The following is a 57173-nucleotide window of genomic DNA, read 5'->3' as shown; positions in this document are numbered from 1 at the left end:
CCGTGCGTCACGGGCTCGGCGGTCTCGAGTGCCTCTCGGGAATCCCCGGGCTCACCGGTGCCACACCGGTGCAGAACGTCGGTGCCTACGGCGTCGAGGTTTCCGAGATGCTGAGCTCGGTGGACCTGCTGGATCGTCGCAGCGGGCGTATCGAGACCGTCCCCGCCGGCGACCTCGGTCTCACCTACCGCAGCAGCATGCTCAAGCACACCGACTCCGCCGTGGTCCTGCGAGCTCGTTTCCTGCTCGACGACGGTGGGACGTCCGCGCCGATCCGTTACGGCGAGCTCGCGCGCAAGCTCGGTGTCGAACCCGGTGAACGCGTGGACGTCGCGCGGGTCAGGGAGACCGTGCTGGAGCTGCGCCGGGGGAAGGGCATGGTGCTCGATCCCGACGACCACGACACCTGGAGCGCCGGCTCTTTCTTCACCAACCCCGTCCTGGACGCGGCCGAGGTGGACGGCGTGCTGGGGCGGATCGCCGACCGTCTCGGCGCCGAGCAGCCGGTCCCGACCTATCCGGCCGCCGGCGGGGCGACGAAGCTCTCGGCGGCCTGGCTCATCGAGCGGGCCGGTTACGGCAAGGGGCACCAGGGGCCGGGGGGACGTGTCGCCCTGTCCGCCAAGCACACGCTCGCCCTCACCAACCGGGGGTCGGCCCGTACCCGGGACCTGCTCGCCCTCGCCGCCGAGGTCCGCGACGGCGTTCGTGCCCGTTTCGGGGTGTCCCTGCGTCCTGAGCCCGTGCTGGTGAACTGTTCGCTGGACGGAGCGGAAGAGGGACGACCGAAAGAGTGACGCTTCGTGACTAATGCTTCACCCTGAGTGTTAAATGGTGGCGGAAGGGGCTGCCATGTTGAGCATCAGGGAATTACGCGATCAGGCGGTCATCCGCCCGATCAAACGAGCCGTCGAGGACCACTTGCTCGACCTGCCCGGTGTCGTCGCCGTGGACATCGGAGAACGGACGGTGGAGGGGGGCCGCACCGGTGAGCAGGTCATCGTCGTATCCGTGATCGATAAGAAAACCGCCGACCAGCTCGATTCGGGCATGTTGATCCCGCCCAGCGTCCTCGGCGTGCCCACCGACGTCGTCGAGGAGCAGCCCGTGGTGTTCCACGAGCATCACTGGGTGGAGAGCTCGGAAGTTCCCGTCCGGTGCGGAGACGGGATCGTCTCCGGTGGCGGAGGCCTGGCTCCCCGGCGCCCCGCACTGGCGGGGCCCTCCCGCGATGCGGGCGAGTTCCGCAGGGTCGGTACTCTCGGCGCCCTGGTGCTCGGAGACGCCCCCACCACGGTCACCATGGGACTGACGACTTTCGACGTCGCCTGCATGGACGACGCGTGGTCGGTGGGCGATCAGATGATCGACCCCACTGTCGGGCACGTCTACGCCGACCTCGCCAGGGCGGCACTGTCGGGTCGGGTGAACGCGGCGGCCGTGGCGATCGACCACGGTCTCGACCACTCCTGCGTGATCCCCGGCATCGGTGCCGTCACCGGACAGTGCGCGGCCTATCCGGGTGAGACCGTGCGCAAGAGCGGCTACGGCACGGGAGTGACCACCGGAACGGTCGTCTCCACCGACAGCACGCTGCGCGTGGACCACGGTGAGGCACTCGGCGTGCGCATTCTGCGGGAGCAGGTGCGCGTGCGTGGCGTGGAGTGGGGAGCGCCCTTCGCCGGATGCGGGGACGCGGGAGCGGTCCTGGTCAACGTCGAGGGCAGGGTGGTCGGTCTGCACTTCGCGACCACCGTCGACGGCACCAGTGCGTTCGCCTGCCCCATCGCCGACGTGCTCGCCGAACTCGACGTGGGGCTCTGCACCGCTCGGAGCGGAACGTGAAACTTCAGCTCCGGCGGTTCGCGCGAGTGGCCGAGGCCTGGTCGCGGGGCTTGAGCACGATCTGGTCGAGATTGACGTGGGCCGGCCGGGTCGCGGCGAAAGCGATCACGTCCGCGACGTCGTCGGCGCTCAACGGGGTCAGGCCGCTGTAGACAGCCGCCGCCCGTTCGGTGTCCCCGCCGAAGCGCACCTCGGAGAACTCGGTCTCCACCATGCCGGGAGCGATCTCGGTGAACCGGACGGGATCGCCCAGGTGTTCACCGCGCAGCGTCCGGTGCAGCGTGGCCTGCGCGTGCTTGGCCGAGGTGTAGCCGGACCCGTTGTCATAGGTCTCCAGGGCGGCGACCGAGGTGACGGTGAGCACGTGGCCGTCACCGGACTCGATCAACTTCGGCAGCAGTGCCCTGGTGAGGCGCAACGTGCCCAGGACGTTCGTCTCCCACATCCAGCGCCACTCGTCCTCGTCGGCGTTGGCGACCGACGAGGTGCCCTTCGCGCCGCCCGCATTGTTGACGAGCACGTGGCACTCGGGCACCCGGGCCACGAAAGCCTCCACCGATTCCGGCACCGTGACGTCGAGTTCGAGCGCCGTCCCCCCGATCTCCTCGGCGAGTCGTTCCAGCCTTTCCACGCGCCGGGCGCCCATCACCACGTGGAACCCCTCGGCGGCGAGTTTGCGAGCCGTGGCCGCGCCGATACCCGAGCTCGCACCGGTAACCACCGCCTGGCGTCGGTTACCGCCCGCCGGGTTCCGTGTCGTGCTCGTAGTCGTAGAATCCGGTGTTGTGCTCACGGACGCGATCCTCCCGTAAAGCCCCGTCGCGGTCCCACCGCCAGCTGTTCGTTGTGGCGCGAAACACACCGGAGTGAGGCATCCTTCGCGTTCATCACGCGTCCACGGAAGCGGGAGAAGTGCGCATTGGCGATGACGGAGTGAGGTCAGGAGTGTTGAACAGGGCGAGGAGGCCCCTGCGCGGGTCGCTGTGGACCGCGCTGTCCGTGACGTTGGCGGCCATGCTGCTGGTGTCGGGATGCGGAACCGGTGGGGGATCCGGGGCCGCGGAAACGCAGCCACAGAACGAGACGTCATCGGTGGCCGAGGTCGAGCTGAAACCCGGGTCCGATGCCGAGGGGGTCAATCCCACCGCCCCCGTGAAGGTTTCGGTGCAGCACGGTCGCATCGAGAACGTCACCCTGAAAAACGGCGCGGGGGAGAAGGTCGAAGGCAAGATGGGGGACGACGGCGCGAGCTGGAAGCCCACCGTCGCGCTGGGTTACGACAAGACCTACACGTGGTCCGGTAAGGCGGTCGGCGAGGACGGCAAGGAACTTCCGATCCGGGGCAGCTTCACCACGCTGGATCCGGACAGGACCGTGCGCGCCACGATCAACCCCATCGACAACGAGACGGTCGGTATCGCCATGCCGATCAGCATCAAGTTCGACGCTCCGGTCCAGAACAAGGCAGCCGCGGAGCGCGCGCTCAAGGTCGAGGCGTCCAAGCCCGTCGAGGGGTCGTGGGCCTGGCTCACCGACAAGCAGGTCGACTGGCGGCCCAAGGAGTACTGGCCGGCCCACACCGAGGTCGACGTCGAGGCCGATCTCTACGGCGTGCGCCTCGGTAAGGGCGAGTACGGCACGACGGACCTGACCACCCACTTCACGATCGGGCGGTCCCAGATCGTCAAGGCCAACGTGGACAGCCACCGGATGATCGTCATGCGTGGCGGCGAGCAGGTCGCCAACTATCCGGCCAGCTACGGCAAACCGGAGCCGAACGCGCTGAACACCCCCAACGGCACGTACATGGTCATGGCCAAGCACCCGGTCGAGATCATGGACAACCCGAAGTACGGCTACACCGATGTCGAGAAGAAGTGGGCCGTGCGGATCTCCAACCACGGCGAGTTCATCCACGAGAACGAGAACAACAAGGCCAACATCGGCAAGCGCAACACTTCGCACGGCTGCGTCAACCTCACCAACGCCGACGCCAAGAAGTACTTCGACAGCGCTCTGATCGGCGATCCGGTGGAGGTCACGGGGGCGAGCAAGACCATGCCGCCGCGCTACGCCGTCTACGACTGGATGCTCAGCTGGCAGAAGTGGAAGTCCATGTCCGCCCTGTGACTTCTGGTGTTCCACGGGGCGGCTCGCGTAGGGCACGGGTGGGGGAACCCCAGCCGGCTCGGCCTGCGTGCACGGAGCAAGGCGGCTTCGCCGCTCGCTGAGATGAACCCTGGGAGGCGCGGGCGGCTGAGCGGGGGTTCCGGCGGTGGTGATTGATCCGACCACCACCGCCGGAATGTTTTTCCGCCTTGTGGTGTCGTGACTCGGTGGGTCCGAAACCAGGTTCACGATAGGCGCCAGATGACTTCCACCACACTGCGTATGCGACCTCGGCGGGTCGCCGTGTTCTCGCTGCACACCTCTCCCCTCGAACAGCCGGGTACCGGCGATGCGGGCGGTATGAACGTCTACGTCGTACGGACCGCCGCCCAGCTGGCCGAGCTCGGGACCGAGGTCGAGATATTCACCAGGGCCACTTCGTCGGAGGTTCCGCCGGTGACGGAGCTGTTCCCGGGAGTCACGGTCCGCAATCTCGTGGCGGGTCCCTTCGAGGGACTCGACAAGAACGATCTTCCGGCGCAGTTGTGCACCTTCGCCTCCGCCGTGTTGCGCGTCGAAGCTCACCACGACCCCGGTTACTACGACGTCGTCCACTCGCACTACTGGTTGTCCGGGCAGGTCGGATGGCTGGCCAGGGAACGGTGGGGGGTCCCCCTGGTGCACACCGCCCACACCCTGGCCAAGGTCAAGAACGCCGCCCTGGCCGCCGACGACGATCCGGAACCGAACGTGCGGGTCGTGGGGGAGCAGCAGGTCGTCTCCGACGCCGATCGCCTGGTGGCCAACACCGGCGCGGAAGCCGGGCAACTCGTCGATCTCTACGGCGCCGATCCGGCCGAGGTGTCCACCATCCCTCCCGGCGTCGACCTGAACCGGTTCACTCCGGGCGACCAGGAAACGGCCCGTGACGCGCTCGGCCTGCCGCGCGAGGCTCTCGTGCTGGCGTTCGTGGGCAGGATCCAGCCGCTGAAGGGCCCGGAAGTCCTGTTGCGTTCCGCCGCCGAACTGCTCCGGCGGTATCCCGAACTGCGCAGCAGGTTGCTCGTGCTCGTCGTGGGCGGCCCCTCCGGGAACGGCACGGAAAGACCGGAGGCGTTGCATCGACTCGCCGAGGAACTCGGTATTACCGAGGTGGTGCGGTTTCTGCCGCCGCAGTCCGGCGACGCGCTGGTCGAGGTGTACCGCGCCGCCGACGTGGTGACTGTGCCCAGCTACAACGAATCGTTCGGCTTGGTGGCCCTGGAGGCGCAGGCGTGTGGCACGCCCGTCGTGGCGGCCGCGGTGGGTGGTCTTCCGGTCGCCGTCGCCGACGGTGTCTCGGGACTGCTGGTGTCCGGACACGACGCTGCCGGCTGGGCCGATGCGCTGGGGACGTTGACACTGCGGCCCGAACGGCGCCGGAGGCTGGCCGCGGCGACGACCGCTCACGCGACCAGCTTCTCCTGGAAACATACGACCGAGGCCCTGCTGGATACCTACACGCAGGCGAAGATGGCTTTCAACGCGCGATTTCGGGAGGTGTCGGCGTGAGCGGTACGTGCAAGGACGAGCTCATCACGAGCACGTTGGATTCGAGCTCCCTGGACTACGAGCACCCCGCCGAAGGCAGGTTCTTCGTCACGCTGCCGGGCACCAAGAAGCTCCAGACGAACTGTTGGCTCGTGGTCGCCGAACACGCGCTGGTGGTCGAGGCGTTCGTGTGCAGGCAGCCCGACGAGTCCCACGAGGAGTTCTACCGGTACGTGCTGCGCCGCAACGCCCGGTTGTACGGGGTCCACTACACCCTCGACCCCAGTGGTGACCTGTACCTCATCGGCCGGGTCGGTTTGCACGCGGTGACCGCCGAGGAGCTCGATCGCCTCCTCGGTCAGGTGCTGGAGGCGGCCGACGGCGATTTCAACGCACTGCTGGAGATCGGCTTCGCCACGGCCATCCGGCGCGAGTGGGGTTGGCGGGAGTCGCGGGGTGAGTCCCTGGCGAACCTCCGAGCTTTCCAACAGCTCGTCGAGCGAGACGGGCCCGTACCTCCCCCGTCCGAACGTTGATGCTCACGTGGGGCGGCTCGGGAGAGAGGGGGAGTCGCGAGCTCGAGCCGCCCCACGAGGGGTCCCGCCGTGACGGACCTGCGAGCGGGGGGCTCTCGAGGGTCCGGCGGGTGCACGACTCGACGGGGGAGACGGGTCGTGCACACGCTCTCGCGTGATCGGAGAGTGCGTGGGAGCCGATCGCGGAGAGCGTTGCCAACTTCGCAGAGTCCCGACGTGGCCACAAGGCTCCAACACCGCTCTTTTCGTGTGATGTTTCCCATAAGAAGTAACGTGATGGTGTGAAACCGCCGCGGATGTCCCTTGACAAGGGTCGGAGGCCACAACCGCGATAACGAAGTGGTATTGATCATGTGGCCGAGGCGTGAAAAGTCCGCTGAGCGGTCGCCCCTCGACTCCGGTGCTCGATCGCCGGTTGGGTCCGGGGCGCTCCCCGGCGATAGCCTGAGGCCATGACTGCTGTCGGGACACTGGTGCTGCTGCGGCACGGCGAAAGCACCTGGAACGCCGAGAACCTGTTCACCGGTTGGGTGGACGTCCCCCTGTCGGCCAAGGGCAGGGAGGAGGTCCGTCGTGGTGGTGAGCTGATCCGCGATAGCGGTGTGCTCCCGGACGTCGTGCACACCTCGTTGCTGCGCCGAGCCATCGACACCGCCAACATCGCCCTGGACGTCGCCGACCGACACTGGATCCCGGTGCGGCGGGACTGGAGGCTCAACGAGCGCCATTACGGGGCCCTGCAGGGCAAGAACAAGAAACAGACGCTCGACCGCTACGGCGAGGAGCAGTTCATGCTCTGGCGTCGTTCCTACGACACCCCGCCGCCGGAGATCGATCCGAGTGACGAGTACAGCCAGGAGGACGACCCGCGCTACGCCGGGCTCGGCTCCGAGATGCCCCGCACCGAGTGCCTCGCCGACGTAGTGGCGAGGCTCCTGCCCTACTGGGAGTCGTCGATCGTTCCCGACCTGCGCGCGGGCCGGACGGTCCTGCTGGCCGCGCACGGCAACTCGCTGCGTGCGCTGGTCAAGCACCTCGACGGTGTCTCCGAGGAGGACATCTCCGGGCTCAACATCCCCACGGGGATCCCGCTGCGCTATGACCTGGACAGCGCGCTGAGCCCGACCAACCCCGGTGGCACTTACCTCGACCCGGAAGCGGCCGCGACCGCGGCGGCCTCGGTGGCCCAACAGGGGCGGTGAGAGCGCGGTTTTCGAATCCGGATTCGAAAACCGCTCCGGCGGACCGGTGGCAGTGGCGTCGACGTGCCCGGCACGTTCACTCGCCGGGGGTATCCGGGGTGCGTGAACCGTGGGAAGTTCTTCGGTGAACGGGAAGTGAAATAACCCACTGATGGGTGTCACGGGTATCACTGAATGGCCATACAGGCTGGCCTCGACCTGCCCGAACCTGCTTACGATGCGGGTGTGAGCGTATTGGGCTACATCGCCCTGGTGGTCGGCGTCCTGGCACTCGGTCTGGTGGGCGGTTACTGGCTCGCCCGAGCCGGTAACCGCTACGAACACAAACGATCGCGCGGCCCCACCGTCGCCGACCTGCTGCAGCGGCTGGTGCACTCCACCAACAACGGCATCGTGGTGCTCAACAAGTTCGGCGACGTGGTGCTGCACAACCCACGGGCCGACGAACTCGGCTTCATCCGGGACAACCAACCCGACGCTCGTGCCCGCAAGGCCGCGGAGCAAGCTCTCGACAGCGGTGAGCGGGTGGCCGTGGACCTGTCGCCGCTCTCCAAGACGACGCTGCGCGGGCGGACGCCCGCCGCCGTGCTCGGCGAGGTGCGGCCGCTCGGAGACGGGTTCACGGTCGTCGACGCGGGTGACGAGTCCGACGCCGTCCGACTGGAGGCCACCCGTCGGGATTTCGTGGCCAACGTCAGCCACGAGCTCAAGACTCCGGTCGGTGCCCTGGCCCTGCTCGCGGAAGCGGTGCTGGACGCCGCCGACGACGCCGAAGAGGTCCGGCGCTTCTCCACCAAGATCCTGCACGAGTCGACGCGCCTGGGCACCCTGGTTTCCGAGCTGATCGCTCTCTCCCGCCTGCAGGGCGCCGAACGGCTGCCCGAACTCACCACGGTCGAGGTCGACGACGTGGTCGACGAGGCCCTCGGGCGCAGCCGGGTCGCCGCGGACTCCGCCGGCATCGAGATCGCCGTGGACGAGCCGAGCGGGCTGCTCATCGACGGCGACCGCACGTTGCTGGTGACCGCACTGAGCAATCTGATCGACAACGCGATTTCCTACTCGCCACCCCAGAGCCCGGTCTCGATCAGCAGGAGACACACCGGGGACTTCGTCGAGATCGCCGTCACCGACCGGGGTATCGGCATCGATCCCGAGGATCAACAGCGTGTCTTCGAGCGGTTCTACCGGGTGGATCCGGCCCGCTCCCGGGCGACCGGGGGGACCGGCCTGGGTCTGGCCATCGTCAAACACGTCGCCGCCAACCACGGCGGCGAGGTGAAGTTGTGGAGCCGGTCCGGAACCGGTTCCACCTTCACACTGAGGGTGCCTCAGCACAGCGCGCCCACAGCTGAAGCGGCACCGGCAGCAGCCGAGAACTCGGTGCTTTCGGACAGTGACAGTACGGACGGGGCCGCAGCCGTCGAAACGGGAGGAGTCCGGTGACCAGGGTGCTGATCGTGGAGGACGAGGAGTCCTTCGCCGACCCGCTAGCCTTCATGCTTCGCAAGGAGGGTTTCACCGCCGCGGTGGCCACCGACGGCCAGGAGGCCTTGGAGGAGTTCGACCGCAACGGTGCCGACATCGTCCTGCTCGATCTCATGCTGCCCGGCATGAGTGGCACCGACGTGTGCAAGCAGATCAGGCAGCGCTCCGCGGTACCAGTGATCATGGTTACGGCGCGGGACGCCGAGATCGACAAGGTAGTCGGTCTCGAGCTCGGTGCCGACGACTACGTCACCAAGCCCTATTCGGCGCGGGAGCTCATCGCACGGGTCCGTGCCGTGCTTCGGCGTGGCGGAGAAGCCGAGGAGCCGCAGTCGCAGGCGTTGGAGGCCGGCCCCGTTCGGATGGACGTCGAGCGCCATGTGGTGACCGTCTCCGGGGAGGAGATCAGCCTGCCGCTCAAGGAGTTCGACCTGCTCGAATACCTGCTGCGCAACGTCGGTCGCGTTCTCACGCGCGGACAGCTGATCGACCGGGTGTGGGGAGCGGATTACGTTGGTGACACCAAGACGCTGGACGTGCACATCAAGCGACTGCGCTCCAAGCTGGAACCCGATCCCGCCGAACCTTCCCACCTCGTCACCGTGCGGGGGCTGGGATACAAGTTCGAGGTCTGACGGTGCGCGGTATCCAGGGTTTTCGGGGGTCTTCCCCCCACGGGGCGGTATCCGGTCGGACGGCGCCCGGTAACGTGGTCTCTCATGCGCCTAGGGGTGCTTGACGTCGGATCGAACACCGTCCACCTGCTCGTGGTGGACGCGCACCGTGGTGCGCATCCGACTCCGATGAACTCAGAGAAGACGGTCCTGCGGCTTTCCGATCGGATCGGGGGAACCGGTCTGCTCTCCGACGAGGACACCGACGAACTCGTGCGTGCCGTCGCGGCGGCGCGAGAGTCCGCTCTGCGGTTCGGTTGCGAGGACGTCATGGCCTTCGCGACCTCGGCGATCCGTGAAGCCGACAACTCCGCCGCGGTCCTCGAGAGGGTGCGTGACGAGGCCGGCCTCGGTCTCGAGGTGCTGTCGGGCGAGGCCGAGGCACGGTTGACCTTCCTGGCCGCCCGCCGTTGGTACGGCTGGTCGGCGGGCAGGCTGCTGCTGCTCGACATCGGAGGCGGTTCACTGGAGATGGCGATCGGGATCGACGAACAGCCCGAGCTGGCCACTTCCCTGCCGCTCGGTGCCGGTCGGTTGGCTCGAACCAAGCTGACCCAGGATCCTCCCAGCCGGGAGGAGGTCACTCGGCTGAGTGGCTGGGTTGACTCCCAACTCGCCGAGTCCGCGGAAAGGTTTCGGGAGACGGGGGCTCCGGACCGCGTCGTGGCCACTTCCAAGACCTTTCGAACACTGGCACGTTTGACCGGTGCCGCTCCGCCTTCGGCGGGGCCCCGGGTCCGGCGGACCCTCACCGACACGGGACTGCGCCAGTTGCTCGCCTTCATCACCCGCATGTCATCGCCGGACCTGGCAGGGTTGGACGGAGTCAGCAGTGCACGTGCACATCAGCTGGTCAGCGGGGGAATCGTGGCGGAGAGCACCATGCGAGCGTTGTCACTCGGGGAACTCGACATCTGCCCCTGGGCGTTGCGTGAGGGAGTGATCCTGCGCCGGTTGGATCACTCCAACGGTGAAGATCCCACGGTCGCGCTGCTGGGAGGGCGGACTGGTGGCGACCGGCCGACGGATCAAGAAACTGGACGGAAGGCCCAGCACGGGGCACGGTGGAAACGATGAGTCGGGACAGTGGGTCCGAGGATCCCAGCAAGCGCACCGTCGCGGAGTTGCTTGCCGAACACGGTGGCGGCGGTTCGCAGCGCAACGCGCGTCGTCGTCGCAGGCGTGCGGAGGATCCCACCGAAACTGCTCCACAGACCATCATCGACCGCGTGGTCTCCGACAGCGGGCGGATGCGTCCCATCCCCGCGGAGGAGGAAGCGGCCGAGGGCACCACGGACCAGCAACAGCCTCCGGCCACCGAGGAGGCCCAGTCCCCGCCCGCTTCGCCGGTGCCGCAGTCCGAGCCGGAGGGGGCCGACAACACCGAGGGAGCTCCCGCTCCACAGCCCGACGCCGATTTCTGGGCCCGCCGGTTCTCGGCGGCGGGAAGCGCCCCGGAGGGGGAGCGGCAACCGGAGCACGACACCGGTCGTCGGGCGGCCGCTCCGGCGCCGTCCGAGTCCGAGATCACCGTGCAGCAGCCGGCCCTGCCGAAGCGACCCGCTCGCGGGCAGGGTCCGGTAACACCCGCACCGCCACGTGCGGTTTCGAACGAGTCACCCACTCAGGCGGTCCCGATCCCGCCCGTCCCCGAGGACGGACCCCCGCGCGTCGGCGACACCTTCACGGCACAGGGCAACACCGTGGAGTCCACGGAGCAGTTCCCCCCGGTGGAGGGAACACTTGCTCCCGAGGCCACCGCGTCGGCGGACGTGGCCGCCCCGCCGGCCTATCCCCCGGAGGGGCAGGGGAGCCCCGCCCTCGAAGACGATTCCGAAGACCCCTACGACTCGTTGTCCTACGAAGCCGACCACGACGTCTACACGGCCGACTACGACGACTTCGATGACGACGACGGCGACTACGACGATTTCGACGACGACGTCGACGACGCGTACGACCCGGATCTTCCGGCCGGCATGGACGCCGAGGACTACCTCGAAGACGAGGCCGAGGAAGAGGAATCGGAGCGTACGCCGGTCAAGGAATGGTTGCTGCTGATCACCCAGGGCGGCGTCGGGCTGCTCACGGGCGGGCTCGTGTGGCTCGGATTCCGGTGGCTGTGGACGGTCATCCCCCTCGCCGCCCTGATCGCCGCGGTCATTATCATCGGTGCCCTGGTGTTCATCGCCCGTCGATTCCTGCGGACCGATGACCTGCAGACCGTCCTCCTCGCGGTGCTCGTCGGCCTGATCTGCACGGTTTCACCCGCGGCCCTGCTCCTGATCGGGTACTGATGACCGTCCGGCGACGCTGGGGAGCTGCTATTTCGACTTGTCCGCGGTACGGCTTCCGGAATTCCCGTACCGGGTGTGAGCTTGGCGGAACATGACTCGGGAAACAACCTCCACAGACGGTGTCGAACCTTGTCGGGGGCCCATCCAGATCGCGCTGTCCAGCGCGTCGGTGTGGCCGCAACCGGCGCGCGCGGCGTTCGAGATGGCCGCGGACCTCGGCTATGACGGTGTCGAGGTCATGGTGTGGGCCGACGCGGTCAGTCAGGACGTGGCGGCATTGCGGCGCCTGTCCGAGCAGTACGGTGTTCCCGTACTAGCCGTTCACGCACCGTGTTTGCTTATTACGCAGCGGGTGTGGTCCTCCGAGCCGGAAGAGCGACTCCGCAAGTCCGTGGTCGCTGCCAGTGATCTGGGGGCCTCCACCGTCGTGGTACATCCGCCCTTTCGCTGGCAGCGTCGCTACGCCGACAACTTCGCCGAGTTGGTAGCCGACCTCGAGGAAACCAGCGGGATCAAGATCGCGGTGGAAAACATGTTCCCGGTGCGGCCTCCCCGCGGTTGGAACAGGATCCGGGGGCGCACCGGTGGTCTGTCGGCCTTCCGGCCCTCGCCGGATCCGACCGAGGTCGGCTACCGCAACTACACGTTGGACTTGTCGCACGCCGCCGCGGCACACGCCGACGCCATCGAGCTGATGAAGCGGATGGGGGACGGGCTCACCCACGTCCATCTCGCGGACGGCACGGGAGCATCGCGCGACGAACACCTCGTCCCCGGACACGGCAAGCAGCCCTGCGCCGACGTCTGTGAAGCACTGGCTTCGGGCGGGTTCACCGGAACGGTCGTACTCGAGGTCAACACCCGCAAGGCCAAAAATCCGCAACAGCGCGCCGCGCAACTGGCGGAAGCTCTGCTCTTCGCGCGGTTGCATCTCGAGCCCTTGCGTAGCTGAGTCGTCACGGCATCCTCGTGGAGCGGCCCCGTGCGAGTGCTGCTTTCGCGGAGGCGTGGTGCGCCGTGGAACGAACACGGGGAGCAAGCGACCGGTTCCGAACTCTCAGCGGCCACGAGTATCCCGTCACTCGTCCAGGTATGTCGCTTGGCGAAGGTGCATCACTCTGTTCCTGGTGTTCCTCTTAGTTGTAGCAACGGTACGTGTGCCGCCAGGAGGACAGCTCGATGGATGACGGATCAGCGGTGGTACCCGGCGAAATGTCGAGCAGGGAACTGCTCGACGGACTCCCAGCGCTACGATGGAGCATCGAGCGCATGGAAGCGCGGTTACTGGAGCAACTCGCCGAAATCGACAGGCGGCGGGCCTACGAGGAGGACGGCGCGGTCACCGCTGTCGCCTGGCTGCGGAGCAGCTGTCGACTGGACAGCCGGCGTGCGGGGCAGTTGGTACGACTTGCCCGAGCCGGTGGAGCCCATCCCGAACTGCGTGACGCCCAGCTGCGGGGTGACATCAGCGGCGACGAAGCTCAGCGGATTTCCCGAGGTACCGAGACTTACCATCGTGATCTACAGCGACGCGGCGCGAGTGAGAACGTGGCCGCGGAGGAAGTCGACGACCTACGGAACGAGCTGATCGAGACGGCGATACACGGCGAAGGCTCGGGTGGGCTACGCCGCACGATCGACTCTCGTCGTCATCGACTCGCAGCCAGTTCCATGGCGTTCGACGAATGGGCAGCTTTTCAGCAGCGCGAACTACACTTCTACACCACTTTTGACGGTATGGTCGATGTCCGCGGTACTTTGGATCCCGGTACGGCGGCCACCGTACGCAGTGCCATCGAAGCCTTGAATCGGCTGCCGTCCGCTTCGAACGAACTCACAGCGGCACAGCGCCGAGCTGATGCGCTGGCTCACCTGGCCAAGGAGGCGTTGGATCGTGGTGATCTGCCCAGGAGCGAAGGACAAAGGCCCCATGTGACTGTGACCGTCAGTGAGCGAACTCTTCGTGATGACAATTCCCGGCAGGGTGCGCTCCCCGGTGAATTGCGGGGGCAGGGGCCGTGTAGTGGAGACACCGCCCGACTCTTCGCTTGCGATGGTGAGGTCACCCGTCTGGTGCACGGGCCGGACTCGGAGCCGACAGACCTTGGCAGGGCCACTCGAGTGATCTCGAAAACGCTGCGCAAAGCGCTTGATGTCCGTGACGGCGGATGTGTTCATTCGAACTGTGACAGGCCGCCGGATTGGTGCGATGCGCACCACGTGAAGCATTGGGCCCAAGGTGGGCGAACCGATCTGGACAATCTCGTCCTGCTTTGTCGTCGACACCACGTCGCGACGCATCTCAAAGGCGGTCCGTCGGAGTGGCGGGCTGGAAAGCTGGTCGCCGGTGAGCTGACGGAAGACCACAAGCAACCCGGCGCCCCCGTGGATGGCTCGGTGAGCCGCGGTGGTGATGACACCGGGTGACGACGGGTGGGGGTAGGCTGTGACCCTTCGCTGCTCTGGCACCCTGACCGGCATGATGACGATCGCCGTGCTCGGGGCTGGAAAGATCGGTGAATCACTGCTTTCCGGGTTGCTACAAGCTGGTTACGCACCGAGTCAACTGATGTTTACCGAGCGTTACACGCAGCGGGCGTCGGAGCTGGAGCATCAGTACGGTGTCGACCATACCGATGTCGTCTCGGCGGCACGTCACGCAGATGTTCTGATCATCGCGGTCAAGCCGCAGGACATCGAGCCGTTGCTGGACGAGTTGTGCCCGTACGTCGCTCCGAGCAAACTCGTTGTTTCGTTGTGCGCAGGTCTTCCGACGGCGATGTTCGAGCAGCGGCTGGCAGCGGGGACACCTGTTGTGCGGGTTATGCCGAACACCCCCATGCTCGTGGGTGAAGCGATGAGTGTCGTCTCCGGCGGTACTTGTGCGCAGGAAACACATTTGGATCTCGCCGAAGAGCTCCTCGGGTGCGTCGGAAGTGTGGTGCGAGTACCAGAGTCCCAGCAGGATGTGGTCACCGCCTTGTCCGGATCGGGGCCGGCGTACTTCTTCTACCTGATCGAGTCCATGATCGATGCGGGTGTTCTGCTGGGATTGCCACGTGCCGTGGCCGGCCGACTCATCGTGCAAACAGCGGTCGGTTCCGCCGCTATGCTCCGGGAAGGCGAAGGGCATCCAACGATCATGCGGGAGGGAGTGAGCTCACCCGGTGGCACTACGGTCGCCGGTATTCGAGAACTCGAGAAGCACGGTGTGCGTGCGGCACTGATCGACGCGGTCGAAGCGGCGCACGATCGTTCGGTAGAGCTGGGACGTGTCCACGAGGACGGCGAACCGGGGGAGTGAGAACCCGGGAAATGGTTACCGTGGAATAGCACGGTATGTCTTTTTCGTTCCTGCGTGGCTTGTGCTGCTCGGGGGATCCGATGTGCTCGCAGCGTCCGAGTCCTTTATGCTGGTCGACGGACTCGGCGGGTAAGCAGATTCGCGAGTGCGTGGGTACGACGGATTATGGATGTTCTCGGAGCACGTCCTGCTGTCGCCCCGGATCGTGAAATGGAAGCATATTTCTGGTTGCGGCGGGGCGGTATTGGCAGCCCGGCTCGGGACCGGACCGCTCAGCTCTGTGCGACATCGTGCTACAACCCAAAGGGGTTTACCTGGCCGACACCCGGGAGACCTTGGTCCCAAGTTCATGGTGCTTGCGGCGGTAACATCGTCAGCGCGCGTGCACGCTCGCGACTCGTGCTCGGCACAGTCCGGGGAAGGACCAAGGAGGCATGGGGTGCCGAACGTTGTGCTTGTTACCGGTGTCGGTCGGTTCCTCGGTGGCTATCTTGCCTCTCGACTCGCGGTCGATCCCGGTATAGATCGTGTGCTGGGGGTGGACACCGTCGCACCCCCCAGGGACCTGCTTCGCCGGATGGGGCGTGCGGAGTTCGTGCGTGCGGACATCCGTAATCCATTGATCGCCAAGATCATCACGAGTGCCAAGGTGGATACGGTGGTGCACACGTCGATGAGCTCACAAGGGGCGACCGCACGTGCGGACATGAAAGAAATGAACGTCATCGGTACCATGCAGCTGCTGGCAGCGTGCCAGCAATCTTCGTGGATACGTAAGATAGTGGTGAAATCGACCAGTGCGGTGTATGGTGTGAGTCCACGTGATCCTGCGATTTTCACCGAGGATATGGAACCCAAGGAACTGCCCTCCTCGGGCTACGCGAAGGATGCTGTCGAGATCGAGGAGTACGTACGTGGGTTCGCCCGCCGACGCCCGGACGTGGACATCACTACACTGCGTTTCACCGATCTCGTGGGGCCCCGGATCGACGACATGATCACTCGGTACTTCGGTTTGCCGGTGATCCCGACGGTGCTCGGTTATGATGCTCGCCTGCAAATGCTGCATTCAGAGGATGCCCTGACCGTTCTGGAGCGTTCCGTCGTGGATGATGTTCCCGGTGTCTTCAATGTCGGGGGCGACGGAATTCTCATGCTTTCGCAGGCGATCAGACGTGCCGGCAGGGTTTCGGTTCCTGTGCCCGGGTTGGCCGTTTCTTCGCTGAAGAGCGCGCTCGGGGGGATGCAAAATTATGCTCTTCCGTCCGGGTGGATGCAATTCCTGAACTTCGGTCGTGTGGTGGACACCACCAAGATGCGAAAAAGATTTGATTTCGAGCCGCGCTGGACGACGCGACAGGCTTTCGATGATTTTGTGAACGGGCGAGGGCTGCGACCGTGGTTGTCCCACGAGCAGGTGACTTCTGTGGAGCACGGTGTCAACGACGCGGTCGCGCGGATTCATCGGGGGAGAAACAATGCCTGACGCCAAAGTGATTCCGATGTGCTCGGGAGGTTCGGACATTCCGGGAGGTGACGAGGCCGGTCGCCGTCGGAGTGCCTCGAGCACTGCAGTGGGCGACGATGAGCGCTCCACTGCTGGTCAGGACGGAGTGCTGTCCGACGAGGCCGTCGCCGAAGCCCTGGCGTTCGTGCGCAGGAGGGTACTCGGTGATTACGGGGTCGACGAGTTCGGTTTCGACCCGGATTTGACCGACCATGTTTTCCTGCCGATGTTGCGTCCCCTCTACCGGAGTTGGTTTCGTGTGGAGGCCACGGGGCTGCATCATGTGCCAAGCGAGTCCGGTGCCTTGATCGTGGCCAACCATTCCGGAACATTACCTTGGGATGCTTTGATGACCACGGTGGCCCTTCGCGATCACCATGCAGTCGGACGCTACTTGCGTATGCTGGGTGCGGACCTGGTTTTTCAACTTCCCATGGTCGGCACTTTGGCTCGTAAGACGGGGCAGACGCTGGCGTGTAATCCTGATGCGGAAAGGCTCCTCGGGGGCGGAGACCTGGTGGGTGTGTGGCCGGAGGGGTTCAAGGGGATCGGAAAGCCCTTCAGCGATCGGTACAAGTTGCAACGCTTCGGCCGTGGTGGCTTCGTCGCGGCGGCGATGCGTACCGGTTCCCCCATAGTGCCTTGCTCGATCGTCGGGGCGGAGGAGATTTATCCGAAGCTTGCCGACGTGCAACCGCTCGCACGTCTGCTGGGGCTTCCCTACTTTCCGGTGACTCCCTTCTTTCCGCATCTTGGTCCGCTCGGAACCGTGCCGCTTCCGACGAAATGGTACATCGAGTTCGGTGAGCCGATCGATACGACTTCCTACTCGCGGGGCGCCGAGCACGACCCCATGTTGATATTCAACCTGAGTGATCAGGTCCGCGAAACGATACAGCAAACTCTGTATCGTTTGCTCGCGCAGCGCCGAAGCGTGTTCTTCGGATAGTTCGAAAATTCTCCACCGGTTCGTGCGGCCCTCACGGGGAAGTTGGATCGAGGCGGACGAACCGCGTGTTTCGCGCTGGCCGAATTCACCCGAGCCGATCGCGGAAGGGAATCGGGGTGTGGTCCCGGCGACGGTAGGCGAGCCCTGCCGCTACGGCTCCGGCCACGGCACTGGCGCCGAGCATCGAACGTGCTCCGATCCGTGCGGCTTTACGCCCGGTACGGAAGTCCCTGACTTCCCACCCCCGGGAGCGGGCGGCTTCGCGAAGTCGTTGGTCGGGATTGACGGCTACTGCCGTACCGACGGCGGACAGCATGGGGACGTCGTTGGAGGAGTCGGAGTAGGCCGTGCACCTTCTGAGATCGAGGCCTTCGCTTGCGGCCAGGGCGCGAACGGCGTGAGCCTTGGCTCTGCCGTGAAGCATCTCCCCGACCAGTCGGCCGGTGTAAAGACCGTTCGCGTTCTCGGCGACAGTTCCCAGGGCACCGGTCAGTCCCAGCCGACGAGCGATGATCTGTGCGAGCTCGACCGGTGTGGCTGTCACCAGCCAGACCCGTTGACCGGCGTCGAGATGCATCTGAGCGAGTGCCCGTGTACCGGCCCATATGCGGTCCGCCATGAGCTCGTCGTATATCTCCTCGCTGAGCGTGACCAGTTTGGCCACATCGCGCCCGGCGACGAAGGACAGCGCTTGTTCGCGACTCGTCCGAACCGCTTCGGGGCTTTCCGCGCCACCAACACGAAACTTGATCTGTTGCCACGCGAATCCAGCCAGGTCAGCGGCCTTGAAGAACTTGCGAGCAGCCAGCCCTCGCGCGAAGTGGAAGAGCGAAGCACCCATCATCATCGTGTTGTCCACGTCGAAGAACGCGGCCGCGGTGAGATCCTGGGGGGCGTCGGGGGGACCGTCGGTGTCGGGTGCCGCGGCGACAGCTGCTTTGGCCGAGGCGCGTCCGGCAAGTTTGGCGCTGTCGAGCATTGCCGGGTCGCCCGGCGTGGGTGTGTCGTACTGTCCGCGATCTTGATTCGCGCCATCGGCTGAGCCTTGCCGTATCGGCACCGCCGCGCCTCCCGATTTTCCTCCGGCGTGTTTCGTGTCTTTGTTCCGTGTGTTCTTCGAGCTTTGTGAACACCTGCTGACCGGACTGAGCCGTCCGTTCGGCAGGCCCCTAGCTTAGAGCCCGTGACCGTGTGGTTTGTTGACCCACTCGGGCGTTGGTTCCCACTCGCCCGAATGGGATGAGTCACGGATGCGGCGCTGTCACATGTCGTCCGGAAGCAGTTGGGCGAGACGCCTGACGGCACGGTGCTGGAGAGCTTTGACGGCACCCTCGTTGCGGTCCATGAGTCCGGCGGTCTCGCTGACGGACAGACCCCGGAGGAACCGGAGTCGGATGCACTCGCGTTGGTCGTGATTGAGCAGTCGGATGCAGTGCACCAACTCACGATGTGTGGTTTCGGTCAGGAGCCGATGTTCCGGCCCGCTTTCCTGCTGCCTTCCCGTGGATGGGGTGTCGGTGAGGTCGGCGGTGGGCACCTCGAGGCGGTGCCGGCTCGATTTGACGTGGTCCAGGACGAGGTTCTTGGCGATGGTGATGAACCAGGCGGCGACGTCGCGGCCCTGGTAACTGACCGCGGTGATGCGGCGCAGCGCTCGGAGGAAGGTCTCACTGGTGATGTCTTCGGCGAGGCAGTGGTCGCTGACCCTGACCAGGACGTAGCGGTAGACCAGCTGGGCGTACTGGCCGTATAGCTCGCCGAAAGCATCGTTGTCGCCGTTTTGCGCCGCTCGTACGCGCGTCCAGTTCTCGGCGGACGATCGTGTTTCGTGTTGCTGGGCCGGTGACGTCGTGGTCGTGCGATGGGAAGCGGTTCGTGCGTGGGGTGGCCCCAGCGTGTTGGTGTTGCTCATCACCTCGACCGGCCTTCCGTCCGTGAGTGATCTTGACCGACGGTCGTGTGCGTGGACAGGCGTGGAGACGCGGTCTCGGGTGGGAGCGAACCGTGGTCCGGAACATGCGTGGGTCCCCTGGCGTCGTATGCGGACGTGCCGACCTGCCCGGAGGCGTCGGGACTGGGAGCATACGTGTTGTTACTACTCGGTAGGTAGTGTCTTTATGGCTTGTTTTCACATCAGCGGTCGTGGCTTCGGCGCCCTTGAGCTCCGCGACCGTGCTGAACGGTGACTTTTCACACCTTCCGTGATGCCCGGGATTCGGCGGTGTGGTTCGTTCGCCGAGGCAGAATCGTTGAGGTCCGACGGTGGGAGGCGAGGCGAATGGCCGAGCACGAGGTGACCCTGATGGTTCGCGCGGAGTGCCACGCGTGCGACGTGGCCGCGGCGGACGTTCGGCGCATCTGTGATCAGGTGGGTGTGCCGTGGCGGGTCGAGGACGTGGACGGGGACGCGGAACTCCGCGCGGAGTACGGGGACCGTGTGCCGGTGATCCTTGTCGATGGTTCTGAACACGGGTACTGGAAGGTCGAGGAGGAGCGCTTCCGAGCGGCGCTGGCTCGCTGATCCGGGACTGGCGGCGATGCGTCACCGCAGTCGCTTACGGGGATCCACTGACCTGTACGTGCCTGTTGACCACACGTTTTGGCACGTCGGGACATGTCGGGGATGATGCCGGGGAGGCGTGTGGGGCTGCTTACGCTTCCCCCCGATGACTTTGTGCATGTGTTCACAAATAGCTACGGTGGGATCGTGCTGTCGGATTTCGTCGTGGAGACGATCGGGGCGGAGTGGATGACGGCGTCTCCGAATGGTGGCGACGCCACGGTTGCGCGGTCGGAGACGTACTCGGCCTGGAGCGTCGAGAGTTCCGTACGACTCGAAAGTTCCGTCGAGTGAAGTCTCGGCCACGGACAAGCAGTAGGCAGGCAAGGGAGAGCCAGCGTGACGGCCCATGAGCAGGGCGTGCGAAGCGACAGCGTGCGGGCCACGGCCGATGCCTCCTCGGAGCAGCAGCAGTCGCGGGAAACCGTCGAGGTTCCCGCCGCGAGAGCTCGTGCCCGAGAGATCCCGGAGGCCGCGGTCGCGCGTCTGGCCGTGTATCTGCGGGTACTTTCCGGGTTGGCCGACCAGGAGATGACCACTGTTTCCAGTGAGGAGCTGGCCGCTGCTGCCGGAGTGAACTCCGCCAAGCTGCGTAAGGACCTGTCTTACATCGGTTCTTACGGCACTCGCGGAGTGGGCTACGAGGTGGCGGTACTGATCGGGCAGATCGAGCGCACCCTCGGGTTGACGCGCAAGCACAGCGTGGCCGTGGTCGGTATCGGCAACCTGGGGCACGCCCTGGCCAACTACGGGGGCTTTCCCGGTCGCGGGTTCCCGGTCTCGGCGCTGTTCGACCTCGATCCGGACCTGATGGGAGTACCGGTCGGCGGGATACCCGTCGACCATATCGACGACATCGTGGAGGTGTGCGCCGAACGCGAGGTCACGATCGGAGCGATCGCCACCCCGACCAAGGGGGCGCAGGATGTCTGTGATCGTTTGGTCGAGGCGGGAGTCAGGTGCATCCTGAACTTCGCGCCCGTCGTCCTGCAGGTGCCTGACGAGGTCGAGGTGCGCAAGGTCGACTTGGCCGTGGAGATGCAGATCCTGTCGTTTCACGTGGCCCGCCGTGGTTCGGAGACCACGGAAGACGTCGATTCTGGGGGGGCCGAAAACGATACGGGTGGTGACGTCGCCGGATCACCGGCGGCGAGCCGACACATGAGCGCCGGGGCCGCCCCGGTGGACGGGATGGTGGTTCGACCGTGAACCTGCTCACCATCGGGCTGTCGCACAACAGCGCACCGGTGCGGACACTGGAACGGGTGTCGGTCGGAGCCGACGATGTGCCCAAGCTCCTGGACGAGTTCCTGCACAGCGAGCACATCTGCGAGGCCCTGCTGGTCTCCACCTGCAATCGCGTCGAGATCCACGTGGTTGCCGAGACGTTTCACGGCGGCTTTGACGACGTGACTTCCGTACTGGCCAGACATGCCGGCACCGAGATCTCGGAGCTGGCTGAGCACCTGTACGTGTATTACGCGGGTGCGGCTGTGGAACACCTGTTCTCGGTGGCCGCGGGGTTGGACTCGATGGTGGTGGGCGAAGCCCAGATCCTCGGTCAGCTGCGACACGCTTACAACGTTGCCACCGAAGCGGGCAGCGTGGGCAAGACGCTGCACGAACTGGCTCAGCAGGCACTGCGTGTCGGCAAACGAGTTCACTCCGAGACGGGCATCGACTCCACCGGCGCCTCCGTCGTCTCGGAGGCCCTGGCCGACGCCGAGTCCGTGCTCGGTGAGTTACGAGGCCGCAGCGCGCTGTTGGTCGGTGCCGGTTCCATGGGGGCGCTGGCCGCTGCTCAGCTGAAACGCGCCGGCATCGGTGAGATGGTGATCGCGAACCGGACCGCGGCCAACGGTCAACGGCTGGCGGACTCGCTTCGCGAAGAGGGCGTGGCATCACGGACGGTCGCCCTCGACGACCTGCCCTCCACCCTGGCCGCGACCGACCTGGTGGTGACGTGTACCGGTGCGGTCGGTGCCGTGGTCACGGCCGATGTGGTCTCCGAGGCGTTGCCCGGCAGAACTGCTCCGCTGCTCATCTGCGACCTCGGGCTTCCCCGGGACACCGCCCCCGAGGTCACCGAGTTGCCGGGGACCACGGTCGTGGATCTGGAATCACTGCAACAGCGGCTCGCCGAGAGCAACGGAAGCAGTGAGTCCGACCGGGCGTCGGGGATCGTGGCCGAGGAAGTGAAGGCGTACCTGGCCGCCCAGCGTTCCGCCGAGGTGACACCGACCGTCACTGCGCTGCGCCGACGTGCCGCCGAGGTGGTCGACAGCGAATTGCTGCGGCTGGACTCGCGCTTGCCCGAGCTGGATGAAGCGGTACGCGACGAGCTCACTCGTACCGTTCGGCGCGTCGTGGACAAGTTGCTGCACGCCCCGACGGTGCGGGTCAAGCAACTCGCCTCGGTACCGGGCGGCTCCGGCTACGCCGATGCCCTTCGCGAGCTTTTCGAACTTGATCCGCAGACCGCCGCGGTGATCGGTACCCCACAGGGGGTCGACGAATCGCAGTCGTCCGCTCCGGAGACCGGCATGTCGGTCTCGGCCGGACAGGCCTCGGCTCTGCTGCGTGAACAACCTGGACAGGACGGTGAGAACCGTTGAACAAGACACTTCGCATCGGCACCCGGGGCAGTGCCCTGGCGATGTCTCAGAGTTCGACAGTGGCCGATGCGCTGGAGCGGGCCGGCTACGCTACCGAGTTGGTCCGGGTCGCCACCTCCGGCGACCGCTCGATGGCGCCGATCACCGAGATCGGCGTCGGTGTTTTCACCTCGGCACTGCGTGAAGCTCTCGCCAACGGCGAGGTCGATGTCGCGGTGCACTCTTACAAGGATCTGCCGACGGCACCGGATCCTCGCTTGTCGCTGGCTGCCGTTCCCTCGCGGGAAGACCCGAGGGACGCGCTGGTGGCACGGGATGGTCTGACGCTCGGTGAACTACCGCCGGGCTCCGCTGTGGGCACCGGTTCGCCGCGCCGCGCCAGCCAGCTCGAAGCCCTCGGCTCCGGTCTGGTCGTGCGGGGCATCCGCGGCAACGTGGACACTCGAATGCGCAAGGTGACCGACGGCGAGCTGGACGCCGTCGTGCTCGCCCGCGCCGGTCTGGCCCGAGTGGGCCGACTCGAGGTGATCACGGAATCGCTCGATCCACTGCAGATGCTGCCCGCACCCGCTCAGGGTGCGTTGGCAGTGGAATGTCGCGTCGATGATGTGGATACCGAGCATTTGCTGCAGTCCGTGATGGACGATCCGGCCAGCCGCGACGCGGTGGCCGCCGAGCGCGCCATGCTCGCCGCGCTCGAGGCCGGCTGTAGTGCACCCGTTGGTGCGCTGGCCGGAGTGACGGAGGACCCCGACGAGGATGGTCGCGTGGCGCGGCGACTGTCCATGCGTGGGGTGGTGGCGACCGAGGACAACGCGTTGCTGCACGCTTCCGTTACTGGTGAGACGACCGCCGCCGAGCAGCTGGGCCGTGATGTGGCCGCCCAGCTGCTCGATGCCAGGGCCGCACTGCTCAGTGGTCCTGGACAGTAATTGATGGGGAGTGCCCTGATGACCCGAGCACGTAAGACCCCCGGACGGGTTGCTTTCGTGGGCTCCGGTCCCGGTGATGCGGGACTGCTCACCGTCCGGGCCCGGCATTTGCTCACACACGCTTCGCTCGTGGTGACCGATCCGGATGTTCCCGCCGATGTGGTCGGCCTGGCCGACGAGGGCGCCGAGGTACGTCCCGCCGTGGGTGATCCTTCGGACGTGGCTGCCAACCTGGCCGGTGAGGCCAGGACGGGCCGGCCCGTGGTGCGGCTCGTCGGTGGTGATCCGCTGACCTCCGACGCGGTGGTGCGTGAAGTGCACGCCGTGTCCAAGACCGATGTGGCCTTCGATGTGGTGCCCGGCGTCACTCCCGGTACCGCCGTTCCGGCATACGCCGGGGTGGCGCTGGGCGCGGTGCACACCGAAGTCGACGTGCGGGGCGAGGTGGACTGGGCGGCACTGGCTGCCGTTCCGGGCACCATCGTGCTGCACGCGGCGGGGAGCCACCTCGCGGAGGCTGCCTCGGCGTTGGTGGAGCACGGTGTGGCTCCGCAGACGCCGGCGGCCGTGACCACTGCCGGAACTTCGGTGTCCCAGCGCACGATCGACACCACGCTTGCTTCGCTGGCTGCCGACGCCGGAGAGCTCCAAGGAGATCTCGTGGTGACGATCGGTCTCGCCGCGGGCAATCGGGGACCGTTGTCGTGGTGGGAGTCGCGTTCCCTCTACGGCTGGAAGGTGCTGGTGCCGCGCACCAAGGAGCAGGCCGGCTCGATGAGCGAGCGGCTCTGGTCGCACGGCGCGGTCTCGCACGAGGTGCCGACCATCTCGGTCGAGCCTCCGCGGAGCCCGGCGCAGATGGAGCGCGCGGTCAAGGGCCTGGTCGACGGTCGCTACCAGTGGGTCGTGTTCACCTCGACCAACGCCGTGCGCGCGGTGTGGGAGAAGTTCCACGAGTTCGGTCTGGACGCACGTGCGTTCTCCGGCGTCAAGATCGCGTGCGTGGGGGAGTCGACCGCGGACAAGGTGCGCTCGTTCGGGATCACACCCGAGCTGCTGCCTTCCGGGGACCAGTCGAGCGCAGGCCTGCTGGAGGACTTCCCGCCGCATGACGACGTCCTTGACCCGGTGGCCCGGGTCCTGCTTCCCCGCGCCGACATCGCGACCGAGACGTTGTCCGCCGGGCTGTCCGAGCGTGGTTGGGAAGTCGACGACGTGACGGCCTACCGCACGGTGCGGGCCGCACCGCCGCCGGCGGAAACCCGTGAAATGATCAAGAGTGGCGGCTTCGACGCGGTGTGCTTCACCTCGTCCTCGACGGTGCGCAACCTCGTCGGGATCGCGGGTAAGCCCCACGCTCGCACGCTCGTGTCCTGCATCGGACCGAACACGGCCGAGACCGCCAAGGAGTTCGGCCTCCGGGTCGACGTACAACCCGAGGTGGCTCAGGTCCCCGCTCTGGTGGATTCGTTGGCCGAGCACGTCGCGCGGCTGCGGGCCGAGGGCGCACTGCCACCGCCGAAGAAGGCCAAGCGCGCGCGTCGCTCCTGACCGGAGAGAGGCGTCCGAGGGCTGCCTCGGACGCCTCCTCGCCGAGGACGAGGCCACGGGAAAAATCGTGTCGTGAGGTGTTTGCTGTATGTATCCGTCGCATCGCCCGCGTCGGCTGCGCCGTAACGCCGCCGTTCGTCGCCTGGTCTCGGAGACCACCGTCGAACCCAGGCATCTGGTACTACCGGTCTTCGTGCGGGAGGGGATCACCGAACCCGTCGGGATCTCGTCGATGCCGGGTGTCGTGCAGCACACCAGGGATTCCCTGCGCAAGGCCGCGGTGGAAGCGGTCGAGGCGGGTGTGGGTGGCCTCATGCTCTTCGGGGTGCCACAGCGGCACGATGCCGTGGGCTCGGGTGCCACCGATCCGAACGGCATCCTCAACCTCGCGCTGCGCGACGTGGCCGCAGAGGTCGGCGACGACACGGTGATCATGGCTGACACCTGCCTGGACGAGTTCACCGACCACGGGCACTGCGGGGTGCTGGACTCGCGGGGCAACGTGGACAATGACAGCACCCTGCGGAGGTACGCCGAGATGGCGTTGGCCCAGGCCGAGGCGGGGGCGCACGTGCTCGGCCCGAGCGGGATGATGGACGGTCAGGTCGAGGCGATCCGGGAGTCGCTGGACGCGAACGGGTTTCTCGACACCTCGATCATGGCCTACTCGGCCAAGTACGGTTCCGCGTTCTACGGTCCGTTCCGCGAGGCGGTGGACTCCCAGCTGCAGGGGGACCGCAAGACCTACCAGCAGGATCCGGCCAACGGGCGTGAGGCCCTGCGCGAGACCGCTCTGGACCTCGACGAGGGCGCGGACATGGTGATGGTCAAGCCGGCGATGTCCTTCCTGGATGTGCTCGGTCGGGTCGCGGAGTCCTCGAGCGTTCCGGTGGCCGCCTACCAGGTCTCCGGTGAGTACTCGATGATCGAGGCGGCCGTCGGGAACGGCTGGCTGGACAGGCGCGGCACGGTACTGGAGTCGCTGACCTCGATCCGGCGCGCGGGAGCCGACATCGTGCTGACGTACTGGGCGGTGGAAGCCGCCAAGTGGTTGAGCGGCACTTCGTCGAGTGAGCAGGGGTCGACGTGACCGGGACGCAGCGGCCGGGGTGGATGGACGTTTTCGGCCGACCGGCTCCCTCGGCCGGGCCGGAACCACCGCAGCAGGTGTTGCTGGCCCGGTGGGCGTGGATCGCCGGACTCGTGGTCTGGTTGGTTCGCTCGGTGATCCAGCTTACCGATCGGCGGATGCTGGTCGATCAGCTGCGGCGGATGGCTCCGGAACTGACGCAGAGCGAGGTGGACGCCGCGGCCAACAGCGCCACCCTGTTCTCCCTGCTGCTCGCGTTGTCGATCGGTGCTGTGGGACTGATGCTGGTGCGGCGGATGCTGTGGGGACGCAACTGGGCACGGATCCTGATCACCGTGGTCACCGCGTTCAGCGTGGTGAGCACGGCGCTCGCGCTGGTGGGCATCGCCACGTTGGGACCTGCCGTGCCTGTACGGGTGGATGTCGTGAACATCCTGCTCAGCGTGGTCGTCGCCGGAATCAGCGTGGCGGTGCTGGTGTTGCTGTGGCATCCTGCCTCGAACCGGTACTTCCGCGCCGCGGCGGTCGCGCGAGGTGGTCGCTCGGTGGTCACTTGAGCGGCTCGCGAGGCTGCCGTCGGTGGTTGTCGGTGCGGACGATGTAGCCGTGCGGTAACGGTGATCGAGGTTGAGTGGACACGTGTGCTGGCGGTTTTCTACTGTTTGACGTGTGACGTCGCCACAGGATCCCTGGCAGCAGGGCCAACAACAGGGCCAGCAGTACGGCCAACAACCCGGGGGGTACCAACAGCAACCCCAGCAACCGGGACACCCGCAGCAGGGCACACCGTCGGGAGGTTTCCCCCAGCAGCCCGGCCATCCCCAGCAGGCGGGTTATCCGCAGGCCAACCCGTATGCGGCTCCCCCGGTGTCGTCGCAGGAGACGGCCGAGGTGCCCCGGCCGAGCACGGTCGACGCGGCCTTCTGGATCGCTGTCGTGGTGCCCGTGGTGGCCACGGTGCTGACCGTGGTGAACTTCGTGCTCGTGATGGACCTCGTGAACGGCATGATGTCCGCCGAGTTCAGTGATCTGAACACTCAGAACGCCGAGACGGCCCGGAACGTCGCCAGATCCATCGTGCTGGGTATGGGGATCTTCATCGCCTTTTGCTACGCGATCCTGACCGGGCTCTGGATCCTGTTCGGGTTCAAGATGCGTGCCGGACGCAATTGGGCGCGGATCACGCTGACCGTGTTCGCGGGCATCTGGTGCCTGTCCGCGATAGGCGGTCTGGTCAGCGGCGCCGGAGGTGTCATGGGCATGTCCCAGCTTCCGGAAGGGGCCGAGCTGCCGAGCGGTCTCGTGATCCTCGGGTACGTGCAGTCCGGCCTCGGTCTGCTGACCATGGCCGCCTTCCTGGTGCTGGTCTACCTGAAACCCTCGAACTGGTACTTCCTGGCCACCCGGCACCGGCAGGGACGGTGATGGATTCCTCGAACGACGACAGCGACGCCGGACCCCCACCGCGTGTGCTTCGTGCCGCACTCGGCATCTGGTGTGCGTTGGGGGCGTTCCTGCTGCTCCGGGCCGCGCTGGCCTGGAGCGGGCAGGCGATGTTGCGGCGGATGCTGGTCGAGCGGCAGTCCCTGCCCACCGAGCAGGCGGGGTCGGCCGCGACGACGCTGCTGCTGGTGAACACGGGCATCGCCGTGGTGCTCGCCGTCGGTTACGGCGTGTTGGCCTGGTTGATGCTCCAGCGCAAGTCGTGGGCTCGGCTTGCCGTGACGGCGTTGGCGATCGCGCACCTGGCGTTGGTGCTGGTCATGGCTTCGGTAACGGCTCAGCACGTCATCGTGCTGCTGCTGGCGGTCGCGGGGTGGGCGTGCAGCTGGCGCGGGTCGAGCTCGCGGTGGTTGGCCGGTGAACACCACTGACCGTGGTACGGCGTGGGAGGCTGATCGTGTGAGCGATGCCGACAGCGGCCCCGCGGCGAAGTCGGAACCGGACCAGGCTCGTCCGGAAGTAAGTACCGGCCCCCGTCGGCTATGGGCGGTCGTGCTCGTCGTGATGGAACTGATGGTCGTGGCGGTACTGGTGGTGGGGGCGTTCCGGATGTGGGGACGGGCGGTCGTGCCGATCGAGCTGTCCCAGCTGCACGGGCGCACGGTCACCCGGATGACGGGGAGCTGGGTCGCGTTCTCCTTCGCCGCGGCGACAGTGGCCGGATTGCTGCTGATGGACGCGGCACGGCGAATCCTGCCGACCCCGAGGGGGTGCTCCCGCCGAGACGGGGAGGCGTGAGCTGGGGCGAATGGCAGACTGGCAGACTGGAAGCGTGACAGCCGAGACTCCTGCGAACTCGACATCGAACCCGAGCACGGACTCCGCGCCACGGTCGCGGCAGCTGTTCGACCGCGCGGAGGCGGTGATTCCCGGCGGCGTGAACTCGCCGGTGCGGGCGTTTCACTCGGTCGGCGGTACACCGCGGTTCATGGTCCACGGCGAGGGGCCGTACCTGTCGGACGTCGACGGCAATCGGTATGTGGACCTGGTCTCCTCCTGGGGGCCGATGATCAACGGGCACGCCCATCCGGACGTGGTGAGCGCGGTCCGCGAGGCGGCGGTCGAGGGACTGTCGTTCGGGACCCCGGGAGTCGGCGAGATCGACCTCGCGCAGGAGATCATCGATCGGGTCGAGCCGGTCGAACACGTCCGGTTGGTCAACTCCGGTACCGAGGCGACGATGAGCTCCGTGCGCCTGGCCCGCGCCTTCACCGGCCGCGGGAAGGTGGTCAAGTTCGCGGGTTGTTACCACGGTCACGTGGACTCGCTGCTGGCCGGAGCGGGTTCCGGCGTGGCCACGCTGGGACTGCCCGCCACACCGGGCGTCACGCAGGCGCAGGCCGAGGACACGATCGTGCTGCCCTACAACGATGTCGAGGCCGTGCGAGAGGCTTTCGCCCAGCACGGTGACGACATCGCCTGCGTGATCACCGAGGCGGCGGCGGGCAACATGGGCGCGATCGCTCCGCAGCCCGGTTTCAACGCCGCGTTGCGTGAGATCACGCGGTCGGCCGGTGCTCTGCTGGTGATGGACGAGGTCATGACCGGGTTCCGCGTCTCCGCGGCGGGGTGGTACGGCATCGACGGTGTCGCCGGTGACCTGTACACCTTCGGCAAGGTCATGTCCGGTGGTCTGCCCGCGGCCGCCTTCGGCGGACGTGCCGATGTCATGGACATGCTCGCGCCGTCGGGGTCGGTGTACCAGGCGGGCACGCTGGCCGGAAATCCGGTCGCCGTGGCCGCGGGGCTGGCGAATCTGCGTGCGGCCGACGCCGACGTCTACGCTGCCCTGGACCGCAACTCGCGGCAGCTCGGTGAGCTGCTCGGCTCCGCGCTGACGGCCGAGGGCGTGCCGCACCAGGTCTCGTACGCGGGCAACCTCGTCAGCGTGTTCTTCAGCGAGTCGCCGGTCCACGACTTCGCCTCGGCACAGGCACAGCAGACCTGGCGCTTCCCGGCGTTCTTCCACGAGCTGCTGCGGCGCGGTGTTTATCCGCCGCCGAGCGCGTTCGAGTGCTGGTTCGTGAACGCGGCGATGGACGATGCCGCGTTCGAGACGATCGCCGATGCCGTGCCGCATGCCGCCGCAGCGGCTGCCGCCGCGAGCGCTCCGGAGGCCGTGCGTGAGCGGTGATACGACCGTGGTGCATTTCCTGCGTCACGGTGAGGTGCACAATCCCGAAGGCATTCTTTACGGCAGACTCCCGGGATTCCGGCTGTCGGAGGAGGGCCAACGCCAGGCGAAGCTGGTCGCCGAGTTCCTCGCCAAGCGCGACGTCTCCTACGTGGCCGCCTCGCCGATGCAGCGCGCCCAGCAGACGGCCGCACCGATCGGTGAGGTTCATCAGGTCGAGGTGGCCACCGACGAACGACTGATCGAGGCGGAGAACCGCTTCGAGGGGCACAAGGTCGCGGTCGGCGACGGGGCGCTGCGTTATCCGCGGCACTGGCCGAAGCTGTGGAATCCCTTCCTGCCCTCCTGGGGCGAGCCTTACCTGGACATAGCGCACCGGATGCTGGGAGCGGCCCACGCGGCGCGTGCCGAGGCGGGCGGGCACGACGCCGTGTGCGTGTCGCACCAGCTGCCGATCTGGACGCTGCGCCGCTTCCTGCGTGGCAGGCCGATGTGGCACGACCCGCGTAAGCGGCAGTGCTCGCTGGCCTCGTTGACGAGCCTGGTGTTTCGGGACGAGGCGCTGGAACGGGTGGCCTACTACGAACCCGCGGGTGAGACCGCGCCTGGAGTGGGTGGGGCATGAGACGAGTGGCGCGTGTGCTGGCGGCATCGTGCGTGGCGGTGTTGATGCTGGTCGCCGGCTGTGGAACCGGTGGGGGGTCCGGCGACGGGGAGTACTCGTTCGTTTCCCCCGGCGGCAAGACACGGCTGTTCTACCCACCCGACGAACGCGGTCGACTCACCGGTCTGAACGGGGAGTCCCTGTTGAACCCCGGTGAGAAGATCCGGCTCTCCGACTTCCGCGGGCAGCCGGTGGTGCTCAATGTCTGGGGTTCGTGGTGCGGGCCGTGTCGTTCCGAGATCGATGACCTGAAGGCCGTGCAGTCCAGATTGGGCGACCGAGTTCGGGTGCTCGGCATCAACGTGCGCGATGAGCGCAGTGCCGCCTCGGACTTCGTGCGCAATCACGGTGTCAACTACCCGTCGATCTACAGTCCTTCGGGGCGTGCGCTGCTGGCGTTGGACGGCTTCCCCCGAAGCACCGTGCCCGCCACGATCGTGCTCGACCGTCAGCACCGGGTCGCGGCCGTCTACCTGACGGAGATCACGCGGGCCGGACTGCTTCCCAAGGTGCGCACGATCGTCCAGGAACCCTCCGGGGCGAAGTGATCCGATACTGTCCGTGTCTCCCCTGATCATGGCGGCAAGTTCCTTACGTCGTGTTCGGGCAGGTCGGTAGGGACGAAGGTCCTTCACGGGCCGAACACCGTGGTGTTTCGGCTCACCAGGGGTGCTGCGTTGCGTGGTGGAGGTCTTGCCTACCCTCGAACCGTGGATCCCGCCGCGCTCGCTTCCTCCGGACCGCTGGTACTGGCGCTCGGAGTTGCCGCACTCGCCGGTGCGATCAGTTTCGCGTCCCCGTGCGTCGTTCCGCTGGTGCCGGGATATCTCGCTTATCTCGCGGGGATCGTGGGGGCGGAGACTCCGGCCGTGGATGCGACCGAGGCCGCACGCAATCGCCGGGGACGCTGGCGTGTCGGCGGTGTGGCGGTGTTGTTCGTCCTCGGCTTCACCGTCGTGTTCGCCGCCGCGACGCTGCTCGTGCTCGGGGTGTCCGACGCGCTGCTGGCCAACCAGCCGCTGTTGCGCCGTATCGGTGGGGTCGTGACCGTGGCGATGGGGCTGGTTTTCCTCGGTATGATCCCGGCGCTGCAGCGCGACGTCCGGATACATCGTGTTCCGAAGGCGGGCGTGTGGGGAGCCCCCCTGCTCGGCGCGGTGTTCGGGCTGGGATGGACCCCGTGTCTGGGTCCGACGTTGACCGCGGTCATCTCACTCGCCTACACGACCGAGACGAACTGGTTGGCGCTGCGTGGTGCCGTGCTGGTGCTTGCCTACTGCTTGGGCCTGGGAATCCCGTTCGTGCTGCTCGCCCTGGGGGCGAGGTGGGCCGTACGCAGCGCGGGGTGGTTGCGGCGGCACGGCCGTGCCATCCAGATCGCGGGTGGAGCGTTGCTCGTGATCGTGGGTCTGATGTTGGTCACCGGACTGTGGGGGGAGTTGATCGCGGTGCTCCGTGGCCCGATCGCCGGTTTTGAGTTGCCGATCTGATGCGTGGTTCCGTGTTCTCCGACGCTCTTGCCTTCCTGCGCAACACTTGGCGCGGTCTGACGTCGATGCGTACCGCCCTGGTGCTGCTGTTCCTGCTCGCGTTGGCCGCGCTGCCGGGTGCGTTGCTGCCGCAGTGGTCGACGAGCCGCAACGGTGTGCAGGACTACTTCGACAAGCATCCGACGATCGCGCCCGTCCTGGACGAGCTCGGCGCGTTCAACGTGTTCGGCTCCGTGTGGTTCTCGGCGATCTACGTGCTGCTGTTCGTGTCGCTGGTCGGGTGCCTGGTGCCCCGAACCGGGGAGTACCTGCGCAACATGCGCGCCAGGCCGGTGCGTACGCCTCGCAACCTCGCGCGGATGCCGCACCACTCGCAGGCCACTGTGGACAGTTCGGTCGACGAGGCGATCGCCGTGGCGCGCAAGAGGCTGCGGGGATGGCGCGTCGACGAGCGAGACGAGGGCAACGGCACGCGCTCGCTCAGCGCCGAGCGCGGCTACCTGCGCGAGGCGGGCAACCTGGTGTTCCACTTCGCTCTGCTGGGGCTGCTGGTCGTGATGGCCGCCGGGGCGATGTACGGCTACGAGGGCCGCGTCATCGTGAAGGCCGACGGTTCGAGCTTCTGCAACTCGGGCACGTACAACTACGACTCGTTCGAGCCGGGACTGCGGGTCGACGGCACCGGCCTGAACCCGTACTGCGTCCGGGTCAACGACTTCGACGTGAAGTACCAGCCCAACGGTCAGCCCAAGAGCTTCCACGCCGACGTCGACTACCAGGCGGGCGAATCCCTGGACAACGACGTGTGGAAGCCCTACGGCCTGAAGGTCAACGAGCCGCTGCGGCTGGCCGGTGACCGGGTGTACCTCACCGGGAACGGTTATGCTCCGGTGTTCACGGTCACTTTCCCGAACGGTGCGAAGCGCACCTCGTCGGTCCAGTGGAAGCCGATGAACATGCAGACGTTCCTGTCGCAGGGGGCGACCAAGTTCAGTCCTCCCGGTATGCCCGACGAGCAGCGGCGGCAGCGCAACCAGCTGGCGATCACGGGGTTGTTCGCTCCGACGGCCTCCTTCGAGGGCAAGGTGCTGAGTTCGAAGTTCCCGGACCTGCGGGATCCGGCCGTGGCCATCGACGTGCTCAAGGGACAGCTCGGGATCGCGACCGGCGAGGGGCAGTCGATCTTCAGCATCGACCAGTCGATGGTGGAGTCGGGCAAGCTCAACCGGGTGGCCCGGGAGAACCTGCGCGTTGGTGAGCAGCTCCGGCTCGACGACGGCACCGTGATCCACTTCGATGGCGTGAAGCGGTTCGTCAACCTCCAGATCGCCCACGATCCGTTCCAGGAGTACGCCCTCGTGTTCGCGATCGCGATCATCGTCGGTCTCGGTGCCTCGCTGAGCATCAAGCGGCGACGGATCTGGGTCCGTGCCGGGCCGACCGACGGTGCCGCGAGAACTTCCCCCGACGGAAGTGGCACGGCACCCACGAGTACCTTGATCGAAGTCGGTGGGCTGGCACGGACCGACCAGGCCGGCTACGGCGAGGAGTTCACCAAGCTCTCGGGTGATGTGCTCGGCAAGAGCGGTCACCATTCCGCTCCCGAGGACTCGCACGGTTCCGCGTCCGCGCGCGAAAGGAACAGTTGATGCCGATCAACCAGACATTGTCCGGCTACAGCGACATCGCCTTCACGACTACGGTCGCTCTTTACCTCGTGGCGATGCTGCTGTACTTCGTCGAGTTCGCGTACGGCAAACCCCGCCGGGCGGTTCGTGAGCGTGAGTCCGAGCTGACCGCCGTCGGGGGTGCTGGTGGTGCGGTCCCGTCCACGACGGCGAAAACCCCCGGGCGGGTGGAACCGGAGCCCCGGCGCCCTCTCCCCGAGCGATTCGGCGGCATGGCCGTCGCGATGACCGTGCTGTCCCTGCTCGTGCACGCGTTCTCACTGGTAACTCGTGGGTTGGCCGTGGGGCGAGTGCCGTGGGGCAACTTGTACGAGTTCGGCTCCGCGATCTGCCTGGTCGCCGTGGTGGCGTGGCTGGTCCTGCTGTATCGCCAGTCGCGACCGGTGCGCAAGTCGACGACGTCGACCCAACTCCGCGGCCTGGGCGGCTTCGTACTGCTGCCCACGGTGCTGTTGCTGTTCCTGTCGGGAACGGCGCTCTACGCCAGGGCTTCTCCGCTGCCACCGGCCCTGCAGTCCTACTGGATCTGGATCCACGTCTCCGCCGCCATCGTTTCCAGCGGTGTCCTGCTGTTCGCCGGTGTGGCCAGCGTGCTGTTCATGTTGCGGGTTCGGCACGAGAACAACCCGCTCAAGATGGTGCGCTTCGGCAGCCGCCTGCCCAACAGCCAGACGCTCGACCGGTTGGCCTATCGCACCACCGTGCTCATCATGCCGGTGTGGACCTTCGCGATCGTGGCCGGTGCCATCTGGGCCGAGGCCGCATGGGGACGTTTCTGGGGATGGGATCCGAAGGAGACCAGCGCATTCATCGCCTGGGTCTTCTACGCGTGCTACCTGCACGCCCGCGCGACCGCAGGTTGGCGGGGAACGCGTGCCGCGTGGGTCAACATCCTCGGGCTGGCCGCCATGCTGTTCAACCTGCTCTTCGTCAACCTCGTCATCCCCGGTATGCACTCCTACTCGGGGCTCTGAACCGCGACGTTGTCCGGGATGTTTCGCCGCGTTCCGGTGACGTGAAGCTGCCCACCCCGTTTCCTTTCCGGGTATACCTGGAGCTACCGTCCCATTCGGGTCGGGAAGGCCTCGATTCGTTCTTGGAGGGACTCGAACGGTGACCGGACGCTACGAGGAGCCCGAAACGCAGCACCACTTCGCCGCGGCCTCACCCGGTGCCGAAGAGGAGGCGAATTCCACCGGGGAGACGGCGGGAGGAGACGCACCGGACTACGGCGGCGGTTTCTCGGAGCAGGAGCAGTCGTCCCGATCCGGGCACTACGTCGAACCGCGGACCGACCCCGACCAGCCGTTGCCCGGCGCTGCCGATGCCGGGCAGGTGCCTCCGGCGGTCCCCTGGACGCAGCAGGGCTCCCAGTCGGGCCCCTATCCGACCCAGTCGGGTCCCCATCCGCCTCCCTCGGGGCCGCACGCGGTGCCCGGTGTTTCCGAACCTCATCCGGTCGCCGGAGAATCGTCCGGTCCCTGGTACTCGGGTGGCCAGCCCTACACTCCTCAAGCCCAACCCCAACCCGGCCAACCCCAACCCGGTCAAGTCCCACCGGGGTATTCCACGGGGCCGCAACCCGTGGGGTGGCAACAGCAACAGCAGCAACATTCTGTTCCCTCACACCAACAGCTTCCCGGTGCGACCGGAACATCGGATCAGCCGTTCGGTCAGGATCTCTCGTCCGCACAGCTGCTTCGTCAGACCAAGCGGCCCCCTCAGTCGGGCTGGCGGCGCGCGGTGTACCTGGTCAGCGGACGCACCGTCAATCTGGGGGAGAGCCCCGCAGACCTGCGTCGCCGTGAGCTGATCTCCCGCATCAACCAGCCGCTGCACGGTTGCTACAAGATCGCGATGCTGAGTCTCAAGGGAGGAGTCGGCAAGACGACGGCGACGGCCACGCTGGGGTCCACGTTCTCCTCGCTGCGTGGTGACCGGGTGATCGCGGTCGATGCCAACCCCGATCGCGGGACGCTGAGCCAGAAGATCCCGCTGGAGACCACGGCCACCGTGCGCCATCTGCTGCGGGACTCCCAGCGCATCCGCAAGTACAGCGACGTGCGCTCGTACACCTCGCAGGGGCCGAGCCGGTTGGAGATCCTGGCCAGTGAACAGGATCCGGCTGTTTCGGAGGCGTTCAGCGAGGACGACTACCGGCGCAGCGTGAACCTGCTGGAGCACTTCTACAACGTGGTGCTGACCGACTGCGGGACGGGACTGATGCACTCGGCGATGAAGGGAGTGCTCGACCTCGCCGACTCCCTCGTGATCGTCTCGTCCAGTTCCATCGACGGTGCCCGCAGTGCCTCGGCCACGTTGGACTGGTTGGACGCGCACGGCTACGGAGGACTGGTCGCGCGCTCGGTGGCGGTGATCAATTCGGTGCGGCCCGGATCGGGCAAGGTGGACGTGGACAAGCTCGCCGCGCACTTCGAGTCGCGGTGCCGGGCGGTTTCCAAGATCCCCTTCGACGCGCACCTGGACGAGGGCGCCGAGGTGGAGCTGGACCAACTCGCCGCCCCTACCAGGCTGGCCTTGCTGGAGCTCGCGGCGACCGTGGCCGACGACTTTCCCCACGCGCTCGGTCGTCAGCGCGGCCAGGAGGGATGAGGCCCGGCCGCGGCCTCAGCCGTCCTCGTCACGGTTGTCGTCGCGCTTTCCGATGCTCCGGAGAAACTCGGGGTCGTCGTCGGGGGCGACCGTGGTACTACCGGAGCCACGGCCCTGGGTGTTGGATCCGAACGCCTGCCAGAGCAGGACGGCTACGGTGATCACGCCGATCACCGCGAAGATGTAGATCATGTGGCCCCTTTCGTTCCTACCCACGAGATTAACGCAACTCGCGGGTGGGAACGGTGGCCGTGCGTTCCGTTTACAGCGATCCGACGTCGTTGGTCAACTCCGCCAGCAGGGCACGAACCTCGGTCTCCCTGAAGCGGCGGTGGCCTCCCGGTGTGCGGATGGAACCGATTCGCCCCGCCGTTGCCCACCGGGTCACGGTCTTCGGATCGACCCGGAACAGTGTGGCGACTTCACCCGGGGTGAGCAACTGGTCCTGGTTGTTGGGGTGAGTCTGCTGGGTCGACGCGGTCACGGGTGACCTCCACGTGCGAGTCGGGTTTTCGGGCATTCCGGTCGCATCCTGGCACTCCTGCCCGCGGGTACTCGAACATTTGGCTCCAGGTAAAGGGAAAGTAAGGGATGAAAAGGGCGGTTCGGGCATCGGGGCTCTGCGCTGCGAAAGTCCGTGGCTTCGGCGAGGCGTGGTCCGGTGTCTTGCTTTCTCCGGGGCGAGCGGATCATCGAGTTCGGTGGGCGAACTCACCCGGTACCGGCGTGGTGTGACCTCTGAAGGAGCGTGTTCTACCCTGGTTGACGTGCAGGAACAGCAAGCGGCGTCCGAGCCCGCGGTTTCGGCCGAGCCGGAATCGAAGCACGGGCTGGCCCGTGACGTCACGCTCTACAGCCTGGCCAGACTGGGGATGCTCGTCTTCGTCGCGGTCGTGTTGGTGGTGTTCAACGTTCCGCTGCTGGTCGCGGCCGCGGTGGCGGTGGTGGTGGCCATGCCGTTGTCGCTGCTGGTGTTCGGGCGGCTCCATCGTCGGGTGTCGGAGGGGATGGCTCGTCGTTCCGAGCGGCGACGTGCGCGTCGCGAGGAGCTCAAGGCGCAGCTGCGCGGAGAACGCGAGGAGGAGGCCGCGGAGGTCTCCGAAGAACACCGGTGACCTCCCTGCGGGCAGTCGCGGGGTCAACGTTTCCGATACGCTCGTTCAGCGGTGATCGGCGCTCGCGGAGCTTCCGCGCGTTTTGGCGCCGATGGGTGACGAGGAACACTTTCGAGGTCCGGGGATGAGCGGGATGCGGAAACGAGCGGTACTGCGGGTGCTCGCCGTACTGGGGCTGATCGCCGTGTCCGGCTGTACCCAGCAACAGCGCCCGACGGATTCGGGTGCTCCGACTTCGGAGACGACTCGCAGCGCGATGGGGTCCGTGCCGCCTTCCGTGGCTCGTGAGGTGCCTCCGGAGCGGCGCGTTCGGTTGGCTCGGGTGTCGTCGGAGCGGATGTGCGAGCTGGTGAGCCCTTCGGTTCTGGACAGCCTCGCTTTCCCGGTGCGCCCGGGTCGTCCCCGTGAGGTTGGTGTGGACCCCCCTGTGCGGGGGTGCGTGTTCGCCGCGCGCGACGATTCCGGTTCGGTGCTCGTCGGTACTCAACCGGGCGGTTTCGCCGATTCGGGTGCGCGGGAGATCTCGTTGGACGGAGTGCGGGCCTCGAAGACGCGGCATGCCAACGACTGCACCGTGCTCGCCGGCGTCGAGGGGGCGACTTTGCAGGTCACCGTCACGGAGCACGGAGCGGATCCCGGGCGGTGCGAGAGTGCGGCCTCCGTCGCGCGGTACGCCCTGGAAGGACTCGTGCGCTGAGGATCTGCCGCGGGCGCGATCTTGTCACGGGTCGGTAACTTTCTCCTGTTTCCTCCGTTCGGCGGTGCGGCACTGTTAAACAGTGATGCGCGCGCGGGAAATCAGGAGGTGTGGTGCCGGAGCACATGCGAGCTGTTCCGTTCGAATTGCACGGTTACGGCGGATTGCTCGACCGCAATGCCGGTCATTTTGAGATGATCAGGAATCATGCCGCGGAAACCGCCTTCGACACCAGCGGGTTCACCGGTGTCATTGTGACGCTGATTCCGGTGGTGGAGGGGGTTGCGGAGCTCTGCGGCGAGACTTTGCGTATCGCGCGGGAGAGGCTGGTTAACGTCCGGGAAAAGTTGGCGGAGACGGCGGACGACCACGAGGAGCGCGAGCGGCAGCTCGGTGAGATGATCCGGCGAATTCAGGACGAACTCGACGGAATGAAGGTCTGAGAGTGATCGATGGGTGATTTCGCCGACGCCACGGACCCGGCCAGCAAGTTCGAGACCGATCCCGGCGAGGACGACGCGGCGGGACTGGAGGAGGCCATCAACAACGCCGGATGGCAGGTCCAGTCCGTCAACCGGGTGTACGGGCAGGTCACCGGACAGAATCTGGTGGAACAACTGATATCCCCGCTTGCCGGGGATTTCGCGCAGATCAGGAAGAACGCCACGGCCTGGGGTGAGGTGGGAGACGCGCTGCGGGCGGCGCGGGAGAACCTCAGCGCCGGGGTGAGCGAGCTCCGGGAGTCCTGGGACGGCGCCGGGGTCATGGCTTTCGAAACCATGATGGTGTCCACCCGGACGGTGGCTCTCGAGGCCGATGCCGGGGTCGCCGACCTGGTCGGTATGGGTTTCAACAAGGCGGCCGACGTCTCGGAGAGACTGCGCAACAAGGCGCTGGAACTGTTGACCAAACTGGTCGATCGGTTGATCGAGGCGGCCGCGACGGGTTGGGTTCCGGGCGTGGGTTGGGCGAACCTGGTTCGGAAGGTCGTTCAGTGCATCGACCTCGTGACCACGATTCACGACATGATTCAGTCCATTGTCCAGCTGTACCAGGGGATCGTGCGGATGGTGGAAGGAATCGAGGCGGCCGGAACCTCCCTGCCCGGGATCGGTGAGATCAGCGGTGGTGGCGACGGTCCCCGGAGTCCGGGTGACATGACCAATCTGGTCCTGGACAGGGGTGGCGAGCTGGGTGGTGCCGCCACTTCAGGGCACGGATGCCGCCAGTCAGGTGCGGGACTCCGCCACTCGGATGCGTGATGGTGCCGACCAGGCACGGGATGGGGCCGCGGGGGGTCGGCAGTCCGCCAGTGCTCTCCGTGGAAGCGGTTCCGAGGACGCGGGCGGCGGTTCGGGTTACCGGACCGTGCTGTCCCGAAACCTGTAGGTCCGCTGTCGTGCGGTGTTCGGAAGGTGAATGACGTGAACGAGAACGGCTGGAAGACTCCCGCGATCCGCGAGGCGGAGGCCGCCCTCGAGGAGGCGCTGGCCGAAGCCGAGCGTGCCGAGGCACGAGCGGAGGAGATGAACGCCTCACTGCCGGACAGCAAGTTGTCCCGGGACCAGGTGGAGCAGGTCGAACGGCTTGTTCGTGCCGGTAAGGCTCCCGAGGAGATCAGCGCTCTGCAGCGGCGTACCGACGAGGGGGGAGCTCACCTGGAACGACGTGTCCGAGGGGCGTGCGTTGCAGGACGAGGGGGTGCAGCGGGCGTTCTCCGCGGGAATTCCGAACATGCGGCATGTCAAGGAACTCCTCGACGAGGGGCACGACCTCGATGACATCCTCGAATCCGACCCGAACCGGCCTGCCCCCGACCTCGAGGACGAAGACGAACCGCCGGACGCGTTCCTCCGGTGAATGGTGATTGGGAAGAATGACGAAAAGGAAGGTCATGTGGAGTGCGGCGATTACGTGGGCGCTTCTCGTGATTGTGGCATTCGCCGTGTTGTACGGGGTGGCGACGTTCAGTTACACCAGACTCGGGCTGGCCTCGTTCGAGAGCGGTACGTCGCGTACCGAGGAGTATCGCTGGAACGACGGTCCGATTCTGATCGAGCGTCCGGCGAAGGTCGGCAAGAAGAGGTCGCTGGCTTGTCAGGTCTGCCCCGTGAACGGCGAACACCGGACCGTGACCTTCTCGAAGCTGAAAAGGAGCAAGGGGTACGTGACGCGGGAACCGTGGTTCGCGGGGTCGGCGGCCATGCGTTGTGCCAGTCCGGTCAAGGTGTATTCCGGGTCGGGTTACCACATGTACCTGCTGGCCCACAGTAGGCTTTTCCAGGTGGGAGTGGCCGTTCTCGCGGTCGCTCCGCTGGCGATGATGTTCTTGCTGGCCTCTGGTGTGAAGGTTTCGGACCTGAAGGCGGCACTTCCACGTCGCCGCTGAAGTACTACGGGCCGCCGACCGGCGGCCCGTAGCGCGCTATCCCAGGGCGAGGGTGATGCCGCTGGCCACGGCCCAGCCGAGCATGGCCAGCCCGGTGTCGCGCAGGGCGGGAAGGAGCTTGAGCCCCGTCGACCCGCGCGCGACCGCGCGTATCGAGGGGATCAGCAACGGTAGCGCCAGGAACCCGAGCAGCGCCGGCGTGTTGCTGAGCCCGGTCACCGTCGTGATCAGGAAGGGCACGAGCACCAGCGTGATGTAGAGGGTGCGGGTGTCGCGGTCCCCGAGCATCACGGCCAGCGTGCGTTTGCCGCTGACGGTGTCGTTGGGAATGTCGCGGAGGTTGTTGGCGACCAGCACCGCACTGGAGAAGGAACCGATGGCCACGGCCGCTCCGATACCGGAGCCGGTGACGGTGTCGGCCTGCACGTAGAGGGTGCCCAGCACCGCTACGGGGCCGAAGAACACGAACACCGCCAGCTCGCCCAACCCGGCGTAACCGTAGGGGTGCCTGCCACCGGTGTAGAACCACGCCCCCGCGATGCACGCGGCCCCGACGGCGAGCAGCCACCAGTGTTCGCTGAGCAGGACCACGCCGATGCCGGCGACGGCGGCGAGGCCGAAGCAGGTGAAGGCCGCCGCGCGGACGGATCGTGCGGCGACCGTTCCGGAGCCCACGAGCCGTTGTGGCCCTGTGCGGTCGTCGTCGGTGCCCCGGATTCCGTCGGAGTAGTCGTTGGCGAAGTTGACGCCGGTGATCAGCAGCAGCGCCACCGCCAAGGACAGGGCGGCCAGCGGGAGGTCGAACGCGTCGGTGCCCGCCGCGGCCCCGGTCCCGGCGAGAACGGGGGCGATCGCGTTCGGCCAGGTTCGGACGCGAGCTCCTTCGATCCATTCAGCGACTGTGGCCATGTGAAACATCTTCGCGCATCGAGTTCTCCGGCCCGGCCAGCGCCTCCCGCAAAGCCCGTCGGTCGGGTTTGCCGGGGCCCCGCACGGGGAGTTCCTCGAAGAAGGAGACGTGCTTGGGGGCGGCTGCCGTGCCCGCCTGTTCACGCACCGCCGCGCGCAGCTCCTCGACGGCCGGGGGCGTGGTGAGGTCGGCCGGGACGACGGCGGCGGCCACGGACTGCCCCCACTCGGCGTCCGGAACACCGAGCACGCACGCCTCCCGGACCCGCGGGTCCTGGGTCAGGATCCGTTCGACGGCGATCGGGGCGACGTTGACGCCTCCGGTGATGACGACGTCGTCGGCACGTCCGAGCACGTCCAGCCGGCCGCCGTGCCAGCGTCCCAGGTCCCCGGTGCGGAACCAGCCCGCGGAGAAGGCCTCCGTAGCGGGATCGCGGCGGTAGCCCCTGGCCAGCATCGGACCGGTGAGACCGATCGCGCCCGGTTCGTCGTCGAGGTGCACCCGCACCCCCTCCAGCGGGACACCGTCGTAGACGCAACCACCGGAGGTCTCGCTCATGCCGTAGGTCGTGACCACCCGGACGCCGGACTCGTCGGCTCGCCGGAGCAGCGCGGGCGGGGTGGCCGAACCACCGAGGAGCACGGCGTCGAACTCGCGAAGCGCCGTCAGCCCCGCTCCACCGTCGTCGAGCAACCGAGTGAGCTGCGTGGGGACCAGAGCCGTGTAGCGCGGTCCGTGGGCGGGCACGCGTCGAGCGGCTGCGGCGAAGCCGTCCGGGCGGAAGCCGTCGGTGGTGTCGACGACTCCCGGGGGCGTTCCCGCCAGCAGCGAGCGGATCAGTACCTGGATGCCCGCGATGTGGTGGGCGGGCATGGCCAGCAGCCAGTGACCGTCTCCGCCGAGGTGCCGGTGCGTGGCCGTGGCCGAGGCCCGCAGCGCCGAAGCGCTCAGCAGCACGCCCTTGGGGGTGCCCGTCGAGCCGGAAGTGGCGAGGACCAGGGCCGTCGGGTCGGCGGGGTCGTCCTCGCCGGGTTCCAGCGGCTCGCCGGCACCGAGCGCTTCGCCGACTCGCCGAGCCACCGTGGGCTCGTCCTCGGCGAGGGGCAGCAGCGCGGGTCCGTCGCCGTCGAGCGCTCGCCGCAGGGCGGGGAGGACCTCCACCGCTCGCGTTCCCGTCGGTACCGTAAGCGTCTGGAGTTCCCGCGTGCTGGCCATGCCTCCAGTGTCCGCGTGATCCCCGGTGGGCCGCACCGGGCTGCGAGAACGGCCATAGTCGGCTACGCCACTGCCGATGCTCCCGGGTTCAGTAGTACCAGGGGTGGTCGGACCAGTCGGGATCGCGGCGTTCCAGGAACGCGTCGCGGCCCTCGACGGCTTCGTCGGTCGTGTAGGCCAGCCTGGTGCTCTCCCCGGCGAAGAGCTGCTGACCGACCAGGCCGTCGTCGATGGAGTTGAAGGCGTACTTGAGCATCCGCTGGGCGGTCGGTGACTTGCCGTTGATCTCGGCGGACCACTGCAGCGCGGTGCTTTCCAGCTCGGCGTGGTCGACCACCTCGTTGACCATGCCCATGCGGTGGGCCTGATCGGCGTCGTAGGAGCGTCCGAGGAAGAAGATCTCGCGGGCGAACTTCTGCCCGACCTGGCGCGCGAGGTAGGCCGAACCGAACCCGCCGTCGAAGCTGCCCACGTCGGCGTCGGTCTGCTTGAACCGGGCGTGCTCGGCGCTGGCCAGCGTGAGGTCGCACACCACGTGCAGGCTGTGCCCACCCCCGGCGGCCCAGCCGGGCACCACGGCCATCACGATTTTCGGCATGAACCGGATCAGCCGCTGCACCTCCAGGATGTGCAGCCGCCCGGCGCGCGCCGCGTCGACGGTCTCCGCGGACTCCCCCGAGGCGTAGCGGTACCCTGAACGACCGCGAATCCGCTGGTCGCCGCCGGAGCAGAAGGCCCATCCGCCGTCCTTGGGCGACGGTCCGTTGCCGGTGAGCAGGACACAGCCGACATCGGAGGTCATCCTGGCGTGGTCGAGGGCTCGGTAGAGCTCGTCGACGGTGTGCGGTCGGAACGCGTTGCGTACCTCGGGCCGGTCGAAAGCGATACGTACGGTGCCCGCGGCGCGGCCTTCGGCCACGCACCGGTGATAGGTGATGTCGGTGAAATCGAAGCCCTCCACGGGACGCCACGCGGACGGGTCGAAGAGATCTGAAACAGGTGAGTTCTGCACCCCTGGGACAATAAGGGGGTCGAAGCGCCAAGTCGGCGGGTACCACCGGGTGTTCTCGCGGTGCGGTATGTCCTCTCGGGGAGGTTCGGGGTGATCGGGTGAATCCCTCCGCGGCACAGTCCGGAGTGATCATTGATGAGTTGGTGCGCAACGGCGTGCACCACGTGGTGCTGTCACCGGGATCGCGCAATGCGCCGTTGGCCTTCGCGCTGCACGAGGCCGCCGAGGCCGGGCGGGTGAACCTGCACGTGCGCATCGACGAGCGCAGCGCCGGTTTCCTGGCGCTGGGGCTGGCCGACGCCGGTGCGCGCCCGGTGGCCGTGGTGTGCACCTCGGGCACGGCCGCGGCGAACCTGCATCCGGCCGTGAGCGAGGCGTGGCACTCCGCCGTGCCGCTGATCGTGCTCACCGCCGACCGGCCGCCGGAACTGCGGGCGGCGGGTGCCAACCAGACCATCGACCAACACCACCTCTACGGCACTCAGACGCGCTGGTTCGACGAGCTGGCCGTGGCCGAGCACCGTCCGGGCCAGAACGCCTACTGGCGCAGCCAGATCTGCCGGGCCGCCAATGCGGCGCGCGGGGGCGGGCGTCGCCGGTGCGCTCCGGTGCACGTCAACATCCCGCTGCGGGAGCCGCTGGTACCGACCGGGGACCACGAGTGGTGCGAGTCGCTCGAAGGCCGTTCGGGCGGGGTGGCCTGGACCGTTCCCGGGGAGGTCCCCTCCCACGACGCGGGGCTGACTTCGGTGCGTTCCTCGCGCGGGCTGGTGCTGGTGGCCGACGACGCCACCGAGGAAGCCGCCGACTGGGCGCGGCGGCTGGGATGGCCGTTGCTGGCGGAGTCCGGTGGTGTGGGGGTCGCCGGAACCAACGTCGTGTCCGCCGGCATGTGGCTGCTGGACCTGCCCGGGTTTCTCGACGCCCACCGCCCCGAGCAAGTGGTGTGCGTCGGGCGGCCGACGGTGTTTCGCCAGGTGCAGCGCTTGCTGGCGGACCGGGACGTGGAGACGCTGCTGGTGCACTCCGACCCCGACGTCTGGCCCGCGCCCGCGCACGACGTGGTGGAGGTCGCCTCGACGGTGGGGTCCGCGTCGGTGTCGCACGACCCCGACTGGCTGACCGCCTGGCAGCAGGCCGACCACAAGGTCTCCGCCGCGCTTCACTCGGCGCTGGACCTGGAGCACTGGCCCACCGGGCCGGTGGTGGCCAGTGACGTGGTGGATGCCCTGCCGTCCGGGGCGCTGTTCGTGCTGGGGGCCTCGAACCCGTCCAGGGACGTGGCACTGGCCGGGCGGCACCGCCCGGACGTGGTCGTGCACCGCAACCGGGGCGTGGCCGGCATCGACGGCACGGTGTCGACGGCGGTCGGGGCTGCTCTGGCCCACGACGGGCCCTCCTACGCGCTGCTCGGGGACCTGACGTTCCTGCACGACAGCAACGGGTTGCTGCTGGGACCGGCCGAGCAGCGGCCGGACCTGACCGTCGTGGTGTTCAACGACGACGGTGGCGGGATCTTCTCCCTGCTGGAGCAGGGTTCCCCGGAGCACGGGGCGTCGTTCGAACGCGTCTTCGGTACCCCGCACGGAACCGACCTCGGGTCGCTGTGCGCGGCTCACGGGGTCGAACACGTGGTGGTGCGGCAGCGATCCGAGTTCCGGGAGGCCCTGCGTTCCCGTCCCGGTCTGCGGGTCGTGGAGATCCGGGCCGGGCGCGAGGAGTTGCGCGACGTTCACGAGCGGCTGCGTACCGTCGTCTCCTCGGCCGTGCTGGGGTAGCGGTTTTCCCGGATTTCGCCGATCCTCCGGGAAAAATCGTGAACGCGCCGTGCTCGCGGCGTCGTGCTCGCGCGCATAGTCTCTTCTCGGACCACGGGAGTCGCACCGCGTGCTCGTTCGACTACGACGGGTTCCGGTGTCCGAGGAGGTAATCAGTGTTTCGAAGACTAGGTTTGCGTGCCACGGCCGCGGCCTGCTGCGCGGCGGGGATGCTCGCGACACCGGCCCTGGCCGGTGCGGCCGGGCCGGGCGCGCCCGGCGTGGGTGACGAGTACTTCCCCCACGCCGGCAACGGCGGCTACGACGTGTCCCACTACGACATCAGGGTGCGGTACCAACCGGAGACCGATCACCTGCGGGGCACCACGACGATCGTGGCCGAGCCGACCAAGGAGCTGACCACGTTCAACCTCGACTTCGCGCTGGGCGTCGAGTCGGTGCGGGTCAACGGTGAGCGGGCCGAGTTCACCCGCGAGTCGGGCAGCGAGGTCACGGTGAACCCGGCGGGCACGCTCGCCGAGGGCAGCCTGGCGACCTTCGTCGTGGAGTACTCGGGCACGCCGTCGAAGGTCGAGGTGGACGGCGAGAACCCGTGGATCAGGACCGACGACGGTGCGCTGGCGGTCGGGCAGCCGCAGGTCGCCGAGTGGTGGTTCCCCAGCAGCGACCACCCCAGCGACAAGGCCACCTTCGACATTTCCGCGACCGTCCCGAACGGCACCGAGGTACTGGCCAACGGAATGAACACCGGCAGGTCTGAGCTGGCGGGCTGGACCACCTGGAAGTGGCGGATGACCGAGCCCAGCGCCACCTACCTCGCGTTCATGGCCGTCGGGCAGTACGAGGTCAACGGCAAGGTGGGTGACTCGTTCGTCACCGCCTACGGCGACGACCTCGGCAGGTTCGAGGGCGCGGCCAAGGCCAGCATCGAGCGGACGCCCGAGGTGGTGGACTTCCTGTCCGGCCTGGTCGGCGAGTACCCGTTCCACCACCAGGGCGGTGTGGTCTCCGACGACACGGACATGGGTTTCGCCCTGGAGACCCAGACCCGGCCGGTCTACAGTCCCCTGTTCTTCCAGCGCGGCTCCAACGTCTCCGTGGTGGTCCACGAGAACGCCCACCAGTGGTTCGGCGACTCGATCGCCGTCGAGGAGTGGAGCGAGATCTGGATCAACGAGGGCTTCGCGACCTACGCGGAGTGGATGTGGTCGGAGGCCCAGGGCACCAGCACCGCCCAGGAGCTGTTCGACCACTACTACTCGGCGTACCCGGCCGACCACGAGATCTGGCAGGTCACGCCGGGTGATCCCGGGGTGGAGAACCTGTTCCACGCCTCGGTCTACGACCGTGGCGCGATGACGTTGCACGCGCTGCGCAACCGCATCGGCGATCAGGCGCTGTTCGACACCGTGCGCACCTGGGTCGAGCAGCAGCGCGGTGGTAACGCCGCGGTCGATGAGTTCATCGCCCTGGCCGAGAGGACCTCGGGCCAGCAGCTCGACGAGTTCTTCGACGCGTGGCTGTTCTCCAAGGGCAAGCCCGCGGCCGGTGAGGTGACGGGCGTTCCGGCGCAGACCGCCGCGCGCACCGCCGCCGTCGCTCCGGAGCCGAAGGCCGTCGCCGAGCTGAACCGCACCCACGAGCTGCTCAGTCAGCGCCACCAGCACTGACCCGCTCGACCGATCCGAGGGGCGTCTTCCTCGCCGGGGGAGGCGCCCCTCGTTCTTTCGGTCAGTCGTGAGGTCGGTTCTCTTCGCGCAGTTCCCGGAGAGCGGCGGTGGCGGGCTTTCCTCGCGCGGCTGGTGTGAACGTCCGAAGGCGTCACCGCAGCCCTTCGAGGGCTTCGCGGATGGGCAGCAGCTTGGCCTGGGCCTCGGCGGTCTCCTCGTCGGGATCGGAGTCGGCGACGATGCCGCAGCCCGCGAACAGCCGGAGAGTGCTCGCCCGGTCCGTGCCGCCCGGGTCCTCGATCCGCGCGCAGCGCAGGGCGATGCCGAACTCCCCGTTGTCCGCGCCGTCGACCCACCCCACGGGCCCGGCGTAGCGCCCCCGATCCATGCCCTCCAGCTCGCCGATCAGGCGCACGGCCTGCTCCGTCGGCGTGCCGCCCACCGCAGCTGTCGGGTGCACCGCGCCCACGAGACGCAGCAGCGTGGACTCGGCGTCTCCCGAGCGCTCCAGTCGTCCGGACACGGTCGAGGCCAGGTGCATCACGTTGCGCAGCCGGAGCACCTCGGGCGCGTCGGACACGCTCAACTCCTCGCAGAACGGGCGCAGGCTGGTGGCCAGCGAGTTCACGGCGTGGACGTGCTCCCGCTGGTTCTTGGCCGAGGAGAGCAGCTCCTTGGCCAGCAGCTCGGCGTCGGTGCTGTCCCGCGGCCAGGTCGTGCCCGCCAGCACCTGGGAGTGCACGTCGCTGCCCTCGCGCCGCAGGAGGAGCTCGGGGGTGGCGCCGACGAGCCCGTCCACGGCGAACGTCCAGCAGTTCGGGTGCCGCGTGGCCAGGTTGCGCAGCAGGAATCGACTGTCGAGCGGTCGCGAGGTCGCGGCCAGCAGGTCGTGGGCGAGTACGATCTTGCTCGCACCACCGGGTTCGCGCATGCGACGAACCGACTCGGCCACCGCCGCGCGGTACGCCGTGGAGGCCACGTGGCCGTCGCCGTAGCGAATCGTTCCCGGACGTCGGATCGGTGGTGCGCTCTCCGGCTCGTAGTCACCGACGGTGGTGATCCAGCGGACTCCGTTCCGCTGCCCGACGACGACGCGGGGGATCGTGATCACCGAAGTCCCGGGGTCGGCGTCGAAGGAGAGGCTGGCGAAGGCCACCGGCCCGGTACCGGCGATCCGGACCTCGTCGTCGATCCCCATCCGCGCGCGCATCGACCGCCACCACCGGTCGGCCTCCGCGAACCGCGCGGGTCCGGAGGTGTGTACGCGGTCCAGCTCACCCCAGCCCACGAGCCCGTCACCGTCGCGAATCCAGCTCACCGGCTCGTGCGTCGGGGGAAGCTCCGGCAACGGCGGGTGGTACGAGGGGTCTCCGGGACGGATCTCGCGGGTTCGGACGGTCACGGCACGGGGGGAGTTCGCCACCCGACGAGGGTATGTGCCACGGGCGGGACACGGCTGCCGATGAGGTGGAGCGGAGTCCGTCCGAGGCCCCCGCCTACAATCGCCGACTGTGGCTGGTGATGCGCTTTCGCGGGACGCAGCGGGCGCTGCGGCCGAGGCGAACACGGACGGTGGCTCCGCGGCGCCCCGATGGACACGGCGTCGAGTGCGACGGCTGGCTTCGTGGGCGGTGCTGGCGCTGGGAGGTCTGATCACGGCGCTTTTGCTGATGCTGCTGATCGCCTGTTTCATCAACGACCGCACCATCGAGAACTCGCGCGGCACGGCCGTGGCCGAGGTGGTCGACACTTCCCTGACGCGCACGGCCGTGCGCTTCAACACCGAATCCGGACGCGTGTTCAACCCGCCGGGCGGTGTGCTGTACCCCTCGCGGCTGAAGGAGGGACAGCTCGTTCGGGTCGAGTACGACGAGGACAACCCGGATCTCGTCCGCGTGGAGGGACGCGACGTGACCGTGGCACTGCTGCCCGTCTTCAGCGCCGTGGCCGTGCTGTGGGCGGTGTTGCTGCCCGTGTTCTGGCTCCTGCGGCGAGCCGCCGCACGTGCCGGCGAACCGGCTCGTATTTGAGTACTTTCCCCGAGGCGCACGGGATCTCGCCGCCGCATAGTGGAGTGATGTCGCTATGGGGCGCTGCTCTCCGGACCACGAGGGGCGTGGGCCGCTCGGAGAGCCGAGTGAAGGGGACGACGTGACATGGTCGGGCTCTGGGTACTGGTGGTGGCGCTGCTGTCGGGGATCTGCGGGGCGGGAGTGGTGATGCTCGCCGCGCGTCGGCGCCCCGAGCACGCTGCCTCCGAGCACGAGGTTCCACGTTCGCCGAAGGTCGTCTCCGCGGAGGCGGAACCGCCGCGGGACCGGTGGTTCCGCGCGGGGTATCACTGTGACCAGGCCGTTTGCCGAGCCGCTCGTGCGGTGGACTCGGTGTCTTCCGTACCGGCTCGCCGCGAGCTGGGCGGCGTCGTCCGCCGGATGGAGGCCGAGCTGCCGAACGTACGGGCGCTGGCGGAGCTGGGGCGCGTCCTCGAGGGGGACGGGCGGAGCGCGTCGCGGGTCCGTCGACAGCTGGAGGAGACCTCGGCGCGGTTCGTCACGACCTCCGATCACGTCCTGGGGTGTCTGGTGGAGCTGGTGGCCGAGCCGGACCTGGAGCGGGTTCACGAGCGGATGACGGTGGTGCGGCAACGGTTTCCGCTGGTGCGGCCGATGTCGACGGTGGTGCGGGACGAACCGGGGTCACTGGTCGACGTGTCCGGCTGACGGCTCGTGGGCGTGCTGCCACCAGCCGAAGGCGTCGTGGGCGATCCCGGGCGGCGCGACCAGCAGCCCGTCCGGGGGGAACGAGGACCGCGTGCCGTGGCGATCCAGGACCGTGGCCCCCGCCTCGGTCGCCAGCGCCAGCGCCCCCGCGACGTCCCACTCCTGGTAGGAGTGCAGCACGGCCGCCGTCGCGTGCCCCAGCGCCACCTGGGTGATCGCCAGGGCGGGGGAGCCGAGCACCCGCACGCCGACCTGGTCGGCCGCGGCGTTGGTGATGAATCTTCCCATGCCTTCCCACGGCCCCGTCCTGGTGAACTCGGTGCACACGATGCCGGCGCGGGTTTCCCGGGCGTCGGCGAGGCGTACCGGCGTACCGTTGGTCCGCATCCCGCGTTCGCGGGCGGCGGCGTGGATCCGGCCGCGGTCCGGGTCGGCGACCACGCCCACGATGGGGCCGTGCTCGTCGAGCATGGCCAGGCTGTAGGCGCACCAGGGCATTCCCGCGACGTAGTTGGCCGTCCCGTCCACGGGATCCACCACCCATCGGAGTGGCGTGATCCCCGTCTCACCCGATCCGGCGCCCCCGAACTCCTCCCCGAACTCCTCGCCGAACACCGGGATGCCGGGGAACTCGTCGGCCAGGATGCGTCGGGTGTGGCGTTCCAGGGTGCGTCCGGTGTCGGTGACCCAGTCGAAGGGTGACTCGGTGGCGGCGGGACGCGCGCCCCGGCCGGCCGTTTCGATGATGACGTCGGCCGCGTCGTTGGCGAGCTTGCCCGCGACTTCGAGCGCACGAGAGACGAGCCCGGGTTCTTGCCGAGCGGAGTGGGAGGACAAGACCGTCATGCCGCTCCAGCCTCACCCCATCGGGTGTCCGTCACGCCAAGTGGGAGTGGACGCGCGGGGAGAGCCAGGTCAAGATTGGGCACCCGCGCCGGGGGCGCGGATCCGCGGAGGCGAGCCGGTACCCGTACCGGTGCCGGGGTGCTCGGCACGTAAGGTCGGGGTGTGGCTCGTGCCGGTCTGGACAGGGATCCCCGTGAAGTCGCCGCGATGTTCGACGGCGTCGCGCAGCGCTACGACCTGACCAACACCGTGCTCTCGTTCGGTCAGGACCGGCGCTGGCGCGGGATCACCCACCGCGCCCTGGACCCGAAGCCGGGGGAGCGCGTCCTCGACCTCGCGGCGGGCACCGGCGTGTCCACGGCGGAGTTCGCCCGTTCCGGTGCCGAGTGCGTCGCGGCGGACTTCTCGCTGGGGATGCTGCGGGCGGGGCGGCATCGCGGGCTGCCCATGGTCGCCGCCGACGCGTTGCACCTTCCGTTCGCCGACGACTCCTTCGACGCCGTGACGATCCTGTTCGGCCTGCGCAACCTGGCCGAGACCGTGGCGGGCCTGCGTGAGATGGCCCGCGTGGTCCGCCCCGGTGGACGCCTGGTGATCTGCGAGTTCTCCACGCCCACCTGGCAGCCGTTCCGCACGGTCTACCTGAACTACGTGATGCGTGCGTTGCCTCCGATCGCACGCGGGGTCTCCTCCAACCCGGACGCCTACGTCTACCTCGCCGAGTCCATTCGTTCCTGGCCCGATCAGCGGGCCCTCGCGGGTCTGATCGCCGAGGCGGGCTGGTCCGGTGTCGCCTGGCGGAACCTGACGGGCGGCGCCGTGGCCGTGCACCACGCCGTCAAACCCGCGTAGGGCCCGTCGCGTCCTCCTGTTCCTCCCGCGAGGCCTCGATCGCGCGGTTCGTCCGGCTTAGAATCGGTCGGTAACTAGTGAATTCGTTCACAAGGGGATGCCTACTACCGTTCGTCGTGACGCAACCAAGGATGAACCGATCGAGGAGTGTCATGACCAGCCCCACCACCAGCCGCCGCCGCCCCGACGACGACGCCGAGGTGATCGTCGTCGGCGCGGGTCCGGCCGGAGCGACCGTCGCGGCCTACCTGGCCCGCGCCGGTCTGGATGTCCTCGTGCTGGAGAAAAGCACCTTCCCCAGGGAGAAGGTCTGCGGCGACGGGATCACGCCACGCGGTGTCAAGGAGCTCATCGACCTGGGGGTCGACACCCGCGAGGAGGCGGGGTGGCTGCACAACCGGGGACTGCGCGTCGTGGGCGGCGGCGTGAGCATGGAGCTGGACTGGCCCCAGCTCGCCGAGTTCCCGCCCTACGGGCTGGTCAGCCCGCGCCACGAGTTCGACGACATGCTGGCCCGCCACGCCGAGAGCTCGGGGGCGCGCATCGTGCAGAACACGTGGGTCACCGGCGCGATCACCGACGAACGCACCGGCCGGATCACCGGGGTGAACGCCAAGACGGGCCGGGAGCGCACGCCGGCGACCTACGCGGCTCCGCTGGTGGTGGCCTGCGACGGGGTGTCGGCGCGGCTGGCGTTGTCGATGGGCATCGACAAGAGCGACCGGCGCCCGATGGGCGTGGCCGTGCGCCGCTACTACGACAGCCCGCGCACCAAGGACGACTACCTCGAATCGCACGTCGAGCTGTGGGATCGCTCCAACCCCGCAGCGCCGGAGCTGATGCCGGGCTACGGCTGGATCTTCGGCATGGGGGACGGGACCGTGAACGTGGGGCTCGGCGTGCTGTCGACGTCCAAGGCCTACGGCAACACCGACTATCGCAAGCTGCTGCGCTCCTGGCTGGACGGAACCCCGGAGGAGTGGGGTCTGCGGGAGCAGAACGCGGACGGCAAGATCGGTGGCGCCGCCCTGCCGATGGGGTTCAACCGCACCCCGCACTACCGCGACGGCCTGCTGCTCGTCGGTGACGCCGGGGGCATGGTCAGTCCCTTCAACGGTGAGGGCATCGCCTACGCGATGGAGTCGGCCCGGCTGGCCGCCGAGTGCGTGGCCCACGCGCTCGCACGTCCCGAGGGGCTCTCGCGGGAGCAGGCCCTGGCTCGCTACCCGGGCGCGGTCTCCGAGTCGCTCGGGGGCTACTTCCGGATGGGCAACCTCTTCAGCCGAGTGATCGGCAACCCCACCGTGATGCGCGTGGCCACCAAGTACGGCATGCCGCGAAAGACGCTGATGCGCTTCGTGCTGAAGCTGCTGGCGAACCTCTACGACACGAGAGGCGGAGACGCCATGGACCGTGTGATTAGTGCCACTACACGTCTCACACCCAGCGCCTAGCGCGCGGCGGCGCGCGCATGGTCGGATACGCGTGACCTTGTGCGGTAACTCATAAAGTTAGGTTCACCTCACTACGAGATGAACGTGTGTGACCGCATAGAGTGCGTACCCGACAGCCGTCGAAACCGGCGGCGGCGGGCGGACCGGACAAAGGAGGGCAGGCGCGATGCTGGATCCCTACATCCCCCTGGTGCTGATGTTCGCGTTGGCGTTCGGTTTCGCCGTGTTCTCGGTGGCGATCGCGCCGCTGGTCGGTCCGCGCCGCTACAACAAGGCCAAGCTCGACGCCTACGAGTGCGGCATCGAGCCCTCGCCGCCCCCCGTGACCGGAGGCGGCAGGATGCCGGTCGCCTACTACCTGACCGCGATGATGTTCATCCTGTTCGACATCGAGATGGTTTTCCTCTTCCCGTACGCGGTGTCCGCGGACTCCCTCGGGATGTGGGGAGTGGCCGCGGTGGTGCTGTTCGTCGTCTCGTTCGGTCTCGCCGACATCTACCTGTGGCGGCGCGGGGGGCTGGACTGGAACTGAAAGCGCCGTCAAGACACAGTTCTCCGGCCTCCGTGCCGGGATTTCGCCCGACGGAGACCGACAGCGTGAAGGGAGTGCCGAAATGGGGCTGGAGGAGTCGCTGCCCAACGGCATCCTGTTGGCCAACGTGGAAAAACTCGTCAACTGGACCCGCAAGACGTCGATGTGGCCCGCCACGTTCGGCCTGGCCTGCTGCGCGATCGAGATGATGACCGTCGGGGGTTCCCGCTACGACGTCGCGCGGTTCGGCATGGAGCGGTTCTCCGCCTCGCCGCGCCAGGCCGATCTGATGATCGTCGCCGGTCGGGTGACCAACAAGATGGCGCCGGTGCTGCGCCAGATCTACGACCAGATGCCGGAGCCGCGCTGGGTGCTGGCGATGGGCGTGTGCGCTTCCAGCGGCGGAATGTTCAACAACTACGCGGTGGTGCAGGGCGTCGATCACGTGGTGCCGGTGGACATGTACCTGCCGGGATGCCCGCCACGCCCGGAAATGCTGCTGGACGCGATTCTCAAGCTGCACGCCAAGGTCATGGACGAGCCCATCAACGCCAAGCGCGCCCAGCTGCAGGCCGAGCGCGGTGATCGGACCGAGCTCGAGGCCTCCTCCGAGAAGTACGCCCCCGCGGGGCGGGGGCAGCGCAAGCGGGCCGAGCGTCAGCAGCAGGCCCAGCGCCGCGAGATGGGTGCCGAGGGTCGGTTGGGGGCTCCCGGCATCGAAAGCGCCGGAAAAAACGATTCCCCGGGCGAGGACACCGCCGACGGACGACAGTCCGGTACGGGTCACGAGCTCGGCGCGGGCAGGTGATGACGATGACGCAGGACCTGACGAATCCGGGACCCGGTGAGAAGGGTTCCAGCGCCGAACGGCCCGGTGACGATCTCGCACCGGAACGGCAGGGCGAGAGCAGCCACGCCGAACACCGCGAGCCCGTGTCCGGTCGTGCCAGGGAGGGCATGTTCGGCGTCACCGGCAGTGGTGACACCTCCGGCTACGGCGGGCTGCGACTGCCCGCCTACGTCCCACCGGCCACCGAGCGCCCCTACGGCGGGTGGTTCGACGAGGTCGCCGACAACCTTTTCGCCGCACTCGGGGAGAAGGGGTTGCCGCCCGGCGTGATCGAGCGAGTGACCGTGGACCGCGACGAGATCACCTTCTACGTGGGCCGCGAACACCTGGTGGAGACCTGCCGGACACTGCGCGACGACGCCGCGCTGCGGTTCGAGCTGTGCAGCTCGTTGTCCGGGGTGGACTACGGCCCCGAGGTGCCGCGGCGGCTGCACTCGGTCTACCACCTCACGTCGATGACCTACCGACGCCGCATCCGGCTCGAGGTGGCGCTCGACGTCGACGACGCCCACGTTCCCTCCATCGTGGAGGTGTATCCGACGGCGGACTTCCAGGAGCGCGAGGCCTGGGACATGTTCGGCATCGTCTACGACGGCCACCCGGCGCTGACCAGGATTCTGATGCCCGACGACTGGGACGGGCATCCGCAGCGCAAGGACTACCCGCTCGGCGGCATCCCCGTGGAGTACAAGGGCGCCGAGATTCCGCCTCCCGATCAGCGGAGGGCCTACACGTGACTTCGTGTGAGGAGCCGAAACGATGAGTACCGAATCACTGACCGACCCGGACACGGGGCAGGGCGACCCGTTCGCGGCGTCGTCGCGGGAGACCACCGAGGGCCGGGTCTACACCGTCACAGGCGGCGACTGGGACGAGTTCATCGACGACACCGAGGGCGAGGAACGGGTCGTGATCAATCTCGGCCCGCAGCATCCCTCGACGCACGGTGTGTTGCGGCTGGTGCTGGAACTCGAGGGCGAGCGGGTCGTCAAGGCCCGTTCGGTGATCGGCTACCTGCACACAGGCATCGAGAAGAACACCGAGTACCGCAACTGGACCCAGGGCGTCACCTTCGTGACGCGCATGGACTACCTGGCCCCGCTGTACAACGAGGCCGCCTACTGCCTGGGTACGGAGAAACTGCTGGGCATCGAGGCGCCGAAGCGGGCGCAGACGATCCGGGTGCTGCTCATGGAGCTCAACCGGATCTCCTCGCACCTGGTGTTCCTGGCTACCGGTGCCATGGAGATCGGCTCCACCACCGGCATGACCTTCGGTTTCCGCGACCGCGAGGAAGTGCTGCACCTGCTGGAGTTCCTGACCGGGTTGCGGATGAACCACGCCTTCATCCGTCCCGGCGGGGTGGCCCAGGATCTGCCGGAGGGCTACCGGGACAAGATCCAGGAGTTCCTCAAGGTGATGGACGAGCGGTTGCCGGACTACGACAAGCTCTTCTCCGGACAGCCGATCTGGAAGCAGAGGTTGCGCGGCGTGGGCTATCTGCCGCTGGACGCCTGCATCGCCCTCGGAGCCACCGGCCCGCTGCTGCGCTCGGCCGGCGTCGCCTGGGACCTGCGCAAGATCCAGCCCTACAGCGGCTACGAGGAGTACGACTTCGAGGTGCCCACCAGCACCGACGCCGACTGCTTCTCCCGCTTCCTGCTGCGGGTCGAGGAGATCCGCCAGTCGATGCGGATCGTGCGGCAGTGCCTGGACAAGCTCGAACCCGGTCCGGTGATGGTCGAGGACCCCAAGATCGCCTGGCCGGCCAAGCTCACCATCGGCCCGGACGGGATGGGCAACTCACTGGAGCACGTCCGCAAGATCATGGGTCAGTCGATGGAATCGCTGATCCACCACTTCAAGCTGGTGACCGAGGGCTTCGACGTGCCGCCCGGCCAGGTGTACTCGCCGGTCGAGGCGCCACGCGGCGAGCTCGGTTACCACATGGTCTCGGACGGGGGCACTCGTCCGATGCGGGTGCACGTGCGCGACCCCAGTTTCGTGAACCTGCAGACGTTTCCGGCAATGGCCGAGGGCGGCCTGGTGGCGGACGTGATCGCGGCCGTCGCCTCCATCGATCCGGTCATGGGTGGGGTGGATCGCTAGATGACCGAACAGTTCGACGTCACCACGACCGAGCACGTGATCGTGCCCGGCGAGCGGGCCGCGTACACGGCGGTCTTCGACGAGAAGGTGCGTGCCGATGCCCGGGAGGTCATCGACCGCTACCCGGATCCCCGTTCGGCGCTGCTGCCGCTGCTGCACCTGGTGCAGTCGGTGCAGGGCCACGTCACGAACGAGGGCATCGAGTTCTGCGCCGAGCAGCTCGCGCTGGCCACGGCGGAGGTCAGCGCCGTCGCGACCTTCTACACCATGTACAAGCGCAATCCGTGCGGCCAGCACCTGGTGAGCGTGTGCACGAACACGCTGTGCGCGGCGATGGGGGGCGACGAGGTCTACAAGCGGCTCGGCGACCACCTCGGTGTCGGGCACGAGGAGACGGCCGGCACGCCCGGGGAGCAGGGCTCGATCACGCTGGAGCACGCCGAGTGCCTGGCCGCGTGCGATCTGGCCCCGGTGCTGCAGATCAACTACGAGTACTACGACAACCAGGACTCGACCACGGCGCTGGAACTTGTCCGCGCGTTGCAGCGCGGTGAGAAACCCCCGCCCACGCGGGGCGCTCCGCTGACGGACTTCCGCGACGTCGAGCGCCAGCTCGCCGGGTTCTTCGACGGTCCGGGCGCCGAGGCGGCCGAGAACGCGTCGGCGGCGGCGCCCGAGACGGTGCGGGGCGCTCGCGTGGCCGACGAGCACGGCTGGACCGCTCCGGCGATGCCCGACCACGC

General features: G+C 67.6%; 59 protein-coding genes (2 of these 59 running past the window's edge). 49 read left to right on the top strand and 10 right to left on the bottom strand.

Translation table 11 applies throughout. The features are described 5' to 3' along the window. Both FHX42_RS22070 and FHX42_RS22065 read left to right on the top strand, forming a co-directional pair. A protein-coding gene (locus FHX42_RS22070) for a UDP-N-acetylmuramate dehydrogenase (RefSeq protein WP_407926312.1) crosses the window boundary here: on the top strand, positions 1–797 show its 3' portion. The gene continues 361 nt to the left of window position 1, outside the view; the window shows 797 of its 1158 coding nt (coding positions 362–1158); its start codon lies off the left edge, out of view; its stop codon occupies positions 795–797. A gap of 55 nt (positions 798–852) precedes the next feature. Then, entirely contained in the window at positions 853–1845 is a 993-nt protein-coding gene (locus tag FHX42_RS22065) for a hypothetical protein (protein ID WP_182546360.1), read from the top strand. Positions 1846–1849: 4 nt separating this feature from the next. Here FHX42_RS22065 and FHX42_RS22060 read toward each other — a convergent pair whose 3' ends face one another. Continuing rightward, complete coding sequence (locus FHX42_RS22060; protein WP_328796687.1) at positions 1850–2566, bottom strand: SDR family NAD(P)-dependent oxidoreductase; 717 nt, start codon at positions 2564–2566, stop codon at positions 1850–1852. Between the two features lie 224 nt (positions 2567–2790). On the opposite strand from FHX42_RS22060, the gene FHX42_RS22055 reads away from it, so the two are divergent. From FHX42_RS22055 to FHX42_RS21995, 13 genes are all read left to right on the top strand, one after another. Beyond that, complete coding sequence (locus tag FHX42_RS22055; RefSeq protein ID WP_407926311.1) at positions 2791–3975, top strand: L,D-transpeptidase; 1185 nt, start codon at positions 2791–2793, stop codon at positions 3973–3975. A 240-nt stretch (positions 3976–4215) separates the two neighbouring features. After that, on the top strand, positions 4216–5505 hold the full coding sequence (gene mshA, locus FHX42_RS22050) for a D-inositol-3-phosphate glycosyltransferase (protein ID WP_182546358.1): 1290 nt from the start codon (positions 4216–4218) through the stop codon (positions 5503–5505). Then, positions 5502–6020 (top strand): type III secretion system chaperone family protein, encoded by a 519-nt coding sequence (locus FHX42_RS22045; protein WP_182546357.1) that lies wholly within the window; start codon positions 5502–5504, stop codon positions 6018–6020. Before mshA ends, FHX42_RS22045 begins: the two co-directional genes overlap by 4 nt. 452 nt (positions 6021–6472) lie before the next feature. Then, on the top strand, positions 6473–7222 hold the full coding sequence (locus FHX42_RS22040) for a phosphoglyceromutase (protein WP_182546356.1): 750 nt from the start codon (positions 6473–6475) through the stop codon (positions 7220–7222). A 225-nt stretch (positions 7223–7447) separates the two neighbouring features. After that, positions 7448–8668, top strand: coding sequence for a sensor histidine kinase (locus tag FHX42_RS22035; RefSeq protein ID WP_182546355.1), 1221 nt, complete (start codon positions 7448–7450; stop codon positions 8666–8668). Further along, positions 8665–9345 carry a response regulator transcription factor gene (locus FHX42_RS22030; RefSeq protein ID WP_182546354.1) on the top strand — a complete coding sequence of 227 codons (681 nt, stop codon included), beginning with the start codon at positions 8665–8667 and terminating at the stop codon, positions 9343–9345. Before FHX42_RS22035 ends, FHX42_RS22030 begins: the two co-directional genes overlap by 4 nt. An 84-nt stretch (positions 9346–9429) precedes the next feature. Next, a complete protein-coding gene (locus FHX42_RS22025) occupies positions 9430–10461 on the top strand; it encodes a Ppx/GppA phosphatase family protein (protein ID WP_182546353.1) in 1032 nt (343 codons plus the stop codon). Continuing rightward, positions 10458–11681: a hypothetical protein gene (locus FHX42_RS22020; protein ID WP_182546352.1), complete on the top strand. Its 1224-nt coding sequence runs from the start codon at positions 10458–10460 to the stop codon at positions 11679–11681. The genes FHX42_RS22025 and FHX42_RS22020 overlap by 4 nt, the downstream gene beginning before the upstream one ends. Positions 11682–11772: 91 nt before the next feature. Further along, positions 11773–12633: a sugar phosphate isomerase/epimerase family protein gene (locus FHX42_RS22015; protein WP_182546351.1), complete on the top strand. Its 861-nt coding sequence runs from the start codon at positions 11773–11775 to the stop codon at positions 12631–12633. 227 nt (positions 12634–12860) lie between these two features. Continuing rightward, entirely contained in the window at positions 12861–14108 is a 1248-nt protein-coding gene (locus FHX42_RS22010) for an HNH endonuclease signature motif containing protein (protein WP_182546350.1), read from the top strand. A 52-nt stretch (positions 14109–14160) separates the two neighbouring features. Continuing rightward, positions 14161–14985, top strand: a complete 825-nt coding sequence (gene proC, locus FHX42_RS22005) for a pyrroline-5-carboxylate reductase (RefSeq protein WP_182546349.1) — start codon at positions 14161–14163, stop codon at positions 14983–14985. A gap of 439 nt (positions 14986–15424) precedes the next feature. Continuing rightward, positions 15425–16471, top strand: coding sequence for an NAD-dependent epimerase/dehydratase family protein (locus FHX42_RS22000; protein WP_328796637.1), 1047 nt, complete (start codon positions 15425–15427; stop codon positions 16469–16471). Then, on the top strand, positions 16464–17441 hold the full coding sequence (locus FHX42_RS21995; protein WP_182546347.1) for a lysophospholipid acyltransferase family protein: 978 nt from the start codon (positions 16464–16466) through the stop codon (positions 17439–17441). The genes FHX42_RS22000 and FHX42_RS21995 overlap by 8 nt, the downstream gene beginning before the upstream one ends. 85 nt (positions 17442–17526) lie before the next feature. Here the strand turns inward: FHX42_RS21995 and FHX42_RS21990 are convergent, their stop codons facing one another. Further along, the gene (locus FHX42_RS21990; protein ID WP_182546346.1) at positions 17527–18420 is read right to left on the bottom strand and encodes an HAD family hydrolase; all 894 of its coding nucleotides are present in this window, start codon (positions 18418–18420) and stop codon (positions 17527–17529) included. 282 nt (positions 18421–18702) lie between these two features. Further along, entirely contained in the window at positions 18703–19353 is a 651-nt protein-coding gene (locus FHX42_RS21985) for a sigma-70 family RNA polymerase sigma factor (protein WP_182546345.1), read from the bottom strand. Between the two features lie 366 nt (positions 19354–19719). Here FHX42_RS21985 and FHX42_RS21980 point away from each other — a divergent pair, with 366 nt between their 5' ends. The 17 genes from FHX42_RS21980 (at position 19720) to FHX42_RS21900 (ending at position 36281) form a co-directional block, all read left to right on the top strand. Continuing rightward, on the top strand, positions 19720–19962 hold the full coding sequence (locus FHX42_RS21980) for a glutaredoxin family protein (RefSeq protein WP_182546344.1): 243 nt from the start codon (positions 19720–19722) through the stop codon (positions 19960–19962). Positions 19963–20463: 501 nt separating this feature from the next. Then, positions 20464–21210, top strand: coding sequence for a redox-sensing transcriptional repressor Rex (locus FHX42_RS21975; protein ID WP_407926314.1), 747 nt, complete (start codon positions 20464–20466; stop codon positions 21208–21210). After that, positions 21207–22616 carry a glutamyl-tRNA reductase gene (locus FHX42_RS21970; protein WP_182546342.1) on the top strand — a complete coding sequence of 470 codons (1410 nt, stop codon included), beginning with the start codon at positions 21207–21209 and terminating at the stop codon, positions 22614–22616. Before FHX42_RS21975 ends, FHX42_RS21970 begins: the two co-directional genes overlap by 4 nt. Then, the gene (gene hemC, locus FHX42_RS21965; RefSeq protein WP_182546341.1) at positions 22613–23548 is read left to right on the top strand and encodes a hydroxymethylbilane synthase; all 936 of its coding nucleotides are present in this window, start codon (positions 22613–22615) and stop codon (positions 23546–23548) included. Before FHX42_RS21970 ends, hemC begins: the two co-directional genes overlap by 4 nt. Before the next feature lie 18 nt (positions 23549–23566). Beyond that, positions 23567–25099, top strand: a complete 1533-nt coding sequence (locus tag FHX42_RS21960; protein WP_182546340.1) for a bifunctional uroporphyrinogen-III C-methyltransferase/uroporphyrinogen-III synthase — start codon at positions 23567–23569, stop codon at positions 25097–25099. Positions 25100–25187: 88 nt separating this feature from the next. After that, a complete protein-coding gene (gene hemB, locus FHX42_RS21955; RefSeq protein ID WP_182546339.1) occupies positions 25188–26189 on the top strand; it encodes a porphobilinogen synthase in 1002 nt (333 codons plus the stop codon). Continuing rightward, on the top strand, positions 26186–26746 hold the full coding sequence (locus tag FHX42_RS21950) for a hypothetical protein (protein ID WP_182546338.1): 561 nt from the start codon (positions 26186–26188) through the stop codon (positions 26744–26746). The genes hemB and FHX42_RS21950 overlap by 4 nt, the downstream gene beginning before the upstream one ends. 112 nt (positions 26747–26858) lie before the next feature. Beyond that, a complete protein-coding gene (locus FHX42_RS21945; RefSeq protein WP_220480697.1) occupies positions 26859–27614 on the top strand; it encodes a hypothetical protein in 756 nt (251 codons plus the stop codon). Beyond that, positions 27614–28063: a hypothetical protein gene (locus FHX42_RS21940; RefSeq protein WP_182546337.1), complete on the top strand. Its 450-nt coding sequence runs from the start codon at positions 27614–27616 to the stop codon at positions 28061–28063. The genes FHX42_RS21945 and FHX42_RS21940 overlap by 1 nt, the downstream gene beginning before the upstream one ends. A gap of 28 nt (positions 28064–28091) precedes the next feature. Beyond that, complete coding sequence (locus tag FHX42_RS21935) at positions 28092–28430, top strand: hypothetical protein (protein ID WP_182546336.1); 339 nt, start codon at positions 28092–28094, stop codon at positions 28428–28430. Between the two features lie 34 nt (positions 28431–28464). Beyond that, on the top strand, positions 28465–29826 hold the full coding sequence (gene hemL / locus FHX42_RS21930; RefSeq protein ID WP_328796632.1) for a glutamate-1-semialdehyde 2,1-aminomutase: 1362 nt from the start codon (positions 28465–28467) through the stop codon (positions 29824–29826). Further along, positions 29816–30451 carry a histidine phosphatase family protein gene (locus FHX42_RS21925; protein ID WP_328796630.1) on the top strand — a complete coding sequence of 212 codons (636 nt, stop codon included), beginning with the start codon at positions 29816–29818 and terminating at the stop codon, positions 30449–30451. The genes hemL and FHX42_RS21925 overlap by 11 nt, the downstream gene beginning before the upstream one ends. Continuing rightward, complete coding sequence (locus tag FHX42_RS21920; protein WP_182546333.1) at positions 30448–31038, top strand: TlpA family protein disulfide reductase; 591 nt, start codon at positions 30448–30450, stop codon at positions 31036–31038. The genes FHX42_RS21925 and FHX42_RS21920 overlap by 4 nt, the downstream gene beginning before the upstream one ends. Before the next feature lie 162 nt (positions 31039–31200). Next, positions 31201–31980, top strand: a complete 780-nt coding sequence (locus FHX42_RS21915; RefSeq protein WP_182546332.1) for a cytochrome c biogenesis CcdA family protein — start codon at positions 31201–31203, stop codon at positions 31978–31980. Beyond that, positions 31980–33629 (top strand): cytochrome c biogenesis protein ResB, encoded by a 1650-nt coding sequence (gene resB, locus FHX42_RS21910; protein WP_182546331.1) that lies wholly within the window; start codon positions 31980–31982, stop codon positions 33627–33629. The genes FHX42_RS21915 and resB overlap by 1 nt, the downstream gene beginning before the upstream one ends. Next, on the top strand, positions 33629–34642 hold the full coding sequence (gene ccsB, locus FHX42_RS21905) for a c-type cytochrome biogenesis protein CcsB (RefSeq protein ID WP_182546330.1): 1014 nt from the start codon (positions 33629–33631) through the stop codon (positions 34640–34642). Before resB ends, ccsB begins: the two co-directional genes overlap by 1 nt. A gap of 139 nt (positions 34643–34781) precedes the next feature. Further along, complete coding sequence (locus tag FHX42_RS21900) at positions 34782–36281, top strand: MinD/ParA family ATP-binding protein (RefSeq protein ID WP_328796629.1); 1500 nt, start codon at positions 34782–34784, stop codon at positions 36279–36281. A gap of 15 nt (positions 36282–36296) precedes the next feature. Here the strand turns inward: FHX42_RS21900 and FHX42_RS21895 are convergent, their stop codons facing one another. Both FHX42_RS21895 and FHX42_RS21890 read right to left on the bottom strand, forming a co-directional pair. Next, positions 36297–36473: a hypothetical protein gene (locus tag FHX42_RS21895; RefSeq protein WP_182546329.1), complete on the bottom strand. Its 177-nt coding sequence runs from the start codon at positions 36471–36473 to the stop codon at positions 36297–36299. Positions 36474–36543: 70 nt separating this feature from the next. Next, the gene (locus FHX42_RS21890) at positions 36544–36765 is read right to left on the bottom strand and encodes a BldC family transcriptional regulator (protein WP_182546328.1); all 222 of its coding nucleotides are present in this window, start codon (positions 36763–36765) and stop codon (positions 36544–36546) included. A gap of 283 nt (positions 36766–37048) precedes the next feature. Between FHX42_RS21890 and FHX42_RS21885 the strand changes: the two genes are divergently transcribed. The 6 genes from FHX42_RS21885 to FHX42_RS21860 all read left to right on the top strand — a co-directional run bounded on the left by FHX42_RS21885 (position 37049) and on the right by FHX42_RS21860 (position 40482). Then, a complete protein-coding gene (locus tag FHX42_RS21885; protein ID WP_328796628.1) occupies positions 37049–37396 on the top strand; it encodes a DUF4229 domain-containing protein in 348 nt (115 codons plus the stop codon). Between the two features lie 124 nt (positions 37397–37520). Beyond that, positions 37521–38093, top strand: a complete 573-nt coding sequence (locus tag FHX42_RS21880) for a DUF3558 family protein (RefSeq protein ID WP_182546327.1) — start codon at positions 37521–37523, stop codon at positions 38091–38093. A 113-nt stretch (positions 38094–38206) separates the two neighbouring features. Next, a complete protein-coding gene (locus FHX42_RS21875; protein ID WP_182546326.1) occupies positions 38207–38536 on the top strand; it encodes a hypothetical protein in 330 nt (109 codons plus the stop codon). 9 nt (positions 38537–38545) lie between these two features. Next, on the top strand, positions 38546–39355 hold the full coding sequence (locus FHX42_RS21870) for a WXG100 family type VII secretion target (protein WP_182546325.1): 810 nt from the start codon (positions 38546–38548) through the stop codon (positions 39353–39355). A gap of 406 nt (positions 39356–39761) precedes the next feature. After that, complete coding sequence (locus tag FHX42_RS26820; RefSeq protein WP_235987722.1) at positions 39762–39953, top strand: hypothetical protein; 192 nt, start codon at positions 39762–39764, stop codon at positions 39951–39953. A 7-nt stretch (positions 39954–39960) separates the two neighbouring features. Beyond that, positions 39961–40482, top strand: coding sequence for a hypothetical protein (locus FHX42_RS21860; protein WP_182546324.1), 522 nt, complete (start codon positions 39961–39963; stop codon positions 40480–40482). Between the two features lie 36 nt (positions 40483–40518). Here the strand turns inward: FHX42_RS21860 and FHX42_RS21855 are convergent, their stop codons facing one another. The 3 genes from FHX42_RS21855 to FHX42_RS21845 form a co-directional block, all read right to left on the bottom strand. Next, complete coding sequence (locus FHX42_RS21855; RefSeq protein WP_182546323.1) at positions 40519–41391, bottom strand: 1,4-dihydroxy-2-naphthoate polyprenyltransferase; 873 nt, start codon at positions 41389–41391, stop codon at positions 40519–40521. Beyond that, the gene (menE, locus tag FHX42_RS21850) at positions 41375–42607 is read right to left on the bottom strand and encodes an o-succinylbenzoate--CoA ligase (RefSeq protein ID WP_182546322.1); all 1233 of its coding nucleotides are present in this window, start codon (positions 42605–42607) and stop codon (positions 41375–41377) included. The genes FHX42_RS21855 and menE overlap by 17 nt, the downstream gene beginning before the upstream one ends. Positions 42608–42695: 88 nt before the next feature. Further along, on the bottom strand, positions 42696–43619 hold the full coding sequence (locus tag FHX42_RS21845) for a 1,4-dihydroxy-2-naphthoyl-CoA synthase (RefSeq protein WP_182546321.1): 924 nt from the start codon (positions 43617–43619) through the stop codon (positions 42696–42698). A 98-nt stretch (positions 43620–43717) separates the two neighbouring features. Here FHX42_RS21845 and menD point away from each other — a divergent pair, with 98 nt between their 5' ends. Together menD and FHX42_RS21835 are read left to right on the top strand one after the other, a co-directional pair. Continuing rightward, positions 43718–45397 (top strand): 2-succinyl-5-enolpyruvyl-6-hydroxy-3-cyclohexene-1-carboxylic-acid synthase, encoded by a 1680-nt coding sequence (gene menD / locus FHX42_RS21840; RefSeq protein WP_182546320.1) that lies wholly within the window; start codon positions 43718–43720, stop codon positions 45395–45397. A gap of 155 nt (positions 45398–45552) precedes the next feature. Then, on the top strand, positions 45553–47067 hold the full coding sequence (locus tag FHX42_RS21835) for a M1 family metallopeptidase (protein WP_328796624.1): 1515 nt from the start codon (positions 45553–45555) through the stop codon (positions 47065–47067). Between the two features lie 151 nt (positions 47068–47218). On the opposite strand, the gene FHX42_RS21830 is transcribed toward FHX42_RS21835, so the two are convergent. Further along, positions 47219–48490, bottom strand: coding sequence for an isochorismate synthase (locus tag FHX42_RS21830; RefSeq protein WP_328796623.1), 1272 nt, complete (start codon positions 48488–48490; stop codon positions 47219–47221). An 88-nt stretch (positions 48491–48578) separates the two neighbouring features. Between FHX42_RS21830 and FHX42_RS21825 the strand changes: the two genes are divergently transcribed. Both FHX42_RS21825 and FHX42_RS21820 read left to right on the top strand, forming a co-directional pair. Further along, positions 48579–49097 carry a DUF3592 domain-containing protein gene (locus FHX42_RS21825; RefSeq protein WP_328796621.1) on the top strand — a complete coding sequence of 173 codons (519 nt, stop codon included), beginning with the start codon at positions 48579–48581 and terminating at the stop codon, positions 49095–49097. A 126-nt stretch (positions 49098–49223) separates the two neighbouring features. After that, positions 49224–49787, top strand: coding sequence for a hypothetical protein (locus FHX42_RS21820; protein ID WP_182546317.1), 564 nt, complete (start codon positions 49224–49226; stop codon positions 49785–49787). Here FHX42_RS21820 and FHX42_RS21815 read toward each other — a convergent pair. Further along, positions 49764–50633 carry an inositol monophosphatase family protein gene (locus FHX42_RS21815; RefSeq protein WP_182546316.1) on the bottom strand — a complete coding sequence of 290 codons (870 nt, stop codon included), beginning with the start codon at positions 50631–50633 and terminating at the stop codon, positions 49764–49766. The genes FHX42_RS21820 and FHX42_RS21815 overlap by 24 nt on opposite strands. A gap of 162 nt (positions 50634–50795) precedes the next feature. On the opposite strand from FHX42_RS21815, the gene FHX42_RS21810 reads away from it, so the two are divergent. The 7 genes from FHX42_RS21810 to nuoE form a co-directional block, all read left to right on the top strand. Further along, positions 50796–51485 carry a demethylmenaquinone methyltransferase gene (locus FHX42_RS21810; protein ID WP_182546315.1) on the top strand — a complete coding sequence of 230 codons (690 nt, stop codon included), beginning with the start codon at positions 50796–50798 and terminating at the stop codon, positions 51483–51485. 152 nt (positions 51486–51637) lie between these two features. Beyond that, positions 51638–52939 (top strand): geranylgeranyl reductase family protein, encoded by a 1302-nt coding sequence (locus FHX42_RS21805; RefSeq protein WP_182546314.1) that lies wholly within the window; start codon positions 51638–51640, stop codon positions 52937–52939. 166 nt (positions 52940–53105) lie between these two features. After that, positions 53106–53471: an NADH-quinone oxidoreductase subunit A gene (locus FHX42_RS21800; RefSeq protein WP_182546313.1), complete on the top strand. Its 366-nt coding sequence runs from the start codon at positions 53106–53108 to the stop codon at positions 53469–53471. 82 nt (positions 53472–53553) lie between these two features. Next, complete coding sequence (locus tag FHX42_RS21795) at positions 53554–54279, top strand: NuoB/complex I 20 kDa subunit family protein (RefSeq protein ID WP_220480695.1); 726 nt, start codon at positions 53554–53556, stop codon at positions 54277–54279. Next, entirely contained in the window at positions 54279–55058 is a 780-nt protein-coding gene (locus FHX42_RS21790) for an NADH-quinone oxidoreductase subunit C (protein ID WP_407926305.1), read from the top strand. The genes FHX42_RS21795 and FHX42_RS21790 overlap by 1 nt, the downstream gene beginning before the upstream one ends. A gap of 22 nt (positions 55059–55080) precedes the next feature. After that, complete coding sequence (locus FHX42_RS21785) at positions 55081–56430, top strand: NADH-quinone oxidoreductase subunit D (RefSeq protein ID WP_182546311.1); 1350 nt, start codon at positions 55081–55083, stop codon at positions 56428–56430. Beyond that, positions 56431–57173 carry the 5' portion of an NADH-quinone oxidoreductase subunit NuoE gene (nuoE, locus tag FHX42_RS21780; protein WP_182546310.1) on the top strand. The gene runs 31 nt beyond the window's last position, so 743 of the gene's 774 nt are visible here — the first part of the coding sequence; it begins with the start codon at positions 56431–56433; its stop codon lies off the right edge, out of view. It abuts the gene before it with no gap.

Source organism: Halosaccharopolyspora lacisalsi (assembly GCF_014137975.1).
Lineage (GTDB): Bacteria > Actinomycetota > Actinomycetes > Mycobacteriales > Pseudonocardiaceae > Halosaccharopolyspora > Halosaccharopolyspora lacisalsi.
The sequence above is the reverse complement of the archived record's forward strand: the minus strand, read 5'-3'. Positions and strand labels throughout refer to the sequence as shown.

Coding starts and splice junctions, on each gene's coding strand:
- FHX42_RS22065 (WP_182546360.1), top strand. CDS start 853: ATGTTGAGCATCAGGGAATTACGCGATCAGGCGGTCATCCGCCCGATC.
- mshA (WP_182546358.1), top strand. CDS start 4,216: ATGACTTCCACCACACTGCGTATGCGACCTCGGCGGGTCGCCGTGTTC.
- FHX42_RS22040 (WP_182546356.1), top strand. CDS start 6,473: ATGACTGCTGTCGGGACACTGGTGCTGCTGCGGCACGGCGAAAGCACC.
- FHX42_RS22025 (WP_182546353.1), top strand. CDS start 9,430: ATGCGCCTAGGGGTGCTTGACGTCGGATCGAACACCGTCCACCTGCTC.
- FHX42_RS22020 (WP_182546352.1), top strand. CDS start 10,458: ATGAGTCGGGACAGTGGGTCCGAGGATCCCAGCAAGCGCACCGTCGCG.
- FHX42_RS22015 (WP_182546351.1), top strand. CDS start 11,773: ATGACTCGGGAAACAACCTCCACAGACGGTGTCGAACCTTGTCGGGGG.
- FHX42_RS22010 (WP_182546350.1), top strand. CDS start 12,861: ATGGATGACGGATCAGCGGTGGTACCCGGCGAAATGTCGAGCAGGGAA.
- proC (WP_182546349.1), top strand. CDS start 14,161: ATGATGACGATCGCCGTGCTCGGGGCTGGAAAGATCGGTGAATCACTG.
- FHX42_RS21995 (WP_182546347.1), top strand. CDS start 16,464: ATGCCTGACGCCAAAGTGATTCCGATGTGCTCGGGAGGTTCGGACATT.
- FHX42_RS21990 (WP_182546346.1), bottom strand. CDS start 18,420: ATGCTCGACAGCGCCAAACTTGCCGGACGCGCCTCGGCCAAAGCAGCT.
- FHX42_RS21985 (WP_182546345.1), bottom strand. CDS start 19,353: ATGAGCAACACCAACACGCTGGGGCCACCCCACGCACGAACCGCTTCC.
- FHX42_RS21980 (WP_182546344.1), top strand. CDS start 19,720: ATGGCCGAGCACGAGGTGACCCTGATGGTTCGCGCGGAGTGCCACGCG.
- FHX42_RS21960 (WP_182546340.1), top strand. CDS start 23,567: ATGACCCGAGCACGTAAGACCCCCGGACGGGTTGCTTTCGTGGGCTCC.
- hemB (WP_182546339.1), top strand. CDS start 25,188: ATGTATCCGTCGCATCGCCCGCGTCGGCTGCGCCGTAACGCCGCCGTT.
- FHX42_RS21940 (WP_182546337.1), top strand. CDS start 27,614: ATGGATTCCTCGAACGACGACAGCGACGCCGGACCCCCACCGCGTGTG.
- FHX42_RS21920 (WP_182546333.1), top strand. CDS start 30,448: ATGAGACGAGTGGCGCGTGTGCTGGCGGCATCGTGCGTGGCGGTGTTG.
- resB (WP_182546331.1), top strand. CDS start 31,980: ATGCGTGGTTCCGTGTTCTCCGACGCTCTTGCCTTCCTGCGCAACACT.
- ccsB (WP_182546330.1), top strand. CDS start 33,629: ATGCCGATCAACCAGACATTGTCCGGCTACAGCGACATCGCCTTCACG.
- FHX42_RS21895 (WP_182546329.1), bottom strand. CDS start 36,473: ATGATCTACATCTTCGCGGTGATCGGCGTGATCACCGTAGCCGTCCTG.
- FHX42_RS21880 (WP_182546327.1), top strand. CDS start 37,521: ATGAGCGGGATGCGGAAACGAGCGGTACTGCGGGTGCTCGCCGTACTG.
- FHX42_RS21870 (WP_182546325.1), top strand. CDS start 38,546: ATGGGTGATTTCGCCGACGCCACGGACCCGGCCAGCAAGTTCGAGACC.
- FHX42_RS21855 (WP_182546323.1), bottom strand. CDS start 41,391: ATGGCCACAGTCGCTGAATGGATCGAAGGAGCTCGCGTCCGAACCTGG.
- menE (WP_182546322.1), bottom strand. CDS start 42,607: ATGGCCAGCACGCGGGAACTCCAGACGCTTACGGTACCGACGGGAACG.
- FHX42_RS21820 (WP_182546317.1), top strand. CDS start 49,224: ATGGTCGGGCTCTGGGTACTGGTGGTGGCGCTGCTGTCGGGGATCTGC.
- FHX42_RS21815 (WP_182546316.1), bottom strand. CDS start 50,633: ATGACGGTCTTGTCCTCCCACTCCGCTCGGCAAGAACCCGGGCTCGTC.
- FHX42_RS21805 (WP_182546314.1), top strand. CDS start 51,638: ATGACCAGCCCCACCACCAGCCGCCGCCGCCCCGACGACGACGCCGAG.
- FHX42_RS21800 (WP_182546313.1), top strand. CDS start 53,106: ATGCTGGATCCCTACATCCCCCTGGTGCTGATGTTCGCGTTGGCGTTC.
- FHX42_RS21795 (WP_220480695.1), top strand. CDS start 53,554: ATGGGGCTGGAGGAGTCGCTGCCCAACGGCATCCTGTTGGCCAACGTG.
- FHX42_RS21790 (WP_407926305.1), top strand. CDS start 54,279: ATGACGATGACGCAGGACCTGACGAATCCGGGACCCGGTGAGAAGGGT.
- FHX42_RS21785 (WP_182546311.1), top strand. CDS start 55,081: ATGAGTACCGAATCACTGACCGACCCGGACACGGGGCAGGGCGACCCG.